55 protein-coding genes are annotated in these 44,907 nt (G+C 29.9%); 27 read left to right on the plus strand and 28 right to left on the minus strand.

The window, feature by feature from the left end; all coding sequences use genetic code 11:
• From M3Z80_RS01255 to rlmD, 8 genes are all read right to left on the minus strand, one after another.
• A partial coding sequence (locus M3Z80_RS01255) for an ABC transporter permease (protein WP_459251432.1) occupies window positions 1-497 on the minus strand: 497 nt, incomplete at its 3' end.
• Between the two features lie 13 nt (window positions 498-510).
• Window positions 511-1,380, minus strand: coding sequence for a glucose-1-phosphate thymidylyltransferase RfbA (gene rfbA / locus M3Z80_RS01260; RefSeq protein ID WP_293916781.1), 870 nt, complete (start codon window positions 1,378-1,380; stop codon window positions 511-513).
• 4 nt (window positions 1,381-1,384) lie between these two features.
• Window positions 1,385-1,915, minus strand: coding sequence for a hypothetical protein (locus M3Z80_RS01265; protein WP_293916782.1), 531 nt, complete (start codon window positions 1,913-1,915; stop codon window positions 1,385-1,387).
• Window positions 1,916-1,917: 2 nt separating this feature from the next.
• Window positions 1,918-2,970, minus strand: a complete 1,053-nt coding sequence (rfbB, locus tag M3Z80_RS01270) for a dTDP-glucose 4,6-dehydratase (protein WP_293916783.1) — start codon at window positions 2,968-2,970, stop codon at window positions 1,918-1,920.
• 17 nt (window positions 2,971-2,987) lie between these two features.
• A complete protein-coding gene (locus M3Z80_RS01275; protein ID WP_293916784.1) occupies window positions 2,988-4,298 on the minus strand; it encodes a UDP-glucose dehydrogenase family protein in 1,311 nt (436 codons plus the stop codon).
• Window positions 4,299-4,389: 91 nt separating this feature from the next.
• Entirely contained in the window at window positions 4,390-5,028 is a 639-nt protein-coding gene (locus M3Z80_RS01280) for a DUF6048 family protein (RefSeq protein WP_293916785.1), read from the minus strand.
• A gap of 7 nt (window positions 5,029-5,035) precedes the next feature.
• Window positions 5,036-5,518, minus strand: coding sequence for a DUF6452 family protein (locus M3Z80_RS01285; protein WP_293916787.1), 483 nt, complete (start codon window positions 5,516-5,518; stop codon window positions 5,036-5,038).
• 3 nt (window positions 5,519-5,521) lie between these two features.
• The gene (gene rlmD / locus M3Z80_RS01290; protein ID WP_293916788.1) at window positions 5,522-6,928 is read right to left on the minus strand and encodes a 23S rRNA (uracil(1939)-C(5))-methyltransferase RlmD; all 1,407 of its coding nucleotides are present in this window, start codon (window positions 6,926-6,928) and stop codon (window positions 5,522-5,524) included.
• A 179-nt stretch (window positions 6,929-7,107) separates the two neighbouring features.
• Here rlmD and M3Z80_RS01295 point away from each other — a divergent pair, with 179 nt between their 5' ends.
• Complete coding sequence (locus M3Z80_RS01295) at window positions 7,108-8,292, plus strand: pyridoxal phosphate-dependent aminotransferase (protein ID WP_293916790.1); 1,185 nt, start codon at window positions 7,108-7,110, stop codon at window positions 8,290-8,292.
• Window positions 8,293-8,395: 103 nt separating this feature from the next.
• Here M3Z80_RS01295 and M3Z80_RS01300 read toward each other — a convergent pair whose 3' ends face one another.
• A complete protein-coding gene (locus M3Z80_RS01300) occupies window positions 8,396-8,722 on the minus strand; it encodes a YegP family protein (protein WP_293916792.1) in 327 nt (108 codons plus the stop codon).
• 215 nt (window positions 8,723-8,937) lie between these two features.
• Complete coding sequence (locus M3Z80_RS01305; protein WP_293916793.1) at window positions 8,938-9,729, minus strand: TrmH family RNA methyltransferase; 792 nt, start codon at window positions 9,727-9,729, stop codon at window positions 8,938-8,940.
• A 79-nt stretch (window positions 9,730-9,808) separates the two neighbouring features.
• Between M3Z80_RS01305 and M3Z80_RS01310 the strand changes: the two genes are divergently transcribed.
• From M3Z80_RS01310 to rnr, 12 genes are all read left to right on the plus strand, one after another.
• Window positions 9,809-10,255, plus strand: a complete 447-nt coding sequence (locus M3Z80_RS01310) for a ribonuclease domain-containing protein (RefSeq protein WP_293916794.1) — start codon at window positions 9,809-9,811, stop codon at window positions 10,253-10,255.
• Complete coding sequence (locus M3Z80_RS01315) at window positions 10,252-10,527, plus strand: barstar family protein (RefSeq protein WP_293916796.1); 276 nt, start codon at window positions 10,252-10,254, stop codon at window positions 10,525-10,527. The genes M3Z80_RS01310 and M3Z80_RS01315 overlap by 4 nt, the downstream gene beginning before the upstream one ends.
• A 65-nt stretch (window positions 10,528-10,592) precedes the next feature.
• Entirely contained in the window at window positions 10,593-11,321 is a 729-nt protein-coding gene (locus M3Z80_RS01320) for a polyprenol monophosphomannose synthase (RefSeq protein WP_293916799.1), read from the plus strand.
• A complete protein-coding gene (locus M3Z80_RS01325; RefSeq protein ID WP_293916801.1) occupies window positions 11,318-11,686 on the plus strand; it encodes a DUF4296 domain-containing protein in 369 nt (122 codons plus the stop codon). Before M3Z80_RS01320 ends, M3Z80_RS01325 begins: the two co-directional genes overlap by 4 nt.
• Window position 11,687: 1 nt before the next feature.
• Complete coding sequence (locus M3Z80_RS01330; RefSeq protein WP_293916804.1) at window positions 11,688-12,173, plus strand: thioredoxin family protein; 486 nt, start codon at window positions 11,688-11,690, stop codon at window positions 12,171-12,173.
• Between the two features lie 146 nt (window positions 12,174-12,319).
• Window positions 12,320-14,455: a S9 family peptidase gene (locus M3Z80_RS01335; protein ID WP_293916806.1), complete on the plus strand. Its 2,136-nt coding sequence runs from the start codon at window positions 12,320-12,322 to the stop codon at window positions 14,453-14,455.
• Window positions 14,456-14,836: 381 nt separating this feature from the next.
• Window positions 14,837-16,504, plus strand: coding sequence for a DUF6909 family protein (locus M3Z80_RS01340; protein WP_293916808.1), 1,668 nt, complete (start codon window positions 14,837-14,839; stop codon window positions 16,502-16,504).
• Window positions 16,505-16,520: 16 nt separating this feature from the next.
• Complete coding sequence (locus tag M3Z80_RS01345; RefSeq protein WP_293916810.1) at window positions 16,521-17,534, plus strand: hypothetical protein; 1,014 nt, start codon at window positions 16,521-16,523, stop codon at window positions 17,532-17,534.
• Window positions 17,509-18,492 (plus strand): Gfo/Idh/MocA family protein, encoded by a 984-nt coding sequence (locus tag M3Z80_RS01350; RefSeq protein ID WP_293916812.1) that lies wholly within the window; start codon window positions 17,509-17,511, stop codon window positions 18,490-18,492. Before M3Z80_RS01345 ends, M3Z80_RS01350 begins: the two co-directional genes overlap by 26 nt.
• A 127-nt stretch (window positions 18,493-18,619) precedes the next feature.
• On the plus strand, window positions 18,620-18,958 hold the full coding sequence (locus M3Z80_RS01355) for a CidA/LrgA family protein (RefSeq protein ID WP_293916814.1): 339 nt from the start codon (window positions 18,620-18,622) through the stop codon (window positions 18,956-18,958).
• Window positions 18,955-19,668: an LrgB family protein gene (locus M3Z80_RS01360; RefSeq protein ID WP_293916816.1), complete on the plus strand. Its 714-nt coding sequence runs from the start codon at window positions 18,955-18,957 to the stop codon at window positions 19,666-19,668. Before M3Z80_RS01355 ends, M3Z80_RS01360 begins: the two co-directional genes overlap by 4 nt.
• A gap of 110 nt (window positions 19,669-19,778) precedes the next feature.
• Window positions 19,779-21,932 (plus strand): ribonuclease R, encoded by a 2,154-nt coding sequence (gene rnr / locus M3Z80_RS01365; RefSeq protein ID WP_293916818.1) that lies wholly within the window; start codon window positions 19,779-19,781, stop codon window positions 21,930-21,932.
• Between the two features lie 76 nt (window positions 21,933-22,008).
• Here the strand turns inward: rnr and M3Z80_RS01370 are convergent, their stop codons facing one another.
• Both M3Z80_RS01370 and M3Z80_RS01375 read right to left on the minus strand, forming a co-directional pair.
• On the minus strand, window positions 22,009-22,548 hold the full coding sequence (locus M3Z80_RS01370) for a methylated-DNA--[protein]-cysteine S-methyltransferase (protein WP_293916820.1): 540 nt from the start codon (window positions 22,546-22,548) through the stop codon (window positions 22,009-22,011).
• Window positions 22,549-22,565: 17 nt separating this feature from the next.
• A complete protein-coding gene (locus M3Z80_RS01375) occupies window positions 22,566-22,694 on the minus strand; it encodes a hypothetical protein (protein WP_293916822.1) in 129 nt (42 codons plus the stop codon).
• Window positions 22,695-22,838: 144 nt separating this feature from the next.
• On the opposite strand from M3Z80_RS01375, the gene M3Z80_RS09850 reads away from it, so the two are divergent.
• On the plus strand, window positions 22,839-23,042 hold the full coding sequence (locus tag M3Z80_RS09850) for a hypothetical protein (RefSeq protein ID WP_293916824.1): 204 nt from the start codon (window positions 22,839-22,841) through the stop codon (window positions 23,040-23,042).
• A 283-nt stretch (window positions 23,043-23,325) separates the two neighbouring features.
• Here the strand turns inward: M3Z80_RS09850 and trpA are convergent, their stop codons facing one another.
• The 10 genes from trpA to M3Z80_RS01430 form a co-directional block, all read right to left on the minus strand.
• Window positions 23,326-24,099 (minus strand): tryptophan synthase subunit alpha, encoded by a 774-nt coding sequence (trpA, locus tag M3Z80_RS01385; RefSeq protein ID WP_293916826.1) that lies wholly within the window; start codon window positions 24,097-24,099, stop codon window positions 23,326-23,328.
• On the minus strand, window positions 24,096-24,722 hold the full coding sequence (locus M3Z80_RS01390; RefSeq protein WP_293916828.1) for a phosphoribosylanthranilate isomerase: 627 nt from the start codon (window positions 24,720-24,722) through the stop codon (window positions 24,096-24,098). The genes trpA and M3Z80_RS01390 overlap by 4 nt, the downstream gene beginning before the upstream one ends.
• A 15-nt stretch (window positions 24,723-24,737) precedes the next feature.
• Window positions 24,738-25,520, minus strand: a complete 783-nt coding sequence (gene trpC, locus M3Z80_RS01395; protein ID WP_293916830.1) for an indole-3-glycerol phosphate synthase TrpC — start codon at window positions 25,518-25,520, stop codon at window positions 24,738-24,740.
• A gap of 22 nt (window positions 25,521-25,542) precedes the next feature.
• Complete coding sequence (locus M3Z80_RS01400) at window positions 25,543-25,971, minus strand: hypothetical protein (RefSeq protein WP_293916832.1); 429 nt, start codon at window positions 25,969-25,971, stop codon at window positions 25,543-25,545.
• Window positions 25,972-25,997: 26 nt separating this feature from the next.
• Entirely contained in the window at window positions 25,998-26,996 is a 999-nt protein-coding gene (gene trpD / locus M3Z80_RS01405; protein WP_293916833.1) for an anthranilate phosphoribosyltransferase, read from the minus strand.
• Window positions 26,997-27,002: 6 nt separating this feature from the next.
• Window positions 27,003-27,569 carry an anthranilate synthase component II gene (locus tag M3Z80_RS01410; protein ID WP_293916835.1) on the minus strand — a complete coding sequence of 189 codons (567 nt, stop codon included), beginning with the start codon at window positions 27,567-27,569 and terminating at the stop codon, window positions 27,003-27,005.
• Window positions 27,570-27,580: 11 nt separating this feature from the next.
• Entirely contained in the window at window positions 27,581-28,120 is a 540-nt protein-coding gene (locus M3Z80_RS01415) for a cysteine hydrolase family protein (RefSeq protein ID WP_293916837.1), read from the minus strand.
• A 5-nt stretch (window positions 28,121-28,125) separates the two neighbouring features.
• Window positions 28,126-29,517 carry an anthranilate synthase component I family protein gene (locus M3Z80_RS01420; RefSeq protein ID WP_293916839.1) on the minus strand — a complete coding sequence of 464 codons (1,392 nt, stop codon included), beginning with the start codon at window positions 29,515-29,517 and terminating at the stop codon, window positions 28,126-28,128.
• A gap of 3 nt (window positions 29,518-29,520) precedes the next feature.
• Entirely contained in the window at window positions 29,521-30,726 is a 1,206-nt protein-coding gene (trpB, locus tag M3Z80_RS01425) for a tryptophan synthase subunit beta (RefSeq protein WP_293916840.1), read from the minus strand.
• 474 nt (window positions 30,727-31,200) lie between these two features.
• On the minus strand, window positions 31,201-32,529 hold the full coding sequence (locus M3Z80_RS01430; protein WP_293916841.1) for an OmpA family protein: 1,329 nt from the start codon (window positions 32,527-32,529) through the stop codon (window positions 31,201-31,203).
• 207 nt (window positions 32,530-32,736) lie between these two features.
• Between M3Z80_RS01430 and M3Z80_RS01435 the strand changes: the two genes are divergently transcribed.
• Window positions 32,737-33,156: a deoxycytidylate deaminase gene (locus tag M3Z80_RS01435; RefSeq protein ID WP_293916842.1), complete on the plus strand. Its 420-nt coding sequence runs from the start codon at window positions 32,737-32,739 to the stop codon at window positions 33,154-33,156.
• Between the two features lie 19 nt (window positions 33,157-33,175).
• Here the strand turns inward: M3Z80_RS01435 and hisE are convergent, their stop codons facing one another.
• Window positions 33,176-33,745, minus strand: a complete 570-nt coding sequence (hisE, locus tag M3Z80_RS01440) for a phosphoribosyl-ATP diphosphatase (protein WP_293916844.1) — start codon at window positions 33,743-33,745, stop codon at window positions 33,176-33,178.
• A gap of 134 nt (window positions 33,746-33,879) precedes the next feature.
• On the opposite strand from hisE, the gene M3Z80_RS09780 reads away from it, so the two are divergent.
• The 4 genes from M3Z80_RS09780 to M3Z80_RS01455 all read left to right on the plus strand — a co-directional run bounded on the left by M3Z80_RS09780 (window position 33,880) and on the right by M3Z80_RS01455 (window position 35,894).
• A complete protein-coding gene (locus M3Z80_RS09780) occupies window positions 33,880-34,056 on the plus strand; it encodes a hypothetical protein (RefSeq protein WP_366519840.1) in 177 nt (58 codons plus the stop codon).
• 83 nt (window positions 34,057-34,139) lie between these two features.
• Window positions 34,140-34,574, plus strand: a complete 435-nt coding sequence (locus tag M3Z80_RS09785; protein ID WP_366519841.1) for a MotA/TolQ/ExbB proton channel family protein — start codon at window positions 34,140-34,142, stop codon at window positions 34,572-34,574.
• A gap of 3 nt (window positions 34,575-34,577) precedes the next feature.
• The gene (locus M3Z80_RS01450; RefSeq protein ID WP_293916846.1) at window positions 34,578-34,982 is read left to right on the plus strand and encodes an ExbD/TolR family protein; all 405 of its coding nucleotides are present in this window, start codon (window positions 34,578-34,580) and stop codon (window positions 34,980-34,982) included.
• Between the two features lie 3 nt (window positions 34,983-34,985).
• Window positions 34,986-35,894, plus strand: a complete 909-nt coding sequence (locus tag M3Z80_RS01455) for a ferric siderophore ABC transporter substrate-binding protein (RefSeq protein ID WP_293916849.1) — start codon at window positions 34,986-34,988, stop codon at window positions 35,892-35,894.
• Window positions 35,895-35,968: 74 nt separating this feature from the next.
• Here the strand turns inward: M3Z80_RS01455 and sufB are convergent, their stop codons facing one another.
• Window positions 35,969-37,423, minus strand: a complete 1,455-nt coding sequence (sufB, locus tag M3Z80_RS01460; protein ID WP_293916852.1) for a Fe-S cluster assembly protein SufB — start codon at window positions 37,421-37,423, stop codon at window positions 35,969-35,971.
• Window positions 37,424-37,778: 355 nt separating this feature from the next.
• On the opposite strand from sufB, the gene M3Z80_RS01465 reads away from it, so the two are divergent.
• Complete coding sequence (locus tag M3Z80_RS01465; protein WP_293916854.1) at window positions 37,779-38,204, plus strand: hypothetical protein; 426 nt, start codon at window positions 37,779-37,781, stop codon at window positions 38,202-38,204.
• A gap of 53 nt (window positions 38,205-38,257) precedes the next feature.
• On the opposite strand, the gene M3Z80_RS01470 is transcribed toward M3Z80_RS01465, so the two are convergent.
• Both M3Z80_RS01470 and M3Z80_RS01475 read right to left on the minus strand, forming a co-directional pair.
• The gene (locus tag M3Z80_RS01470) at window positions 38,258-38,587 is read right to left on the minus strand and encodes a HesB/IscA family protein (RefSeq protein ID WP_293916857.1); all 330 of its coding nucleotides are present in this window, start codon (window positions 38,585-38,587) and stop codon (window positions 38,258-38,260) included.
• A 92-nt stretch (window positions 38,588-38,679) separates the two neighbouring features.
• Window positions 38,680-39,447 carry an alpha/beta fold hydrolase gene (locus M3Z80_RS01475; RefSeq protein ID WP_293916858.1) on the minus strand — a complete coding sequence of 256 codons (768 nt, stop codon included), beginning with the start codon at window positions 39,445-39,447 and terminating at the stop codon, window positions 38,680-38,682.
• Window positions 39,448-39,654: 207 nt separating this feature from the next.
• Between M3Z80_RS01475 and M3Z80_RS01480 the strand changes: the two genes are divergently transcribed.
• On the plus strand, window positions 39,655-40,491 hold the full coding sequence (locus M3Z80_RS01480) for an OmpA/MotB family protein (RefSeq protein ID WP_293916860.1): 837 nt from the start codon (window positions 39,655-39,657) through the stop codon (window positions 40,489-40,491).
• A 131-nt stretch (window positions 40,492-40,622) separates the two neighbouring features.
• Complete coding sequence (locus tag M3Z80_RS01485; RefSeq protein WP_293916862.1) at window positions 40,623-41,009, plus strand: DUF3127 domain-containing protein; 387 nt, start codon at window positions 40,623-40,625, stop codon at window positions 41,007-41,009.
• 298 nt (window positions 41,010-41,307) lie between these two features.
• On the opposite strand, the gene M3Z80_RS01490 is transcribed toward M3Z80_RS01485, so the two are convergent.
• Together M3Z80_RS01490 and M3Z80_RS01495 are read right to left on the minus strand one after the other, a co-directional pair.
• Entirely contained in the window at window positions 41,308-41,547 is a 240-nt protein-coding gene (locus M3Z80_RS01490) for a hypothetical protein (protein WP_293916864.1), read from the minus strand.
• 204 nt (window positions 41,548-41,751) lie between these two features.
• Window positions 41,752-41,997: a hypothetical protein gene (locus M3Z80_RS01495; protein ID WP_293916865.1), complete on the minus strand. Its 246-nt coding sequence runs from the start codon at window positions 41,995-41,997 to the stop codon at window positions 41,752-41,754.
• 403 nt (window positions 41,998-42,400) lie between these two features.
• Here M3Z80_RS01495 and M3Z80_RS01500 point away from each other — a divergent pair, with 403 nt between their 5' ends.
• The 5 genes from M3Z80_RS01500 to M3Z80_RS01520 all read left to right on the plus strand — a co-directional run.
• Entirely contained in the window at window positions 42,401-42,811 is a 411-nt protein-coding gene (locus M3Z80_RS01500; protein ID WP_293916866.1) for a helix-turn-helix domain-containing protein, read from the plus strand.
• 10 nt (window positions 42,812-42,821) lie between these two features.
• Entirely contained in the window at window positions 42,822-42,953 is a 132-nt protein-coding gene (locus tag M3Z80_RS01505) for a hypothetical protein (protein WP_293916867.1), read from the plus strand.
• A 278-nt stretch (window positions 42,954-43,231) separates the two neighbouring features.
• The gene (gene aat / locus M3Z80_RS01510) at window positions 43,232-43,894 is read left to right on the plus strand and encodes a leucyl/phenylalanyl-tRNA--protein transferase (protein ID WP_293916868.1); all 663 of its coding nucleotides are present in this window, start codon (window positions 43,232-43,234) and stop codon (window positions 43,892-43,894) included.
• 38 nt (window positions 43,895-43,932) lie between these two features.
• The gene (locus M3Z80_RS01515; RefSeq protein ID WP_293916870.1) at window positions 43,933-44,640 is read left to right on the plus strand and encodes a tetratricopeptide repeat protein; all 708 of its coding nucleotides are present in this window, start codon (window positions 43,933-43,935) and stop codon (window positions 44,638-44,640) included.
• A partial coding sequence (locus M3Z80_RS01520) for a 6,7-dimethyl-8-ribityllumazine synthase (protein WP_293916872.1) occupies window positions 44,640-44,907 on the plus strand: 268 nt, incomplete at its 3' end. The genes M3Z80_RS01515 and M3Z80_RS01520, both read left to right, overlap by 1 nt.

Below are 44,907 nucleotides of genomic sequence, written 5' to 3' on the forward strand. Positions count from 1 at the left end.
AGTAAAATAATATATATAGTACTATTTATATGTACTCCTTTAACTAAATAATATAGTAAAAAAATTATAAATAAAATAAATTGAATTCCAAATTTCAGCAAGTTTCCAATAACTATTGATAATGGCATTATTAAACGAGGAAAATAAACTTTTCCAAAAATACTTGCATTATCTCTAAATACTGAAGAGGTGCCAATTAAGCAATCTTGAAAATAGTTCCAAAGAGTTAACCCTGATAAATAAAATAAAATACCTGGTATCCCATTTGTCTTTATACCGGCAATACTACCAAAAACAACTGTAAACATCAAAGAAGTTAGTATTGGATTTAAAAAAAACCAAAGAGGTCCTAGAATGGTCTGCTTATAATTGGCAACAAAATTTCGTCTAACCATAAGAAATAATAAATCCCTATAATTCCAAACTTCTTTTAGCTTGAAATCAAATAGGGAATGTTTTGCACTTATTTGCTCAGTCCATTTTTGCTTTTCTTCCATTTAATTTTAGATACTAACGTTTATAATAGGTAATATTTTTAAGATATTCTCCATAGCCACTTTTTCCATATTTATTAGCAATTTCATATAATTTTTCAATTGTAATAAATCCTCTTTTATATGCAGTTTCCTCTATACACCCAATTTTTATACCTTGTCTTTTTTCTATGACACGTATATACTCTGTCGCATCGTGCAAAGAATCAAAAGTTCCCGTATCTAACCATGCTGTACCTCTGTCCATAACTCCTACTTCTAATTCTCCTTTTTCCAAATATACTTTATTTACATCTGTTATTTCATATTCTCCCCTAGCTGACGGCTTTAATTGTTTAGCTATTTCTACTACCTGATTATCATAAAAATACAAGCCGGGTACTGCATAATTGGATTTAGGAATTAATGGCTTTTCTTCGATTGAAATAGCTTTCATAGCTTCATTAAATTCTACTACTCCATATCTTTCTGGATCATTTACATGATAAGCAAAAACTATAGCTCCTTTCGGATTAGTTTTAGATCTTAATAATTTACTTAATCCTGATCCATAAAAAATATTATCTCCTAAGATTAATGCTACCGAATCATCACCTATAAATTTTTCACCTATTATAAATGCTTGCGCTAAACCATTAGGAGTGTGTTGAACTTCATAAGTTAAATTACATCCAAAGTCAGAACCATCTCCCAGTAATTTTTTAAATGCTTCTTGATCATGGGGTGTAGTAATTATTAAAATATCTTTAATCTCTGCATCCATTAAGACTGATAATGGGTAATAGATCATTGGTTTATCATATACAGGCATTAGTTGCTTACTTACAGCTATAGTAAGTGGGTATAATCGGGTCCCTGACCCCCCGGCTAATATTATTCCTTTCATATAATTATTTTATTATAAATGTATTAAACATAAAATTATAATCGGACATATCGGCATTGTTTTTATTTTCTATTATTTGTACCGTAATTGTTTTATTTTCATATTGTATGACACCCACTTGTCCATATATTTTATTCTTAGTATCATCAGCCTCATAAAAGGTTGATATACAATCAAATTTACCTAAACGTATAAACTTATTTTCATTTGTAACTTTAAAATTTACTTTCTGATAAAACGTTCGAAGTTGGTTGATTTGATTGTTCAATATTGAATCCACAGATAACTTTTGCTTAAAAATACTTATAGCCATTGTACTTTCTACGCTGTAATTAGCGTATTTGTCTAATTCTATATATCTGTTACCCTCTTTTAAGTAATCATCTTTTACCTTCCAATAAAAAGGTAAATCAATTGATAAACCTTCTTTTTGGTAGGCTTGCGTAGCTTTGGTGTTACTTTCTTTATTTTTTGTACAGGAAATAATTATAATTAATAATAAGAATATAAATATTTTTATTTTATTTATAGTCATACCTAAATTAAATCATATTGCTCATCATAATATTTTCTGTAAGAGCCACTCGTTACATGGTTCAACCAATCTTGATTATCCATATACCAATCAATAGTTCTTGTTAACCCTTCTTCAAAATTTACTGAAGGCTTCCACCCTAACTCCTTATTTATTTTACTCGCATCAATAGCATAACGTAAATCATGTCCAGGACGGTCTTTGACAAATGTAATTAATTTTGCACTTTCTCCCTCACTTCTACCCAATTTTTTATCCATCAACTTGCAGACTAAATGAACCAAATCAATATTTTTCCATTCATTAAATCCTCCTATATTATAATTATCTTTGTTCTTCCCTTTGTGGAATACCAAATCAATTGCAATAGCATGGTCAATTACATAAAGCCAATCTCTGGTATAATTCCCATCGCCATATACTGGCAAAGTCTTATTGTTTAATATATTATGAATCAATAATGGAATAAATTTCTCAGGAAAATGGTTAGGCCCATAATTATTTGAACAATTAGTAATAACAACCGGCAAGTTATAGGTATCTGCGTAAGCTCTTACAAAATGATCTGAAGATGCTTTTGAAGCAGAATACGGAGAATGAGGATTATATTTAGTTTCTTCTGTAAAAAAACCGGTTTCATTTAAAGTTCCATACACTTCATCAGTAGAAACATGATGAAATCTTTTACCTTCATAATTTTTATTCCATATTTTTTTTGCTGCATCTAAAAGAATAACAGTTCCAATAACATTTGATTTTACAAATTCTAATGGTGTGGTTATAGACCTGTCAACATGAGATTCAGCTGCTAAATGAATAACTCCATCTGGCTGAAATTCTGAAAATATTTCTATTATTTGCTTTTCATCAGTGATATCGGCTTTTATAAACTGATAATTAGGTTTGTCTTCTATATCTTTTAAATTTTCTAAATTACCTGCATATGTTAATGCATCAAGATTTAAAATCGTATATTCCGGATATTGATTTACAAATCTTCTTACTACATGCGAGCCGATAAACCCAGCACCACCTGTAATTACTAATTTTTTCATTTATTTTAAAAAATTATCTATCCTTTAATTAATTTTCTTCCTATACTTTTGTAATAAAAACCTTGAGCTTGTAATTCGTCTAAATTATAAAGATTTCGTCCGTCGAAAATTGCCTTATTAATCATTTTTTTCTCTAAAATATCGAAATGCGGATTTCTAAATTCTCCCCATTCTGTTACTATAATTAAAGCATCTGATCCTTCTACACATTCATACATGTTTTCCGCATATTCTATTTTATCGCCTAAAATTTTTTTCACATTTTTCGATGCAATTGAGTCATACGCTCTTACTTTAGCTCCCTTATCCAACAACATCTCGATTATTTCAAGAGAAGACGCTTCACGTATATCATCAGTATTCTCTTTAAAAGCCAGCCCCCATATTGCTATTTGTTTATTTTTTAAGCTGCCTAAATATTTTTCTACTTCTGGAACTAAAATAGTTTTTTGTCTTTGATTAACTTCTTCTACAGATTCAAGAATTTCAAATGTATACCCAACTTCCTTACCACTTTTTAATAGAGCTTTTACATCTTTGGGAAAACAACTTCCTCCATAGCCCACACCTGGGAATAAAAACCTATTGCCAATTCTTTCATCTGATCCCATACCTAATCTTACTCTATCCACGTCTGCTCCTACTTTCTCGCAATAATTAGCAACTTCATTCATGAACGTAATTTTAGTTGCCAAGAAAGAGTTGGAAGCATATTTAGTCAGCTCGGAAGATTTTTCATCCATTTTTATCAATTTAGCTCCGGCATTTGTCAATGGTAAATAAATTTTATCCATTATTTCAAAGGCTTTTTGTGAACTAGCTCCTACTATTACTCTTTCCGGATTCATAAAATCTTCAACTGCATATCCTTCGCGTAAAAATTCAGGATTTGAAACAACATCGAATGGTTTTTGTGTTTTTGATTTTATTAAATTTTTAACTTTCTCGGATGTACCTACCGGCACCGTACTTTTATTTACAATTAGTGTATAATCTGTCATAAGATTCCCTATCTTACCGGCCACGTCTAAAACATAAGACAAATCGGCGGAACCGTCTTCACCAGGAGGAGTAGGCAATGCTAGAAAAATAACGTTTGAAACCTTCATGGCTTCACTCAAATTAGTTGTGAAGAATAACCGTCCCCCTTTTATATTTCTTAGAAATACTTCCTCTAATTGCGGTTCATAAATGGGTACTTGCCCATTTTTCATCATAGTTACCTTTTCTTCATTTATATCAACACAATGTACGCTATGCCCTAAATCAGCAAGGCAGGTTCCAGATACCAGCCCAACATATCCCGTTCCTACAATTGTAATATTCATATATTTAAATATTTTACAAAAATATAATTTAAAATTTATTTATTTTCTTATCTATTATTATTTATTGTAAAAATAGTTTCTTTCAATATATTTAAAATAACCGATAGGTTAATCCCCAGAAAAGAGAAATATTTGCTGCCCCCTTATCTTTTCCATACCCAGGAACAACTAAGTTACTAACATCCTGTTGCTTACTAGAATATACAATAAATTTTGGGCGAACCATGAAATCAATATAAAACGGTGAGTTACCAATTTGTACTTTTGCTCCAGCTACTGCTTCTAACCAGCCGGAATTTACATTTGCTTCTGATAAAGAACCTTCTCCTATTAGTTGTATTTGTCCTTCGGAGTTCATACCTTTAATAGGATATTTTTTTATATTTTGCTTATATGGAGAGAAGCCAAATCTTGCTCCTAAATAAAATCCTTCTCCTGATTTTTCATAGTTATTAGTCAGTATGTAATTTACTCCTATTTCACCAAAAACTCCCTTTGCATCAATATTCCAATTATTTTTATTATAGGTATTTTTTTCATAACCTATTTCAAAAACTGCCAACCATCTATTTTTAATTTTATAAGTGATAAAGCTACTATAATTTTTTTTATCTGCAAAACATCCTACAATAGGGTTTAATAAATCTACTCCTATGAACATTTGATGTTTGGGAATATTCACAGATAAAGAATCTTTGCTTTTTGTTTGGGAATTAGCAAATATTCCCAAAAATATACTAATAAGCAATATGTAAATTCGTCGAGGATTCATTATATATTTGGTTGGTTTGACCTGATATGGATTTTATATTTTTGAGTACTGTTGGATCATAGGTTATGCCATTGTATACAACTTTAAATCCACATGCTTTGGAGACAAATTGCTGTTCAGTAGTATATTTTATAGTAATAATATTTTTACATGAATCCGGAGTATGGGGGGTATCATATAAATAAAAAACTGTTTCATCCGATAAAGAATTTAATGGTAATTGTATGCTGTCTTTCCCTTCGAAAATTCCCTCTGACTGAATACTTCCATCCGACTTTTTCCTATCTACAATTAATCGCTTTTTCTTATACTTAATTCCTAGACTATCTAATTCAATCGTCAATCTTGGAGTGGTTACTTTATCACATACATCATCATCCAAACAAGAAAATACAAGTATGCACATAAAGAATAGAACAAATAATAGATTTAATTTTTTCTGGAACATTTTTTATTTTAGTTTAAGAAGCGCTACGCTTTCTACATGATAAGTCTGTGGAAACATATCTACAGCCTGAACTTTAATCACTTCATATTTTTCTTTCATGATCTCCAAATCTCTAGCTTGTGTAGCCGAATTACAACTTACATAAACTACTTTCTTCGGAGCTATACGTAAAATAGTGTTTACCACATTTTTATGCATGCCTTCCCTTGGCGGATCAGTAATAATTACATCCGGATAACCGTTTTCATAGATAAATTCTTCTGTAAATATATCTTTCATATCACCACAATAAAAACGACAATTTGAAATATTATTGTATTCTGCGTTTTCCTTTGCAGCTCTTATTGCTTCGGGTACAGATTCAACTCCCACCACCAATTTTGCTTTACATGAAATAAATTGAGCTATAGTACCGGTCCCTGTATAGAGATCATAAACTATTTCCTCTCCATTTAATTCGGCAAAATTTCGAGTTATTTCATATAATTTAACTGCTTGCTTATAGTTAGTTTGAAAGAATGACTTTGGCCCTATTTTAAATTTTAAATTACCTATTTCTTCCATCAAGAACCCGGTACCATGGAATGTTTTTATATCCAAATCATATAAGCTATCATTACCTTTAGGATTGACTGCATAAAGAATTGTCTTAACTTCAGGAAATTCATCTCTTACATAGTTCAACATCTTTTCAATGTTTTCACTATCCTCCTTAAAAAACTGAAGTAAAATCATTATTTCATTTTTAGAATTTGAGCGAATCATTAAAGTTCTTAGAAATCCGTTTTTCTCTTTAAAGTCGTAAAATTCCATATTTTGCTTTATTGCAAACCTTTTGATGGAATTTCTAATTTTATTAGAAGGTTCTTTTTGTAAAAAACATTCTTGAATATCTAATACTTTATTCCATTGCTGAGGTATATGGAAACCTAAGGCGTCTTTATCAATTACATTTATTTCTGACTGTATTTCTTCAGAGGTTAGCCAACGTGCATTAGAAAACGAAAATTCCATTTTATTCCGATAATTATATTTATCTGATGAAGGAATAATGTTCAATTCCTGAAAATTATCAATTTTCCCGATTCTCTTTATATTATTATATACTTCTTTTTCTTTATACTCTAATTGTTTTTCATAAGAAAGATTTTGCCATTTACATCCTCCACATATTCCGAAATGTATACACTCTGGGTTTTCCCTATCGGAAGAATATTTAATAAAGTCTAAAACTTTTGCTTCATAATAATTTTTTTTAGACTTTATTACCTGAACATCAACTACATCTCCAGGAACTGCATTACCTACTAATACGGTTTTTCCTTCTTCAGTTTTTCCTATAGCAACTCCCTTAGCACCGGCAGAAATCAGTACCAAATTGGATATTTGTATATTTTTTTTTCTTCTCAAACTACTGAATATAAAATAAGATTACAAAAATACACAAAAAATGTATTTATAAAAAAGAGTCTGTATAGACTGAAAATGAACTGCATAATCCATACCTTTATCTTAATGAAAACTATTTTTATATAAAAAAAATCTGTATTTTTGATTTTAGAAAAATAAAAAATAATAATTAGTCCAAAATGAATCTATTATCAGAACGTGTTAATCGTCTTAGCTATTCTCAAACCTTTGTAATGTCTAATAAAGCTAGGGAATTAAAAGCTCAAGGAATCAATGTTATTAGTTTAACTTTGGGGGAGCCTGATTTCGAAATTCCTGAATTTGTAAGGGAAGCTGCCATTAAGGCGATTAAAAATGGAGTAAAATCCTATACTCCTGTTCCCGGATATTTAGAATTAAGAAAAGCTATTGCCAATAAATTTAAAAGAGACAATAATTTAGAGTATAAGCCAGATCAAATTGTTGTGTCCAACGGCGGTAAACAATCCATAATTAATGTGCTGCTTTCTATTATTAATGATGGAGACGAGGTGATCGTCCCTGCTCCCTATTGGGTTAGCTATTATGAAATGGTAAAACTTGCAGGGGGTAAAAATATTGTTGTAAATACTACTATTGACACAGATTTTAAAATTACCCCTGAGCAACTTGAAAAAGCGATTACACCTAAAACCAAGGCATTTTTATTTAGTTCTCCTTGCAATCCATCAGGAACAGTTTATACTAAGGACGAATTGCATGCCCTAGCTAAAGTATTTGCAAAGCATCCTAATATAATTATTATTTCCGATGAAATTTATGAATATATTAATTATGAAGGAAAGCATGAAAGCATAGCACAGTTTCCTGAAGTTTTTGAACAAACAGTTACCATTAACGGAGTATCAAAATCTTATGCAATGACGGGTTGGAGAATTGGATATTTAGGAGGTCCTAAATGGCTTTCGGATGCTTGTGATAAAATTCAAGGTCAGATGACTTCAGGAGCTAACTGTATCGCGCAAATGGCATCTATAACCGCAATAGAAGCTGATCCTTCAGCTATTAATTATATGATAGACGGCTTTAAAAAAAGACGTGAACTTGTCTATAATTTAGTACATGAAATTCCCGGATTTAAAGTAAATAAACCCGCCGGCGCTTTTTATTTCTTTCCTGATGTTTCTTTTTATTTTGGAAAAACCATTCAAGGTCATGCAATCAATAATTCTGACGACTTTGCTTTAATGTTATTAGAAAAAGCACATGTTGCTACAGTGGGGGGAGTATGTTTTGGCGACAGCAATTGTATAAGATTATCATATGCTGCTTCAGAAGAAGATCTTATAGAGGCCTTGAAAAGAATTAAAAATACTTTATCTTAAAATAGTTTGTATAATAATTATAAAAATAAAAGCTGCGAAAATTCGCAGCTTTTACTTTTAGTAAATATTCAAACCTAATTTATTTAGGCTTAAGTTAATCTATCTATTTAGATAGATCAAAGGTTTCTGCTGTTGGCGCATTATTCATAACTGATTTTACACCATTTTTAGCATTTGTTTCATTGTCATAAAGCTCACTGGTTCCTACTATTTGTCCATTACCGGCTTTCAAGTTAAAAAACCACTTTTTGTTAGCTGACTGTTTCAATTCAAAACGGTCTTCGTTTTTAGAATTTCTTTTTACAGAACTAACGCCTTTTTGACAGTTTGTCTTTTGGGTATATCCTTCACTTACAAGGATAATTTGCCCATTTTTTGCTTTCAGTCTAAATCGAAAAGCACCTGATTTGTCTTTAAAAATTTCAAACATAGTTGTACAAATTTTAGTTTTACTTTAGCTAGTTTTTTAGTGTTATTTATCCAACTAATTACATTATACTTATTATTTTTAACAAATAATAAGGTAATAATGTTCTATTATTTGTAAAAAATTTCATACAAAGATATAAGTTCTAATTAATAAAGAACAAGAATACGATATATTTATATTATAATACACATAAAGTTTGCAAATATTATTTTTAATCAGAGATTGTTAAACATTATTTTTTGTCTTTCTACTTCATAACAAACAATTGCTACAGCATTGCTTACATTTAAAGAATCTATCTGTCCTTGCATCGGAATTAATACATTTTGTGTTATTTTACTTTTCCAAAATTCTGATATTCCTGAATGTTCTGTACCAAAAATAACTGCTGCTGATTGTGTAAAATCAACATTTTGTATAGAAATAGAAGATTCATTCATATAAGTAGCATAAATCGGTATTTCTTTTTTTATCACAAAATCATATATATTTTGGTTAGATGTCGATATAATAGGAATATTAAAAAAACTTCCCACCGACGATCGAAGCACATTTGGATTATATAGATCCGCTTTTTCCTCACATACCACTACCATGTCTACTCCAAATGCGTCTGCAGATCTACATATAGCACCGAGATTTCCCGGTTTTTCTAATGCTTCTATAATCAAAATAAAAGGATTATTCGGCAATTTAATTTGGTTAATCTCATAATTTTTATATTCGTAAACTCCAAGTATTCCTCCTGACATCTTTCTGTATGCTATCTTTTCATATACAGTTTGAGAAACTTCATAGGTAATTATGGAAGAAGGCAGCGATATTGAATTCTGAAAGATATCCGGTTGTATATAAAACTCAAGAGGAACAAAACCATTTTTTAAAGCAAAAAAATTTTCATTTTTGCCTTCAACAATAAACCTTTTTTGACTTTTCCTTTCTTTACTTTTTTCTAACAACTTTACTAAATTCTTTATCTTTGGGTTTCTATTACTTTCGATTAACATTTTTAAATGAAATTTGGCAAAAGTAAAAAAACTTATTCATTATTTAGATAATTTTATTAATTATATTTAATATATTAGAATGAAAATTAAAAAACAATCCTTTTTTTATAGCCTTTTATTTGGTATTTTGTTAATAATTGCATTAATTCTCAGTTATAACATATCAACAAAAAGTTTAAACATTGATCAATTTAATACAGAACGATTAAGTTCGGAAGCTATTGTATTAAATTATATAAAAAAACATCATTCTTTACCCAATTATTATATCACTAGAACAGAGGCACGTAAAGCTGGATGGAAACCCGAAAAAGGTAATTTGTGCAAAATTCTTCCTGGAAAAATAATTGGAGGGGATAGTTTCAAAAACAGAGAAAATAAAATTCCCACTAAAAAAGGCAGACAATGGTGGGAAGCTGACTTAAATTACAAATGCGGAATGAGAGGAACTGATCGTATCGTTTTTTCCAATGATGGACTAATTTTTGTTACCTATGATCATTATAAAACTTTTCAAGAAAGATGAAAACTATATCTTTTGATTTTAACTCAATTTCCGATTTGAATAATTTTTATCAAGCATTTCAAAAAAAATTTGGGCTAGATGCTTACATGGCAAATAATTTAGATGGACTTTGGGATACACTTACGGGCATCATAGGATTACCTGTAAGAATAAATTTTAAAAATTTAAACTTAGAAAAACTTGAAAAATTTAAACATTTAATAACTCTTTTTCAAGAAGCTGAAAAAGAAACTGATAATGAACTTATGTTTTCATATTTTTTATCCAACTAACTTGTATTTTTAAATTATCTTTGTGATTATAAACATAAATTTACTTTATTAAAATATAGCATGCTGTGCCTGACAAAAAATTAGTTATAATTCCTACTTACAATGAAATTGAAAATATCAATGATATTATCTCAAGTGTATTTAGTTTAGAAGAGAAATTTGATGTTTTAATTGTGGACGATTCTTCTCCTGACGGCACAGGCTCTGTGGTAGAAGAATTAATTAATAATTCTAATGCAGACAGACTTTTTTTAGAGGTAAGAGCTAATAAAGACGGATTAGGAAGAGCCTATATTCATGGCTTTAAATGGGCTCTAAAAAACGGATATGATTATATTTTTGAAATGGATGCAGACTTTTCGCATAATCCGAAAGATTTGATACAACTTTATTGGGCTTGTAAAAATGGTGCCGACCTATCTATAGGGTCTCGTTATTGTCAAGGCGTTAATGTAGTAAATTGGCCAATGAATCGTGTCTTACTCTCTTTTTTTGCTTCTAAATATGTGCGTTTAATAACCGGTCTACCCATTAATGATTCTACAGCAGGTTTCGTTTGTTTTACTAGGAAGGTACTAAAAGAATTGCCTTTAGATAAAGTTAAATTAGTGGGGTATGGTTTTCAAATAGAAATGAAATTTCGAGCTTATTGTAAAAAATTCAAAATTGTAGAAATTCCTATTATATTTACTGATAGAACTAAGGGACACTCAAAAATGAGTGGAGCCATCATCAGTGAAGCTGTTTTTGGAGTTATTAAAATGAAATTTATGTCTTTATTAGGGAGATTATGAAACTTTACTTTTATATATTCTTTTTCTTGTTTTTGTCATTGTTTTCTTGCCAACATGCACTTAAGAAACCAGATAAACTATTATCTAAAACAGATATGATAGCTATCTTAAGCGATATATATCTTTACAATCAAACTCCATCCAATATACCTTTAAGTAAAGAAATTGCTTTCGAAACGTATGTTTCAATATTTAAAGCGCACCATACAACCAAAGAAATTTTTCAAGATAGTTATGTTTATTATTACGCTGATGCGAATGCTTTACAGCATATTTATGATGGAGTAATCAATCATTTAAAAAACAAATTATCTAAAGAACAGCAAAACCAATTAAAAATGGAAGAACTCTCTGAAACTAATTAATATGAAAATCAAATTTTTATTACTATTTTTATTCATTATCTCTTTTGTTAATTCACAAGATAAAAAGACAATATACAATCCTACTGACGATGCTCAAAAAAAAATAGATTCTTGCATTGTAGAGGCTAAAAAAGAAAAGAAATTTATTTTACTTCAAATAGGAGGAAACTGGTGCATTTGGTGTATTCGCTTCCATAAACTAACTCAAGATAATTATGATATTAGGAATAGTCTAATGAATAATTTTATTGTTTATCACTTAAATTATTCCAAAGAAAATAAAAATGAAGCAATTTTAGCTAAACTAGGATTCCCTCAACGTTTTGGTTTTCCCGTTTTTGTGATTTTAAACGAAAATGGTGTAAGAATCCACACTCAACAATCTGATTTTTTAGAAGATAATAATTCAGGCTATGACCTTAAAAAGGTTGAAAAATTTTTATTTAATTGGTCACCTAAAGCCCTTGATCCAAATACATATAATTAATTAACAATATTATCCCGCTAAATTAACATTGTTATAAAATTTTTCATATCATATAAATATAATGTAAACAATATTTGTTGATTATTTTAAGTTTCATAAAAAGGTGTAATTTTTATGAAAAAATTTTAATTTATAAAAAATTCTACATGATTTCAAAGAAAAAATTATTTTCGTTTATATTTTCATTTACATTAGTAATAAATTTATATACACAAAAAATTACATTAGAAGAAATATGGAGCGGTAAATTTTATCCTAAAAGTATTTCAGGAATAAATTCTTTGAAAAATGGAAAACAATACACTATTTTAACAAAAAACGGAATTGAAAAATATTCTTATGAAAGCTTTAATAAGATAAGCAACATAATTTCAGGGAATTACACCGATTATCAATTTAGCCCTAATGAAAATCTTTTGCTATTAGAATCAGAATCTTCATCAATTTATCGACATTCTAAAACCGGTATATATACTTTATATGATATAAAAAAACAAACTTTATATGAGGTTTTTAATAAAAAACCTATACAAGAACCTGTATTTTCTCCCGATGGTACAAAAGTATCTTTTGTTTACGAAAATAATATTTATTATCAGGAGTTTCCTTCTTTAAAAATAACGCAAGTGACCCACGATGGAAAAATAAATAAAATTATCAATGGAATTTCAGATTGGGTATATGAAGAAGAATTCGGAAATGTTCGAAATTTTGAATGGTCTCCTGATGGAAAATTCATTGCTTTTATTCAATTTGATGAATCCAATGTAAAAAATATTAATATTTCACTTTACGAAAATAATCTTTATCCTAAAACATTCTCTTATAAATACCCTAAGGCTGGTGAAAATAATTCGAAAGTAAGTTTATACCTTTATAATTTAGATAAGAAAGATGCTCATAATATTCCGTTAAATGAAATAGATAACTATTATATTATTAAAATTGCATTTTCTTCAACCGGCGATTTAATAGCTATAACTTCCAACCGATTACAAAATAAAATAAATTATTTAAATATAAACCCTATAAAACTTAGTACTAAAATATTAGTTACAGAATCTTCTAAAACATGGATTGATACTCACAATCTTTTTATTAATTTTTTAGAAGACGGAAGCTTTATTTTAAATTCCGAAAAAAACGAATATAATCATTTATATCTGTATAATAAGAATGGGCAACCAATCAAACAACTTACAAAAGGAGATTGGGAAGTTACTAAAGTATATGGAATCGATGAAAAAAATGGTATAGTGTATTTTCAATCTAATGAAAAAGGTCCTAATAACAGAGTAATAGCTACTGTTAACATAAAAAACGGTAAACATAAAATTTTAACATCCGAATTAGGAACGCATGAAGCAGCTTTTAGTAGCGATTTTTCTTTTTTCATTGATAAATTCAGTACTACAGAAATCCCTCCTTTATATACCTTAAGAAATAATTTAGGAAACATACTAAAAACATTAGAAGATAATTCTACTTTAATTTCTTATAGCAAGCAAAAAGAAATAGATAAAATAGAATTTATCGATATCCCTACCGAAAATGGAATATCTTTAAAATCTTATATCATAAAACCTAAAAATTTCAATCCTGAAAAAAAATATCCCGTATTAATGTACGTATATGGTGGACCAGGATCTCAAACTGTAAATAATTCTTGGGATTCCTTTAATTATTGGTGGCATCAAATGCTTGCACAAGAGGGATACATTATTGTATCTGTCGATGGTAGAGGAACTGGAGGTAGAGGAGAAATTTTTAAAAAATTAATCTATAAACAACTTGGAAAGTTAGAACTTGAAGATCAAATTGCAGCTGTAAAATGGTTACAGCTACAATCATTTGTCGATCCCCACAGAATTGGCATATGGGGATGGAGCTTTGGTGGTTATTTGACTTCATTATGTATGACTAAATCTAATGGTTTGTTTAAAATGGGAATTGCCGTTGCTCCGGTTACCAATTGGAAATTTTACGATACAATTTATACGGAACGTTTTTTACAAACTCCGCAAGAAAATTCTAAAGGATATGATGAAAATTCTCCTATAAATTTTGCACATAATTTAGAAGGCAATTTTTTGATAATACATGGAACGGCTGATGATAATGTGCATTTTCAAAATTCCGCAGAAATGATTAATGCTTTAATTGAAGAGGGAAAAGAATTCGATATGGCCATTTATCCTGATAAAAATCATGGTATATATGGTGGAAATACTAGATTTCATCTATATCAGAAAATGACTAATTACATAAAATCAAATCTTTAATTTAATTATAGTAATCGTTTAATAAACTGGATAAGTAAGGAAATTTTCAATTGAAATGGTAAGTTTAAAATAAATTACTATATATTATTTATCTTTAGATAATCTTAAATTAAAATATTTCATTTTGCCTAAATCTGAAAATAATACACCTCTAACCAGTTTGGCTTAATTTTTGCTATTAAAAACCTATTTTTATTCTTTGAATATTAACTGGTGTTTTTTTATATTATTAAACCATAATATAAAATTGAATATTAAAAAACTTTATTTTAATTAGGATTTTGCTAATGTTAGTTTAAGTCTTTCGTAAAACAAACATCATTAATTCATCAAATAAATACTCAATAGAAGAATGTCTTATCTTTGTTAAAAATTATCTAGATGACAATATATAAAGCAAGAGAATCTACAGATGTCATAGAAAGATTATACATAACTATGAGGCATCTTTTTAATAGAGGCGGTTTTAAACCAACAGGAACATCTGGTCTTGAATTAAGAAATTATCTTTTAAAGTTAAATCCCGAAATATATGGCTCGATAGCTGATCCTGATAAAGTTGAGCTAAATGGACTGAATTATGTTTTAGATAGGCTTCCTCAAGGTATCGAGGAATGTTCTTTCATAAATTTGACTTCCAATGAGGGATTGGACAAATCTTCTTTTGCCCCGATATATCCTAAAAAAAGAAGAAGAACTTGTTATAGAGTAGATGATCATCAAATGAACATTGAAGTTTTATTAGGTAGATCTGAAATTTATGACATTCTTACTCATCTCACCTTTCTATATAACGAAGCAGATAAAATTAGAAAACGAACACATGACTTTAATGGAAAAGTAGGAAGAATTTGGATATCGGTAGAAAACGCTGCATTAAGTTCAGAGCCGTTAAAAAGAAAAGAACGAGAAGTTATTTTGGCTCATATTGCCACTATGCTGGGAAGAAGTTTTGATGAAGTAATTACTGCCTATAAAAATTTTCAGGAAGCCAATGAGCCGGATAGATTCATAAAAATTATTTACAATTTAGGAAAAGTAAGTAAAGAAGATATTTTAGGGATAAGAAGAAGGGAAATTTTTTTTAGCTCTATCTTAAAAGAAAGAGTAGGTCATCATCTCTTTGGGGAAAAATGGGCGGAAAATGTTAAAAAAACTTTAGTCAAAAATAAATTACTCAATAAAAAACTGCACATTATCAGCTCTAATATGCATAGTGTTAAAAATATGCTGTATGCATTTGAATCTTTAAATAAAACCTATCACAAAGATGAAGGCTTAAAAATATATGAAGAGTTGAGTAAAAATTTAGATTTGGTAGAATCTGTAAAAAGTTATGCTCTCAAAAACGGTATGATATATTTAAAAGATACCAGCGGTTCGAATATTGATGTTCAAATTTTTGATTTATCAAAGATAAATTTTGATAACACTCCATTTAAAGATATAAAGAATATAAATAAAGAAGATATTTTAATTGTTTTCGATTATGCTTTTGGTGAACAAGCTTTTGAAATCATGGATGAATTATTAAGGCCTTTGAATACAGTAAAAGAAAAAGCAAATCTAAATGTAGACTCAATTTCTATCTTAGGAAAAGCCGGAATATTAGTCGGCAATAAGGGAGATATCATGATACCCGATGCTCATATATTTGAAGGTACAGCAGATAATTATCCATTTCAAAATGAACTGTCATTAAAAGATTTTGAAGGATATAATATCAACGCATATAAAGGTGCTATGATTACTGTATTAGGTACATCTTTACAAAACAAAAATGTTTTAACCTATTTTATGCAAACTTCTTGGAAAGCAATCGGTTTAGAGATGGAAGGAGCACATTATCAAAAAGCAATTCAAGTGGCTTCTAAAATACGTAATCACATAGGTGAAAATGTAAAGCTAAGATACGCCTATTATGCATCGGATAATCCTTTAGAAACCGGAAGTACATTAGCCTCCGGAGGTCTAGGTTTGACCGGTGTAAAACCCACATACTTAATTACTCAGAAAATTCTTGAACAAATTTTAAAATTAAAGAATTAATACCTAATTATGAGTTATGGAAAGACAAGATTCAACCTCTAGACAAGAAATTAACATATTAGATTTATTAAATTATTTTAAAAATGGAATAATTAAAATTTTTACTTGTATTGGTAATTTTTTTACAAACATTTTTAATGCTCTAATAAATTTTTTTATATTATTAAAAAGATTTTTTGTTTTAATTGTAGCTTTTGTAATTATTTCAGGTGCTATAGGTTATTATAATGATGAGATTTCTCCGGCTTTATACAATTATGAAATGATCATAGAGCCTAATTTTAAAAGTACAAAAACAATATACCAACAAATTAATTCGTATGAAAAGCTTTCAGGAAGTAAAGAAAATGAATTTTATAAAGATTTAAAATCCATATCTATATTTCCTATAAAATCATTCACTAACGAAATTGAAATTTACTATAAAATTTTAGATGATAATGAAGATAACAATAGAGATACCATCTTATCCAGTCAATTCAAAATAAGTAATTTTATAAAAAAACTTGTTGATACTGACTACCCTACACATACTATATCTATTAAGTCTAAAAGGAAACTATCTTCTGAAGAAATTAAAAGTGAAATTTTACAGCCCATTGAAAATGATCCTTATTGTTCAAGAATGAAGGAATCTTATCTGAGGTCTTTAGATATTAGAAGTAAAATATATACTTATGAACTAAAAATAATTGATTCTTTGCTATTATCAAGAACTAAAAGTCCAATATCTGCCACTTCCACTTCTCTTTTTTTAAATGGAAACACAAAAAATAATGTTGAAATGGATTTACTAACTGCAGCAATGAATCGAACAAGATATTTATCTGAAATAGAAATTGAAAAAGTTAAAAAATCTCAGGTTATATCAGTACTTTCACAACCACAACTTGTGGATGAAAATAAATTTTTATTTGTCAAAAAAAATACCTACGCTTATGCTTTTTATGGATTTTTATTATCTTTATCTATAATTTTCCTGATAGGATTTGTAAAATATCTAAATGATTTTAAAAAAAAACATTCTTAAAACAGCAATTATAGGGTTTGGTCATATAGGAAAAATACATTTTGAGAACATCTCTCAAAATGAAAGTTTAAAATTAGTAGCATTAGTAGATACCAATGATATCGTAGTAGAAGATAACAGTGTTTCCATCTTCTCAACTATATCAGAATGTCATACTAATTTCCCGGATATAGATCTGTATATAATTGCCTCTCCCAATGGACTTCATTATGATCAGGCAAAAGAAATTTTAGATTTATCTAAAAATGTTTTGGTGGAAAAACCAATAACCTTATACAAAGATCAAACGGAAAAATTAATCAATTTGGCAAAAAAAAATAATGTTCGATTATTTACCTCATTACAACTACGTTTTTCTGACCTAATCAATCATGTGAAAAATTTAATTGAAAAAAATTTTTTAGGTGAAATATTCCTTATAAGAGTTGAATGTTTTTGGAACAGAAATAATGCTTATTATGAAAATTCATTGTGGCGCGGTACAAAAAGTTTAGATGGTGGAGTATTATTTACACAATTTTCACATTTTATAGATGTCTTACATTATTTATTAGGAAAGTTGGAATTAATAACCAACTTGGCAACAAACTTTACTCATAAGAAAGTTATTGAATTTAACGATAGTGGAATTATCGAATTCAAATCAGATAAAACCTTAGGAAACATGTTTTACACTATATCCACCTTTGAAAAAAATTTTGATTCTTCCATTACCCTTATCGCTGAAAAAGGAACTATTAAAATAGGAGGACAATATATGGATCAATTAGTATTTCATAACGTTGCTGATTTTCCTGCCGAAAATATAGCATTAAATAAAGAATCGCTACATACTCTAATGTATACAGAAATTGTTCAATCATTAAAAAATTCGAAACCTTCTCGTATAGATGCTGAGAATGCAATCAATACCATAGATTTTATAGAAAAAGCTATTAAGCTAGAGAAAAATGTATAAGTTTATATAGCTTTTGCCTATGAATTATTATATTTTCAATAAATAAAATATTAATTGAAAATTTTTCAAAATAATATCTTATGAAAAATAATATTTGATTTAGTTTTAAATATAGTAATTTTGTTATATGAAATTGATTTCTCAATTAGGAATTATATTACTATTATATTTTATCGGTGAATTAATAGTATTTATTCTACAAATAAAGATTCCGGGAAGCATAATAGGAATGCTTCTATTACTTGTATCTTTACAATTAAATATTCTAAAAGTAGAAGATATAAAAGAAGTTGCTACTTTCTTTTTAAATAATATGTTGATTTTATTCATCCCATTAGGCGTTGGACTAGCTTCTGAATGGGATCTCATTTCAAAAGAATGGTTGGCAATTATTATCTCTATAATACTAAGTACCTTTATTGTGCTGTTAATAGTGAGTTTACTTATAAGAAATAAGAAAGAATGAAGGAATTTTTAGACACTCCTCTTTTCCATTTAACTTTAACTTTACTAATATTTTGGCTATGTAATTTATTATATAATAAATTTAAATATAAAATTCTTCATCCGGGAATTACTTCCATAGCTTTATTAATAGTTTATTTAAAAATTACCCAAACCCCATATGAGGATTACAATAAGAATACTTCCTTAATTTCATTTTGGTTAGGACCTTCTGTAGTCACCTTAGGGTTGCCTCTATATTTATATATAAAACATTTAAAAGGAAGCTATGTAAGAGTGTTCCTTGCTATGATTGCAGGAAGTCTTTCCGGGATTATTTCCGTTGTAATTATAGCCAAAATTTTGGGAGCTTCAGATATTATCGCCTATTCATTATCTCCCAAATCTGTTACTACTCCCATAGCTATGGAAGTATCGAAAGGGTTGGGAGGAATTCCCTCTCTTACTATTGCCACCGTTTTTATAACCGGATTTATTGGAGCTTTATTCGGCTGGAGCTTCCTGACGAAATTAGGAATTAAAGATCATAAGGCCATAGGAATAGCCATGGGCACAGCTGCACATGCTATCGGTACAGCAGAAATTGTGAAAAATGGAGAAAAATTTGGTGCGTACGGCGCACTTGGAATGGCTCTAAACGGAGTTTTGACTGCAATATTTGCTCCTTTATTAACACCGTATCTTGTTCATCTCTTGAATTTGATCGGATAAATATTCGTTGTGGTTAACTTTTTGTTACGTAAAATAACTATCTCATTTCACATTTTTGTGTAGAGTGTTATTATTTATCTCAGCGAATATTTAATTAAAATTTAAATAGTATGACTAAAAAAAAGAAAATATTTTCTTCTAAACATAAAGAAAAACTACGAAATTTAAAAAGAAATATACTTAATATTTTTATTAAAAACCCAAATAAACAATATAATTATAAACAAATTGCTACCATATTAGATTATAAAAATCCCAGACAAAGAGAATTTGTAATACAAGGGCTTCACAGTCTGGTATCTGAAAAACAACTGTTGGAGATCAAAATTGGAAAATATCAAATTAATTCTCAAAAAGAATATGTGATAGGTAAAATTGATTTCAGTCAAAATGGCAATGCTTATCTAATTATTGAAGGACTTGAAAAGGATATTTTTATTCCTAAAGGAAAAACAGGAAAAGCATTACAAAATGATACAGTAAAAGCTATTGTACACCAATTTAAGAATAGGAAACCAGAAGGAGAAGTTATAGAAATTATTGAGCGTTTCAAAACTAAATTTGTTGCAAAATTTGAATATTCTTCAAATAAAAATTTTGGTTTTGCTGTAGTAAACAAATCTTCAATACATACAGATTTTTTCATTCCGAAAGAAAAATTTAACGGAGCTAAAAATGGCCAAATAGTAGTAGTTGAACTTCTAGAATGGCAAGATAAAGAAGATAGTCCAACCGGTAAGATCATTGAAGTATTGGGAGATCCTGGAGAAAATGAGACTGAAATTCATGCCATTTTAAGTGATTATGGACTACCTTATGAATTTCCCTATTACGTAGAAAATGAGGCACAGAAACTCGATACTCGAATTTCTGAGGAAGAAATTTCCAAAAGAAGAGATATGCGTACAATAACCACCTTTACCATTGATCCGGTGGATGCAAAAGATTTCGACGATGCTCTTTCCATTGAAAAATTAGATAATGGAAATTGGGAAATAGGTATCCATATTGCAGACGTTTCGCACTATGTGAAACCTGGAACCTTGCTAGATAAAGAAGCGTATGAAAGAAGTACATCTGTATATTTAGTGGATCGAGTAGTTCCTATGCTTCCAGAAGTTTTAAGTAATAATGTGTGTTCCTTACGCCCTAATGAAGATAAGTATACTTTCTCGGCCCTATTTGAGTTGGATGAAAAAGCAATGGTAAAAAAGCAATGGTTCGGACGAACTGTAATCCATTCTGACAGAAGATTTACCTATGAAGAAGCACAAGAAATTATTGAAGGAAAGAAGGGGGATTTTGAAGAAGAAATCCATATCCTTAATAATCTAGCTAAACTTCTAAGGGAAGATAGAATGAAAAAAGGGGCTATATCATTTGATAAAATTGAAGTAAAATTTAATTTGGATGAAAATAAAAATCCCGTTGGAGTTTATTTTAAAATAGGAAAAGACAGCAATCATCTTATTGAGGAATTTATGCTTTTGGCTAATAAAAAAGTATCCGAATTCGTGAGCACCAATAAGACAGGAAATCCAACCGATAGAACTTTTATTTACAGGATTCATGAAGATCCAGATCCGATAAAGCTATTATCTCTTAAGCAGTTTGTAAATACCCTTGGTTACGACATAAATATTACTAATAAGAAAAAAACGTATCAATCTATTAACAAACTACTTACCGAAGTAAAAGGAAAAGGTGAAGAAAACATGATTGAAACATTGGCTATCCGAACCATGTCTAAAGCTAAATATTCAACTGAGAATGTAGGCCATTATGGGTTAGCTTTTGATTATTATAGTCATTTTACCTCTCCTATACGACGGTATCCCGATGTTATAGCTCATCGCCTTTTACAGGATTATCTAGACAAAAAACCTTCTGCCAATAAAGAGATCATCGAAGAGCAGGCTAAGCATTGCAGCAATATGGAAAAATTAGCTGCTGATGCAGAACGAGATAGTATTAAATATATGCAGGTAAAATTTATGGAAAAACATATTGGAGAATCTTTTGAAGGAGTTATTTCCGGAGTTACCGAATATGGAATTTATGTGGAAATTAAGGAATTTGGTACAGAAGGAATGATAAAAATAAGAGATATTCGGGAAGATGATTATCGATATGATGAAAAATCATATTCAATTATCGGTCAAAGAACAGGTAACCAATATCAACTGGGAGATACCGTTTACATAAAAGTAATCAAAGCCAATCTGGAGAAAAAGCAATTAGATTTTGAATTAATTGATAATTGAAAAGATTTATGTGCCCCATAATTTAAATGTAAAAATTGATATATAGCCATTTATCGATATAGGGTTTATCTATTATTTATAACAATTTTAATTGTAACGGAAAACTTGACTCTAATTCCAGTAACTTTTTCTTTCTCCAAAGCCCTCCGCTATAGCCTGTTAAAGACCCATCGGAACCTATTACTCTATGGCAAGGTATCAAGAGCGATATTTTATTCATTCCGTTAGCTTTAGCCACAGCTCGAATTGATGAGGGTTTGCCCATCTGCTGAGCTTGAATCGCATAGGTGGAAGTTTTACCGTAAGGTATTTGAAGAAGTATTTTCCATACATCTTTTTGAAAATCTGAACCAACCCAATCCAGAGGAATTGCAAATTCTTTTAAATTTCCTTTGAAATAAGAATCCAATTGTTGTTTTAAGGGTTTAAAAAATTTACTTTCTCCTTGTATTATGGGTGAGTTGAAAGCCTGAGTAATCATTCTAAGTTTTGTTTCCAATATTTTACAATCTGAAAATTCCAATAAACAAATACCATTTTCTGAAGCACAAGCGATCATTGTGCCTAGAGAAGTTTTTATTCGAGTAAGGGTTATCAACTGTTTATCTTTTCTCATTTTAGGTGAATTTCCTGTTATTTTTTTAATGAATCCATAAATCCACTTAATAACTCATATCCGGAATCAAATTCAGCATAGACTACAAATTCACCTTCTTTATGATTTTGAAGCGCCTGATTAATCCTATAAATTTTCTGATACATATGAAAAATTATTCCATGATTTTTTTTCGAAAACCATTTCTTATTTTATTAAGAATCAATTCCTTTCTTTCTTAAATTATAACCTTTTAATTTAATATTCATATGATCTTACAGAAATTCCAATAAAAATACGTACATACTGAGATGTCTCTCCATTTTTTTCCACAAGACGGCAAATTTTACATTTGCGGTCATCTGTTAGCAATAGTTTATTTGGTTGATGAAAAAAATTCTACATTTTCAAATCTAAGTTTTCGAACAGAACAAGTAGGACGACAAAATATCCCTGTAATTTATATTTTCACGATAAAAGTTCTTTCAAACGCACTATCTTTTATCAATAATTAATTATAAAACAATATATCCTATTCATCATAGGAAGCATTTTTCTGTGTATTTTTAAATCAATAGGATTTGAATCATCAGTTTTTACAAATAATAATTTTCATTTAAAAAAAGATTAAGCTTTTTTCTTAACTATAAGAACCTATACATCATCTTTTATAGAAATTATTCTGATTTTACAAATTGAAAAGATTCCATATCATATAATTTTTATACAAAAATATCCTATTTGTTATTTATGCTACAACCGAAAAATTAACAACTATTTTTTATAACTAAAATTTGATCAACTTTTTAGAGATGTCTTTAACTCTTGAATTGCCTTTTCCACTGAGTCATTAGTTTTCAACAGAGAGATAAATTTACTCCCTATAATAGCCCCGTTGGCATTAGATTGCGCAGCCTCTAATGTCTCTTTATTGGATATTCCAAATCCGATTAAACGAGGATTACGCAACTTCATGGAATTTATCTTTTTAAAATATTCCAACTTTTTATCGTCAAAGCTTTTTTGTGCTCCTGTCGTAGATGCAGACGAAACCATATAGATAAATCCGTCTGTATTTTCATCAATCAAACGTATTCTTTCCTCAGAGGTTTCGGGTGTAACCAGCATTACAACTTTTAGATCGTAAGCATCACAAATCGGCTTGTATTCAGAAATATAGTCATTAAAAGGTAAATCGGGAATAATCGCCCCGTCTACTCCTACTTCTTTACATTTTTTACAAAATTTTTCAAATCCGTATTGCATAATCGGGTTAAGGTATCCCATCATTATTAATGGTAATTCAGCTTCTTTCCTAACTTCTTTAATTTGCTCGAAAAGTAATTTTAGGTTCATTCCGTTTTTCAAGGACTGAGTACCACTTTCTTGAATGGTAGGTCCATCTGCCATAGGATCTGAAAAAGGTATGCCTACTTCGATTAAGTCAATTCCGTTTTTTTCGAGTTCTTTTATTATTTTACCTGTATCATTAAGATTCGGATAACCGGCAGTAAAATAAATGGAAAGAATGTTTTTTTGCTTTTTATTAAATAATTGTTTTATTCTATTCATAACTTTATTTGCTGTATAAATTGCTTAACTAATTCTATATCTTTTCTACCGGGCTCTATTTCAAAATTGCTATTTATATCGAGACCGTATAATTTAGGGTGTTGTATTTCTTTAATTTTTTCTACATCTTCTATTGAAATTCCTCCACTTAGAAAAAAACGCTTTTCTCCTTTATAGGAATTTAATATTGACCAATCAAACTTTTTTCCTGTACCACCATATTGCTGACTTTTAGTATCAAAAAGAAAGAAATCACAGAACTCTTCGTATTCTTTTGTTAGATTTAAATCATTAACCCCTAGTATACTAAAAGCTTTAATTACGTTGATTTTCGGAAAATTTTTTACAATATTTTTGCAATACATTTGGGTTTCATTTCCATGAAGTTGAATTGCATTAAGATCATATTTTTCGACAATATTGAAAAGGTTCTCTTGATTCTCATTTACAAAGACTCCTACTTTCATCATATGAGTAGTACTTGAATGTATTAATTTAGGAGATAATTCTCCAACATATCGTAAAGATTTAGGGTAAAATATAAATCCCATATAATCCACAGGCAATAACGACAAATTTTCTATATTATCAGGATGTTTCATCCCGCAAACTTTAACTTTCATTTATTTAAAGTTATATTATTTGAGTTCGCTTATAAATTTTTTTAATGCTTTACCGGGATCTTCAGTTTTCATAAAATTTTCCCCCATTAAAAAACCTTTATATCCGACTTGCATTAGTTCTTTTACTGTTTGTGTAGAAGAAATACCACTTTCAGAAATTTTTAAAAATTCTAAAGGTATTTTCTCACTCAATTCGAAAGAAACTTGTACATCCGTAACAAATGTTTTTAAATTACGGTTATTTATTCCTACCACATCTACCCATTCATTAATATAATCCAGTTCATTCTCATTATGTAATTCCAAGAGTACTTCTAATCCCAATTTTTTTGCTTTCATTGCCAGCTCTTTGGTTTTTTCTACAGTTAAAGCAGCAGCAATCAATAAAATTGCGCTAGCTCCATAAGCCTTAGCTTGGTATAATTGATATTCATCAATCATAAAATCTTTACGAAGTAGTGGCGTTTGAGTTAATTTTTCTGCAAATTCCAAATCTTGTAAAGTTCCGCCGAAAAAATCTAGATCTGTAAGCACTGAAATAGCACTGGCACCATTTTCAGAATAAAATGGGATAATTTCATTAACTTTTGCTTCCTTAAAAATCCAGTCTTTGGAAGGAGATCTGCGTTTAAATTCTGCAATAATACCGGTAGAAGAATTTTGTATGGATTTTTTTAATGAATTTCTATTTTTTATATGCTGAATTTTATTTTCAAGGCCTTCTATAGTTACTATCTGCTTTGAATTCTCTAATTCTTTCTTTTTACAAGCAATAATTTTATCTAATATGGTAGGCATAATAGTGTTTTTATATAGTGAATTAATCTCGTGAATTGTGGTAATCAAGTCCATCTATGAGCTTAGTATCTATAAATTCATACTCCGAATTATTAAAATCTCTACTCGATTGAACAAGTCTGAATTTTACATGTTGATCATCAAGAATTTCATAAAAATAGGTATCTATAAATTTTGTATTATAATGTAGCTCATAAAACTTTCCGTCTTCCGTCCACCATTCGCCTTTATCGACAACGGCACTTCCTTCTTCCCCATCAGGTACAGCTACAAATAAGAGAAGGAAAGTTCCATCGTTATATCGTTGCTGTACCCAATATTTGGCTACTCCTTCTTGATTTCCTTTTTCCGATCCTTGCCAAGAACCTACTAATCTATTTTCTCTTTCTTTAGTTTGTGTATAAGAAAATATGCTGAACCATATGAAATTCAAAAGAATTAATTTTTTCACTTTTTCGCGTTTTTTAATTTATGTTGCTATTTATTAATATCAAGAAATTTCTGAAAAGTTTGCTTCGTTTTTCCACTTTCCAATGATTCTCGAGCTTGATTAATACATTCTTCAATTGATAATCTTGGGTTTATATTGTTTATAGCAAATGCCGAATTTGCTATTACTGCATTTTTTTGGGCTCGTGTAGCCTGATTACTGATTACATTATCAAAAATTTTGGAGGCTTCTTCCGGTGTATTTCCGCCATCTAATTCAATTTGTATACACTTTTCCAACCCGATGTCTTCCGGAGAATATATATGTTCACCGTATTGAGTTACCACTTTAAAATTATCGGTTAAAGATATTTCGTCATACCCGTCTAAACTATGTACAACAGTATAATTACAATCCGTATTTTGATATAAGTAATAATATAAGCGAGACATTTTGAGGTTAAAAACTCCTAATACATTTCTTTTAGGCTTGATAGGATTGACTACAGGACCTAACATATTAAAAAAGGTTCGTACCCCTAATGCTTTTCTAACCGGTGTAACCACTTTCATAGCATTGTTAAATAAAGGAGCATGTAAGTAGGCTATATTCGTTTCATCTAAAGAACGTTCAAGCTTATCGATATCTGAAGTAAACTGAACTCCATGTTGCTCCATTACGTTGGATGCTCCGCTTACGGAGGTAGCTCCATAATTTCCATGTTTTGCCACTTTATATCCTGCACCGGCTACAACGAAACAAGAAAGCGTCGATATATTAAATGTATTTTTATTGTCTCCTCCGGTACCAACAATATCTATAGGATCATACTTGGCTAATGGTGAAACATCTGCACATAGATCCATAAGAGCATCTCTAAAGCCAAAAAACTCATCTATGCTAATATTCCTCATAAGAAATACACTGATGAAAGCTGCGATTTGTGATTCATTATATTCGTCAGCAGCCATTTTGGTCAATACCTCCTTTGCTTCTTCTCTGTTAAGATATTGATGTTCGAACAGTCTATTTAATAGTTGTTTCATATCAACTTAATTTTCTAAAAAATTTTTTATAATGGTTTTTCCGTTAGGAGTTAGTATAGATTCCGGATGGAACTGAACTCCATGAACATCGTACTGTTTATGCTTCAATGCCATAATTTGTTTATCTTCGTCTATAGCTGTTATAACAAGATCGTCCGGAAAATTGTTACTGTTTACAATCCAAGAATGATATCTTCCTACCTCTATTTCGGGACCAAGATCTTTAAATATATAATCGTCCTCTATTATTTTTATTTGGGTAGCTACCCCATGATATACATCTTGCAAATTGGATAATTCTGCATCAAAAGCCTCTCCAATAGCTTGTTCTCCTAAACATACCCCTAATATTGATTTAGTGGGAGCATAGTGTTCAATTAAAGAAAGTAATAGTCCTGATTCAGAAGGAATTCCCGGGCCCGGAGATAAAATTATTTTATCATATTTTGAGATATCGGATAACTGAATCTGATTATTTCTAAAAACGTCTACATCTTCATAGTTTAATTCCTTTATCAGGTGAACTAAATTATAGGTAAAAGAATCATAATTATCAAAAACAAGTATCTTCACTTTTTTACTATTTAAATTACAAATTCTTTAGCTGTGATTACAGTTGCATAATAATAGCTTAAAGCTGCTAAAAACGAATTTTGCACTTCTTTAGCTTGTATTTTCTCTCCATTAATTTCAAGATCGCATGTAGCACAGGCATCTCCTATTAAGATACAAGTATAGCCAAAGTCTTTTGCTGCTCTTGTCGTTGCATCTACACACATATGGGTCATCATTCCGCAAATGATTAATTCATCGACTTTGAGTTTTTTTAATGTGTCTTGAAGATCCGTATTGATAAAACTATTAGGAACATTTTTTGTTATGATTGCTTCGCCTTCCAGGGGTTGAACATTCGGATGTATTTTAACTCCTTGAGTATTGGGAAGGAAAAAGGTTGCATTCGGTCTTGAAGAAACATGTTGAATATGAATTACCGGTAGCTTTTCATTTCTAAATTTTTCTAATATTTTTTTAGCTCGTTCACTTGCTTCTAAAGAATTTTTTAAAGTATTTTTCCCTCCTTCAAAGTAATCATTTTGGATATCAATGATAAGTAATGCTTTCATATTTTTTAATTTTTTAACTCTTCCGCTAAATTGATAGCCTTTTTTAATGCTTTTAATTTGTTGTTCGCTTCTTTTAGCTCCTCTTCAGGATTTGATTTGGATACTACCCCGGCGCCAGCTTGATAATACAAAATATTGTTTTTGCTCAAAAATGATCGTATGGTGATTGCCTGATTTAAATCTCCTTCTAAACCAATATATCCGATACATCCTCCATAAATTCCTCTCATATGTTTTTCAATATCACGCAAAAGCTGCATAGCTCTTACCTTTGGTGCTCCTGATAAGGTCCCTGCGGGAAACGTATCGGCAAATACGGATATACTGTTCTTATCTTTATCAACTATTCCGCTTACCCTTGATACTAAATGAATAACGTGTGAAAAATATTGGACACGTTTATAAAAATCTAATTTTACCTCATGGCAATTTCTACTCAAATCATTGCGTGCCAAGTCTACTAACATTACATGTTCAGCATTTTCTTTTTCATCTTGTAGAAGCCTTTCCGATAATTCTCTATCTTTTTCATCGTTGCCTGTTCTTTTATAAGTCCCCGCTATAGGATCTATATATGCATGTCCTTTATTGATTTTACAATGGGTTTCAGGTGAAGAACCGAAAATACGATAAGAGCCAAAATCAAAATAAAAAAGATAAGGCGAAGGGTTAATGGAGCGCAAAGCTCTATATACTTTAAAATCGTCTCCTGTAAATGTTTGTGAATAGCAACGGGAAGGTACTATTTGAAACACATCGCCTCTTTTGCAATGTGCAATCCCTTTTTTTACATATTCTTTATATTCTTCATCTGTGATAAAACTTATCTCGTTCCCTTTTGTTTTAAAATTGTAAGAAGCAAAATTATTATTTTGTAATAAGGCTTCAAGAGTATGAATTGTGGAATTTTCTCCTTCAGGTATATTTTCGACTATAACCAATTCGTTCTTTAAATGGTTGATTACTAAGATAAATCGGTAAAATATATAATACAGTTCCGGTATATTTGCATTTTCATATTTATTATTTTCAGGATCAACAGCCTCAAAATATCGAATACTATCGTAGGAAGTGTATCCAAAAAATCCATTAATTTTCGTTGGATTTTCTCCTTTCAAATGAAAACTTTTTATAAAATCATCAAATTCTGTTTCCAAAGGATTTATTAATTTTTTCTCCATTGCATGCCCATTGACCTCAGTTGTGATAAAATGATCTTTAACTTTAAATTTAGCCAGTGGATCCATCGCTATAAAAGACGAACTATCTTCTCCAGCATGAAAATCAGAACTCTCCAATAACGCTGATTCAGGAAAGGCATCTCGAATTTTTAAATAAATTCCTACGGGAGTTTGTAGATCTGCTAATAATTTTTTTGTTTTAACCTGTATTTCCATGCTCTATCCGTTTCGTTTTTTCTGTTCTTTTATATAGGTATCCATATCTTTATCTCCTCTTCCTGAAAGACATATGACAACCACATCATCCTCTTTAAAATTCTTTTTACTCAATACTCCCAACGCGTGTGCTGATTCAATAGCAGGAATAATACCTTCTAATCTTGTTAATTCAAAAGCTGCTTCAATAGCTTCTTCGTCAGTTATAGCCAACACTTCTGATCGTCCGGTCTTAGCTAGATATGCATGTAGAGGACCTATTCCCGGATAATCCAATCCTGCCGATATGGAATATGGTTCTTCTATTTGCCCATCTTCTGATTGCATTAGCAATGTTTTGCTTCCATGAATTATACCTAATTTTCCCAAATGTATAGTAGCAGCAGATTCTCCGGAGTTTAGTCCTTTTCCTGCTGCTTCTGCCAATACAATTGATACGGATGGTTCATTTAAAAAATGATAGATTGTTCCGGCAGCATTACTTCCTCCACCTACACAAGCTATTAAATAATCGGGATTTTTCCTGTTTTCTTTTTCTAATAGTTGTTTTCGAATTTCTTCACTGATTACAGACTGTAATCGAGCTACCATATCAGGATACGGATGAGGACCTACAGTTGAACCGATGATATAATAAGTATTGGAGGGATTAGAGCACCAATCTCGAATTGCCTCGTTAGTAGCATCTTTTAATGTCATATTTCCGCTAGTAACTGGAATAACTTGTGCGCCGAGCATTTGCATTTTCTCTACATTCAATTTTTGTCTTTCAACATCTACTTTTCCCATGTAAATAAAGCATTGCATATTCATTAAGGCACATACGGTGGCAGTGGCAACTCCATGTTGACCTGCTCCGGTTTCGGCAATTATACGAGTTTTACCCATTCTTCGCGCCAAAAGTATTTGCCCGATTGTATTATTAATTTTATGAGCTCCCGTATGGTTTAAATCTTCTCTTTTGAGGTAAATTTTACATCCATATTTTTGAGACAACCTTTTTGTTAGATATAAAGGAGAGGGTCTACCCACATAATCTCTTAGTAAATCATGATATTCTTTTTGAAATTTAGGATCTTCTAAAACTTTTAGGTAGCTGTTTTTTAACAACTCTACATTTTGATAAAGAATTTCCGGAATATAGGCTCCTCCAAATTCCCCATAATAACCTTCTTGATCAACATTATACGTATGCATCTTTTTTTTCATTTTAGTAATTAAATATTTAAAAAACAAAAAAACCTACCGCGAACACGGTAGGTTTTTCTTTATTTTTAATAGTTTATTTAAAATAATATACCTTTAATGCCCACGGCTATCGAAGCTGAGAGCACCACCAAGATCTATTATTAAAAAATATTGTTTTCACTTTTCCTGATTAATTCAACAAAAATAATAATTATCTTTTTATTATCCAAAAACTAAATTATGTTTTTATATTTTTTTTAATTTTCATAAATTAAGAGTATTTGATGCTCTTTGCTTATCATTCCCCAAAGTTTCATTATTTTCACTTATATCATTGTAGGAAATTATAATATTCTTAATAACAATCTTATGATTCAGTATGAAATAAAAAAGCCCACTCTTTAAAATAAAGAATGAGCCTTGTTGAGAGTTTTTAAGGTTTTTATCTTAATTGAAGTTTTGATTCATTTGCTATATTACATTCTCATCAAAATTTTATTTTTCAAAACGCAAAGAAATTCTTCTATCTTTAGCTCTTTCTTTATCAGAAGCATTTGCATCTACTTTTGCAAATTTAGACCCATATCCTTCTGCTCCATCTACTCTATCTCCATAACCATTTTTAACAAAAATATCTCTTACCGTATTTGCTCTTTGTTGTGATAATTTTAAATTATCTTGATCATTTCCTTTTTTATCTGTATAAGCACCAATTTTTATTTTAACATTAGGAAATTCTTTAAGTATAATTCCAATATTTTTTGCTTGAGTTTCAGATTCCGGAGTTAATTGCGTTCCACTTCCGAATTCAAAATTGATTCCATCAAAGTCAAACCACTTATTTTTTAAATCTTCATTAGATGCATTTTTATATTCATCGGATTTTAAAAAATTTACCATTTTATCTTCTGTTCCTCCCGGAAATGCATTAATAACTGCTCCACTAGGTAATGTGATGGGTAATAATTCTTTTATCTTTTGATCTGTTGTGTTGTCGAGATTATCCGTACTAGTTTCTGCTAATGTATCCTGGCCAGTCTTTTTAGGTTCTACTTTCTGTATAGAATCATTCACTGGAGTTGCGGTTCCTTTTCCTTTAGAGCATCCATTTTTAGAGAATAACCATATTATTAATATACCTGCAAGTAAAAATATTATAAGCCATTTTAACCAACCGCCTCCGGAATGTTTTTCCATCTTATCTTTATATTCGTGATAAGTATCTTCTACTTTATCTTTAACTTTTTCAGCAGTTTCTTTTGTCTGAGTAGTAACTTTATTAAAAAATGAATCTCCTAGATTGGAAATGGAAGACACTCCCAATATTCCGGCTAAGCCTGACGGTATAGATGATAAAAAGCCATTTTTTTCTGAATTTATCTGTCCTAATAATCCTTTAAAATTTCCTCCTGAAATTAATTTCTGCCCTAAAAATCCAGCAACCAATGGAGATAGTACACCCATAAGCTTACTGGTGCTTTCATTCTTTAAGCCGGATGAAGAAGAAATCAAGGAAGAAAAGTTTCCTAATTTATCTCCAAAAAGAGTATGCAAAAAGCCTGAACTTATGTTTTGCGTTTCAGAATCCATTTTTCCCGAAAATAATCCTTTTACATTAATTAGGGAAGGGATATTTCCTGCTTGTTTTAATATATTTTCTAATTTGTTATCATCTCCTTTTTCTAGAACTGCTCCGAATAAGCTGGAAACTGCTGTTCTTATGGCTGAAGTTACTTTTCCTATATCTTCACCTAATTCTGAAGATATGCCAGAAACAGCATCGGGGGTAATTATTTTCTTTAATGAATCTATTAGATTTTCCATAACAAAATTTTTTCGGTGTTAATTATACTATTATTTAATTTTGAGATATTTTATCTTTCATTTATGACAATAATTATTCCAAATAATTTTTATTATTTATAAAAAAAATTATTTAAGGATAATATTTCTCTTTTATAATAGTAGCTAAATTTTAAAAAGTATAAATATTTTGTAAAACATTTTAGTAAAAAAATGTAATTTCATCTCATGAAAACGAAATACGATATAGCCTATTTGCGCATGGCTCTGGAATGGGGCAAGTTATCATATTGTGAAAGAAAAAAAGTAGGTGCATTAATTGTAAAGGACCGTATGATTATTTCGGATGGATATAATGGAACTCCAACGGGATTTGAAAATGTATGTGAAGATGACAATGGGTTTACTAAATGGTATGTTCTTCATGCAGAAGCTAATGCTATCCTTAAGGTTGCCGCTTCTACCCAATCGTGTATAGGTGCAACATTGTATGTTACTTTATCCCCTTGTCGAGAATGTAGTAAACTTATTCATCAAGCCGGTATTACACGTGTAGTTTATATTAATGAATATTCGGATACAAGTGGAATTGACTTTTTAAAAGAGGCTGGAATTGAGATTGAGCAAATTAAGGAGGCAGTTGTTTAAGTTTTTAAAAATATCCTTATTAAATTTTCCTCTTTTGTAATTTTAATTGCTTTAAAATATCATCCAATAGAAATCCTCTTTCTTGTAACAATATTAAATAATAATAAAATACATCTGCTGCTTCATCTTTAAATAATTTATCGTTTTCTCTGGCTGCTTCTATTACAAGCTCAACTGCTTCTTCTCCAAATTTTTGGGCAATTTTTGACTTTCCTTTTTTTAAAACTGTTGTAATATGAGTGTTCTGCTTTTCTCCTTTAATGCTTTTCCCTATCTTTTTCTCTAAAGAACTTAAATAGGAATATGAATTTTTATTTTCTTCAGCAAAATCCGTGGTTATTATATATTTTTCCGAATCTTTATTGGCTTTTACTTTTATTAATATGACCGATTTATCTTTATTCCAAAAGCATTCTTCCCAAATATATAAATCATCGTAGGATACATCATTTAAATAAATCTTTCTTTCTAATTGTGATTTCTTAATTAAAGTATCAGTACTTATTCCTGATGCTAAAACTTTACCTGTTTTATTATCCTGAATAATAGTAATAATTCCTTTTTCTTTACTAAAATTAGTATCTTTCATTCTTTTTAAGAATTAATAACACGAAGTTACTATTTTACTTCTAATCTTATATGATTATATTTAATAAAAGACTAACAATAATTCCTACCTTTGCACAAATATTTTAAAAAACTCTTATACAAAAAAGGATTTATATGAACGATTCTTTAAAAACCGTACAAAAGGTACTTGCACAAGGTGAAGAAATTAGTGAAAAACAATTTTCTCTCTTAGAAATGTTAACGCACGGAGGACCTATCGGCATATTTGTAATGATTTGTCTATTTTTATTATTTATGTTTTCCCTTTACATTTTTTTTGAACGTTTTTAACTATAAAAAGATTTTCAAATAAAAATTCTTCTATATTAAACGATATTAAAGATCTTATTCATCAAGGAAATATTAACGCTGCTTTGGATCTTTGTAAGAGAACCCGTACCCCTGAAGGAAGAATTCTTTATAAAGGACTGATGAGAATCGGTAAACCCACCCGTGATATCAGTGATGCTATTGAAAACACTGCTCAATTAGAAATTTTTGAACTAGAAAAAAACGTGGGTGTATTAGGAACTATTTCAGGTGCTGCTCCTATGTTAGGTTTTCTAGGTACGGTAATCGGGATGATCATTGCTTTTTTTGCTACCAGTGCTCAAGATCAGGCAAGTGCTCAAATGTTAGCAGGAGGTATTTATTCAGCAATGGCAAATACTGCAGCTGGATTAATTGTCGGTTTATTAGCCTATTTATTTTATAACATCTTGGTTATTCGTATTGATCGAAGCGTATATTCTTTACAACTTACTGTTATTGATTTTCTGGACATTTTAAATAAACCCGTTACTCATTAATTTATGAAATTACGAAGTAGAAATAGAGTTTCTCCGGAATTCAGTATGGCCTCCATCACTGATGTAATATTTTTATTACTTACTTTTTTTATGCTTACCGCATCGGCAAACCAATCTGCTTTAAATATAAAATTGCCTAATGCAAAAGGGCAGGAAATGCCTACTGAAAGAGTTTATATTGGGGTATCTATGGATGGAAAATACTTTTTAAATAAAAAAGAGATAGCTAAAAACGAAATTGAGACTACTTTAAAAACCTTATTTAGTACTAATTCCTCTCCAACATTCGTCATTGCGGCGGATGAAGAGGCTTTACATAAAGATGTTGTTTTTTTGATGGATATAGCAAACAGAAATAAGTATAAGGTTTTAATTGCCACAAACCCGCACATTTCAGACGATAAATAGGTTATGAGTGAAAGTTATAGAATTAAATATTATGATAATAAAAAGCAAAAGTTAATTAGTGGTACTCTTACCATTTTAATTTCGGGAGCTTTATTATTATTTATTTTAACTTATAAAACCGTATTTATAACAGTTACTCCACCGGTTTATATAGATATTAACTTCGATATAGATGATTTGGGTGCTAATTTTGGGACCGATGAAGTAGGGCTTGGAGAAGAAGAACCGGCTGACCAGGAAGTTTTACGTGGAGAAGGGAATAATGCAAGAGCTGAAAATTCAGAAAATAATATATCTACGAATGATTTAATGCAAGAAGAAAATAAAACTATTCTTGCCCATCAAAACGATTCCAAGGAAAATATACCTGAACCTGTAAAAAAAACTGAAACTAAAAAAAATAGTAAAACCAAAAACTCTTCTAAAAATACCAATAATTTACCTATCAAAAAGTCCAAAACTAATACTGTTGCCGGAGTGGGAACAGAAAATTCTACAGTAGGTGGTAATCCCAAAGGAAATGCTGCTCTTGGAAATCTAATTAAAGGAAAAGGAACTAGTACTTCTTCAACCGGCGAAGGAACGGGAGGAAGGCCTGGACAGAATCAAGGAGTTGAAACCGGAGGAAATGGAAATGGCGGCGAAGGTATTGGCAATGGGAGAAAATTAATTAGTTTTATCCCCGGAACTATGGGAAGAGGGGGTAAGGTTCCCGAGCATAATTGTGCTGGTTCAGGAACTATTATCTTCTCTTATACTCTTGATAAAAACGGAAATGTTATTTCCGTAAGTCGAAAGTCGGGAATAAATAATACTTGTTTGCTTAATACAGGAATAAAGTGGATTAAACAATATGTTAAAGGTAACTCCGGTACTAGATCTGTAACCGGTACGTATAAAATTAATTTTTAAAATTAGCAGAAATAATTCTTAAAAAAATAAAAAAACTTCCTATTTGATAGAAAGTTTTTTCCTGAACAAATAAATCATCCTACGCTTCCTTCTAATGAAATTTCTAGTAATTTCTTTGCTTCTACTGCAAATTCCATGGGAAGTTTATCTAACACTTCTCTACTAAAGCCGTTTACAATTAATGCAATCGCTGTTTCTGTATCGATTCCTCGTTGATTGCAATAAAAAATCTGATCTTCACCTATTTTAGAAGTGGTTGCTTCATGCTCCATCTGCGCGGTTTTATTTTTAATTTCTATATATGGAAATGTATGGGCTCCACAATTATTTCCCATGAGTAGAGAATCACATTGGGAGAAATTTCTTGCATTATCTGCTTGAGGTAAAATTTTTACTAATCCTCTATAGCTATTTTGTGATTTTCCTGCAGATATTCCTTTAGAAATTATTGTGGATCGTGTATTTTTTCCAATATGAATCATTTTTGTTCCGGTATCCGCCTGCTGAAAGTTATTGGTTACTGCTATAGAATAAAATTCACCAATAGAGTTATCTCCTTTTAAGATACAGGAAGGATATTTCCATGTTACTGCAGAGCCTGTTTCTACTTGTGTCCAAGATGCTTTAGCATTCCTTTCACAAAGGGCCCTTTTAGTCACAAAATTATAGACCCCTCCTTTTCCTTCTTTATCTCCAGGAAACCAATTTTGAACTGTTGAATATTTTATTTCTGCTCCTTCTAATGCGATGAGCTCGACCACGGCTGCATGTAATTGATTTTCGTCTCTTTGTGGTGCCGTACATCCTTCCAAATAGGAAACATAACTTCCTTCATCTGCGATTAAAAGAGTCCTTTCAAATTGACCTGTTCCTGATTGGTTAATTCTAAAATAGGTAGATAATTCCATCGGACATTTTATTCCTTTAGGAATATAGCAAAACGAACCATCAGAAAATACTGCTGAATTTAAGGCCGAATAAAAGTTATCGTCTTTTGGAACTACTGTACCTAAATATTTTCTTACTAAATCCGGATGTTTTTGAATGGCCTCACTAATTGAACAAAAAATAATTCCTTTTTCCGCTAAGGTTTCCGAAAAGGTGGTTTTAACTGAAACACTATCAATCACAGCATCTACTGCTACTCCTGTCAATCTTTTTTGTTCCTCTAAAGGAATGCCTAATTTCTCAAAAGTATTAATTAGTTCTGGATCTACCTCCTCTAAACTCTTTAATTCTTTTTTCTTTTTGGGTGCGGCATAATATTTTATACTATTGAAATCAGTTTCTTTAAATGTAACGTTCGGCCAATTAGGGGCTTCCATTTCTTTCCACAATCTAAAAGAATCTAATCTCCATTCCAACATCCATTCAGGCTCATTTTTTCTTTTAGAGATTTCTCGAACTATCTCTTCATTTAATCCTGTGGGAAAATCTTCATATTCTAAATCTGTGGTCCAACCGTACTCATAGTCTTTTTGCTCAAGGTCTAACCGTAATTCTTCTTCTGTATATTTTGCTTTGCTCATTATTACTTGATTCAAAGGTAACCCATGTTACCTTATTAAATTAAACATAGTTGGTTCTTGGTACAAAAATACTTAGATTATTATACATTACGAAAGCTCATTAATAGATTTTTTAAATAATGAGATTTCAAATTTTATGTAAACTTATTGAATGTTTAACTAAAATAAATATATTAAAAATTTTTACTATTTGTATTATAATTCCTATAAATGCGATATTGCCTTTTTTCTTATTTTTAAAAGATGTATTAATAGATTACTATTGAAATAAATATATAATTGATAATTAGCATTATATCTTTATTGCAATATTTAAATCATTTTTTTTATACATTAGCCGAAAATAAATTTTTATATGAAGAAAATAGTTTTACCCTTTGTGATTTTTAATTTACTTACTTTCATATCTTGTAAAGATGATAAGAAAGCTTCTGAGATACAAGAAATAATAGACCCCGACTCTCAACATGAAGAAAACCAGAAAAATGAAATTTCAAAAGTTCAATCCAACGAAATTTTAAAACATAAAATTCCTACGTTTGATGATCCTAAAATTCAAAAATATTTGGCTGAATACAAGGATTATATAGATGAATATATAGATGCTGCCAAAGCAAAAGATATAAATAAGCTAACTGAACTTACTAAAAAAAATCAAAAATGGATTATTATACGAAAAACCATTCTTGAAGAATTGTCTTCTAATCCTAAAGAATTTCAAAAGTATAAAGATTATATAGAAAAACTGGATAGTATGGTTGCTGAAGTGATGACTAAATAAAAATGAAAATATTAAAAAAACCTTCTTTATAGAGAAAGTTTTTTTAATATTTTTTATATTGCAAAACTTTCTCCACATCCGCAAGTCCTTTGGGCATTGGGATTATTAAATATAAAACCTTTACCGTTCAAGCCCCCTGAATATTCTAATGTAGTTCCAACTAGATAAAGGAATGATTTTTTATCCACCAATATTTTAATTCCTCTATCTTCAAATAATTTATCTTCAGGGTTTTGAATATGATCAAATTTTAACTTGTATGATAACCCAGAACATCCACCACTCACTACCCCTACACGTACGAAATCTTTAGAATTATCAAAACCACTTTCTTTCATTAATTCAATGATTTTTTTTTCAGCTTCTTGAGATACCTTTATCATATATTTACAACAAATAGATTTATATACATACAAAATTACAAATAAATACTATTTTTAATACATACCTATTATAAGTATTACTAATAATTTAATTACTTATAATTTTGTTTTAGCCAAGTTTGTAAAATTTCTAAACATTCTTCTGGTGCCTCTAGAGCTCCCATATGACCGGTTTCTAATTCATAAATTGAAAGTTTTTTAACGCCTTCCATTTTTTTTATTAATTCGGAATTTTTAATTGCATTATCATATTTTCCAATGATAATGAAAATTGGCTTTCCTAAATCCCTTACCACATCTGTTCTATCCTTACGAAGTCTCATCCCTTTTAAAGCCGCAGATATTCCTGTCAATGAAGCGTGTTTAGCCCATTTGATAGCGGTTTTTATTTCCGATTGTAATTTAGGTACATTTTGAGGGGCAAATAAGTTAGGTATTGATAGGCGAAAAAATTCTTTAGGATTTTTAACTACCACTTCTGCTGCTTTTAACCGTTGTTCTTTTTTTATATCATCGTCCGGTAATGTAGTTGAATAGAACAATCCTAATCCGGACACCTTATATTTGTATTGCTCTGCAAAAGCTAATGCTACATACCCTCCCATAGAATGGCCGCTAATAATTACTTCATCTATTTTCAAATGTTCTAAAACTTTATTTACCTTTTTAGCCATATCTTCCATTCTATTTACTTCATTTGTTTTTTTAGAAGACCTTCCATGTCCGGGTAAATCTATGGCTATCACTCTATATTTTTTAGATAATTTATTTTGAAAAAATCTCCACATTCTTGAATTTTCCAAAAAACCGTGTAAAAAAACTATTGTTTTGCCTTTACCTTTATCTCTGTAATATAGCATACTGTTATAAGTAATTAATAATACAAAAGTACAACTTTTTACTAAGTAACTCTCGAATCTGTAACAGCTAATAATATTTATACTGATATTTATACCATTTTTAAATTTAATTTATTATTTTTACAGTTATAATTTGTCAGAGAAGCTTTAAATAGCTTACTTTTGATTAATTATTTTAACTAAAATATATATAAATATAAAGAGAATATGAAAATTATTAAATTAGCATTGCTATCTTCTATCGGCTTTTTAGCAATGTCATGTGTAAGTAGAAAAGAATTTGAACAGGCAAAAGCTAATTATGAATCTTGTTTAGAAAGAAACGTTGATAAAGATCGTACAATTACTTCATTAAAAGAGAGAAATAACTCTTTGGAAGAGCAAATGAATTTGATAAGAAAACAAAACGATGTATTACAGCAAAATTTAGCTGATTGTATGGCTACAGGTAAAGCTGGAACTGATAATATTGATAAGCTTATCGGACAAATTAATGCATCTAACGCATACATTAAACGTTTGACAGAAGCACGTGCAAAAAATGATTCTTTAAATCTTGCCTTATCTAATAAACTAAAACGATCTTTAGATAACTTAAACGATAGTGATGTAGATGTTCAGGTACAAAAAGGCGTTGTATTCATCTCCTTATCTGACAAAATGTTATATAAATCCGGAAGCTATGATGTACTTCCTACGGCAGAAAACGTATTAGAAAAAGTAGCTAAAATCATTAATGACTATAAGGATTATGATGTACAAGTTCAAGGATATACTGACAATGACCAATTCAGAAGCTCAACTGCTGGCTGCATAAGAGATAATTGGGATTTAAGCGCTATGAGAGCAACTTCAGTGGTTAAGCTTTTACAATCTAAATTCGGTGTTGATCCTGCAAGGTTACTTGCCGGAGGCCATGGAGAATATCAACCAAAAGTTCCTAATACAAACCCTGAAAATAAAGCTGTTAATAGAAGAACTGAAATTGTAATTCTTCCGAAATTAGATCAATTTATGCAATTAATGGATCAAAAGATAAAATAAAAAATATCTTTTTTATATCATATATACAAGGGTCTCTTTAGTGAGACCCTTTCTTTTATCAAAACTCTGTAATGTCTTTTTTCGCTGAAAATAATTTTTTATTTTTGTATTTTAAACAAAAAACAGAAGTTATGGAAATAGCAGGAAGAATAAAATTAATATCAGATATTCAGACATTTGATAGTGGATTTAGAAAAAGGGAAGTGGTGGTAACTACTGAAGAACAATACCCTCAACATATACTAATTGAACTTTTGGGTGATCGAGTAGATATTATTAATTCTTTTAATGTAGGCGATGATGTAAGAGTATCTATTAATATAAGAGGGCGTGAATGGGTTAACCCACAAGGTGAAACTAAATATTTTAACAGTATTACAGGATGGAGAATTGAAAAACTAATGCCTGTATCCGGTATGGGACAAGAAAATCCTATGGCTCAGCCATCCGCTCATGTATCTTCTGCACCTTCAAACCCTATTATGCAAGAAGAAGAGGATGACGATTTACCTTTTTAAAAGTAGTATTAAAAGGAGCATTTAAGCACCTAATCAGAATAGTAAACTAAAATTTCAAACAAAAGTACTAATTTAACATTTGGAATTTTAGTTTACATTTAAAATTATAATTTTTGGATAAAATTTCATCCATCCATACGTTAAAAACTACAGTAAGCCTCAAAAAAAATGAGGCTTACTATATATCTAATTTAAAAAAGGATTAAATTATCCTTCCATGATATTTTTACGATATATTCATTTTTTTAATTCATATTTTTTACTTTATCTTAAAAGAAATTTAAGATTACCATTTATTTCAGTATTTTTCTGCTACAAGAGTCTCTCCACTTCTTACAGCGCATATACAATTTCTATTTTCTTTTTTTAATAACTCTCCATAAATTAAATATTTAAAAGATTTTCCATTCAACGATTTTGGATATCCTTGAAAATTGTTGTTGTTAAATCTTTCAGTCGCTGATGTAGGGCATTCATTGTTTAATATTTCGTATTTGGTGAATGGATTGAAAAATTTGACAGATTCACCTAAATTCATATTCATATTTCCTACCGATACGGTAGAATAATATATCCATCCATCATTATCAGCATCTACTATTTCACAGTAACAACTAGCTTCATTTCCTTAAGCAATAAACCAAGATTGCCCGTTTACTCCTTGGATTTTAATCAGAGATATATCCCTTATATCACACTTAAATCTTGAATTCAGTTTATCTATCTCAGTTATAACTATTTTTTACACCCTAGATATTTCATCTAATGTGGGGGAGGTAATGTTAGAAAATAGTAACGTACCTTTAAATTGCAGTTTTTTAGGTTCTAATTTCCTTACAACATACTCACAACCTCTTTGCTTTTCTACGTATTTAAACCCGGCATTAAAATCAGGGTAAAAGGATTCTAATTGTTCATAACTTAACACCTCGTTAGTATTATTTTCTACTATATATTGCCAATATCTATTAATAAATGAGCGGTACATCTTTTACCTGCTTTCTAAAGTGTCAGTATGTAGAGAAAATTCACCCGGTTGGTTAAATATTATATTGTATAAAGTATTATTTATTAAAAAGTGCTTCTATTCTGATCTTTTGAAACTAATTTGTAACAATCAATAATTGCTTTCATTTCATAATAGTTTCCTCCAAAAGTTATGCGATTGTCATAACTAAAAAATCATCTTTGTTGTTTATATAATCAGAGGATTGCTTGAGATACATTACTCCTAAATATTTGGGTTTCTTTTTCTGTTTTGTTTTCATATTAATATCATTTAATATTCTTGTTATTTAATAATTACATTACTTTTGTATATGTAACACAATAAAAATATACTTATATTTAATATTGTTCTATATTAAATTATTAAAATTATTTAATAATACATGTCTATAGGATTGAGAATAAAAGAGTTGAAATTGAGTATAGGGCTTGGTCAGATTGATTTTGCCAATAAAATTGGAATTAAACAGTCCCCTTTGTCTCAAATGGAGAGTGGTAAAATATTTCCATCAATAGATACTATATCAAATATTATACGTGAATTTAATATTTCTTATTCTTGGTTAATTGACGGAGTAGAAGATAATCCTTTAAAGGACATAAAGAAATTTGCCATATCAGAGCATTTACCTAAAATAGTAACAGTAGATAGTTTGCAAAATGACAACATAGTATTAGTGCCAACCAAAGCTGCAACAGTATATCTTTTATCTTGTAATGATCCTGTTTTTATCAGCGAATTACCTAGTTTTCATTTGCCTAATCTACATAATTTTTCGCATATTTCAGTTTGATGGTCATTCTATGTATCCTACACTACAAAGTGGTTCGTATGTAGTTGGTGAATGGCTAGGAAACTGGGAAAGAGATGTAAAAGATAATAAAGTATATATAATAATTACCAATGATGGGAGTAGTAAAAAGAGTTATCAATAGAATAAAGAAGTATAATAATCTACTTTTAAAAAGCGATAATCAACGTGAATATCCTAATTTAAACATAGCCCCCCAAGAGATTATTGAAATTTGAAATGTTAAAATGTATCTTTTTTTATATTACCCGATCCTGCTATAATATATGATAAGGTTAATGATTTAGAAGCTGAAGTGGAGCATATAAAAAAGATGCTTAAAGATAGAACTTGAATAACTTCAAAATTTAAAGTTACTAATTTGTAATATTATTCGCTTTAATTAAATTCTTTTTTAATAATATGATTTGGTTAACAAAAAAATTAGAATTCCCGGATATTCATAAAGCTGATGAAAGTGGTCTTCTTGCTATCGGTGGAGACCTTTCTCCTGAACGGTTGCTTCTGGCTTATAAATCCGGTATTTTTCCTTGGTATAATCCCAATGAAATCATACAATGGTGGTCTCCGAATCCTAGGTTTGTACTCTATCCGAATAAATTAAAGATTTCTAAATCAACACAGAAAATTTTAAATCAGGAATATTTTCATTTTACGGAAAATCAATGCTTTTCTGAAGTAATTTCTCAATGTGCCTCTATTAAAAGACCCGGACAAAGAGGAACATGGATAACCGATGAGATGTTTAATGCTTATTGTACTTTACATGAATTGGGATTAGCAAAAAGCGTTGAGGTTTGGAAAAACAATGATTTGGTAGGAGGATTTTATGGGATCGATTTACATATAGTTTTCTGCGGCGAAAGTATGTTTTCAAAAGTAAGTAATTCTTCTAAATGTGGTTTTACCTATTTCGTACAAAAACATTCCCATCAGTACAAACTGATTGATTGTCAAATTCATTCTTCTTATCTAGAACAACTAGGCGCAGAAGAAATATCTCGTGAAAAATTCAAAACCTTCTTAGAGTGTAGGGAAATTAAAAATTTGCATTTCAATTTATAATTGCCTATTTTAGCGCACTAAAAAACACATTACGGCTCATGTCAAAACATACAGGAAAGCACAATTACGCAACTAAAGAAATTTTAGATTCTTTAAATACTTCCGCCATTGATGGAGAGAAATTTTTACAAAAGTATGCCAAACCTATTGGTATCTTTTTTGGAATAGTAATTATCGCTGTTTTAGGCTATGTAATTTATGATAATTATGTTATAACTCCAAAAAATATTGAAGCTTCTAATCTTATGGTTGATGCTGAAAATTTATATAATGAAGGAAAGACAGATCAAGCATTAGGAGGAAAATCAAGCGGTATTTCAGGATTTATAGATATCGCTGAAGAATACGGTTCTACTAAAACGGGAAAATTTGCTCATTTATATGCAGGAATTGCTGAATATAAAAAAGGAAATTATCAAAATGCACTGGAACATTTTAATAAATTCGATACTTCAGACAAAGATTTAAAAGCTGTAAAATACGGAGCAATCGCAGACACTTATGTAGAGCTAAATAACACAGATGAAGCATTAAATTTTATGACTAAGGCTGCTAATGAAAGTTCCACCGCTGCTACCGCTTATCAATTTAATAAAAAAGCCGGTATATTAGCTATGTCTTTAAATCAGAATGAAAAAGCCTTAGAGTTTTTCAAAAATATTAAAGATAAATATCCTGATATCGATACTTCCGGAGAAGTAGATGCATATATTGAAAGACTTACATACGCAACAGGAAAACAATAATGGCAACAACAAACTTATCTATCTACAATAAGGAAAATTTACCCAATGCCGAAGCCTATCGTTTCGGTATTGTTATTTCAGAATGGAATTCTGAAGTTACTTATAATTTACACCAAGGCGCTATTGATACTTTACTGGATTTAGGAGCAAAAGAATCTCAAATAGATTCAGTATTTGTTCCCGGTTCTGTGGAATTAGTATATGCAGCAACACAACTTTGTAAAAAGGAGATCTATGATGCTATAATAATTATAGGATGTGTTATTA

Origin of the sequence: Apibacter sp. (assembly GCF_025291155.1) — a bacterium.
Classification (GTDB): Bacteria; Bacteroidota; Bacteroidia; order Flavobacteriales; family Weeksellaceae; genus Apibacter.

What these genes read in the sequence shown, in the direction of transcription:
- M3Z80_RS01315 (WP_293916796.1), top strand. Translation starts at nt 10,252, where the DNA reads ATGAAAACTATATCTTTTGATTTTAACTCAATTTCCGATTTGAATAAT.
- M3Z80_RS01455 (WP_293916849.1), top strand. Translation starts at nt 34,986, where the DNA reads ATGAGTGAAAGTTATAGAATTAAATATTATGATAATAAAAAGCAAAAG.
- M3Z80_RS09780 (WP_366519840.1), top strand. Translation starts at nt 33,880, where the DNA reads ATGAACGATTCTTTAAAAACCGTACAAAAGGTACTTGCACAAGGTGAA.
- trpA (WP_293916826.1), bottom strand. Translation starts at nt 24,099, where the DNA reads ATGAATAGAATAAAACAATTATTTAATAAAAAGCAAAAAAACATTCTT.
- M3Z80_RS01345 (WP_293916810.1), top strand. Translation starts at nt 16,521, where the DNA reads ATGGAAAGACAAGATTCAACCTCTAGACAAGAAATTAACATATTAGAT.
- M3Z80_RS01350 (WP_293916812.1), top strand. Translation starts at nt 17,509, where the DNA reads ATGATTTTAAAAAAAAACATTCTTAAAACAGCAATTATAGGGTTTGGT.
- M3Z80_RS01305 (WP_293916793.1), bottom strand. Translation starts at nt 9,729, where the DNA reads ATGTTAATCGAAAGTAATAGAAACCCAAAGATAAAGAATTTAGTAAAG.
- M3Z80_RS01310 (WP_293916794.1), top strand. Translation starts at nt 9,809, where the DNA reads ATGAAAATTAAAAAACAATCCTTTTTTTATAGCCTTTTATTTGGTATT.
- rnr (WP_293916818.1), top strand. Translation starts at nt 19,779, where the DNA reads ATGACTAAAAAAAAGAAAATATTTTCTTCTAAACATAAAGAAAAACTA.
- M3Z80_RS01330 (WP_293916804.1), top strand. Translation starts at nt 11,688, where the DNA reads ATGAAAATCAAATTTTTATTACTATTTTTATTCATTATCTCTTTTGTT.
- M3Z80_RS01300 (WP_293916792.1), bottom strand. Translation starts at nt 8,722, where the DNA reads ATGTTTGAAATTTTTAAAGACAAATCAGGTGCTTTTCGATTTAGACTG.
- M3Z80_RS01275 (WP_293916784.1), bottom strand. Translation starts at nt 4,298, where the DNA reads ATGAATATTACAATTGTAGGAACGGGATATGTTGGGCTGGTATCTGGA.
- M3Z80_RS01415 (WP_293916837.1), bottom strand. Translation starts at nt 28,120, where the DNA reads ATGAAAGCATTACTTATCATTGATATCCAAAATGATTACTTTGAAGGA.
- M3Z80_RS01470 (WP_293916857.1), bottom strand. Translation starts at nt 38,587, where the DNA reads ATGATAAAGGTATCTCAAGAAGCTGAAAAAAAAATCATTGAATTAATG.
- aat (WP_293916868.1), top strand. Translation starts at nt 43,232, where the DNA reads ATGATTTGGTTAACAAAAAAATTAGAATTCCCGGATATTCATAAAGCT.
- M3Z80_RS01420 (WP_293916839.1), bottom strand. Translation starts at nt 29,517, where the DNA reads ATGGAAATACAGGTTAAAACAAAAAAATTATTAGCAGATCTACAAACT.
- M3Z80_RS01485 (WP_293916862.1), top strand. Translation starts at nt 40,623, where the DNA reads ATGGAAATAGCAGGAAGAATAAAATTAATATCAGATATTCAGACATTT.
- M3Z80_RS01375 (WP_293916822.1), bottom strand. Translation starts at nt 22,694, where the DNA reads ATGTATCAGAAAATTTATAGGATTAATCAGGCGCTTCAAAATCATAAA.
- rfbB (WP_293916783.1), bottom strand. Translation starts at nt 2,970, where the DNA reads ATGAAAAAATTAGTAATTACAGGTGGTGCTGGGTTTATCGGCTCGCAT.
- trpD (WP_293916833.1), bottom strand. Translation starts at nt 26,996, where the DNA reads ATGAAACAACTATTAAATAGACTGTTCGAACATCAATATCTTAACAGA.
- M3Z80_RS01355 (WP_293916814.1), top strand. Translation starts at nt 18,620, where the DNA reads ATGAAATTGATTTCTCAATTAGGAATTATATTACTATTATATTTTATC.
- M3Z80_RS01430 (WP_293916841.1), bottom strand. Translation starts at nt 32,529, where the DNA reads ATGGAAAATCTAATAGATTCATTAAAGAAAATAATTACCCCCGATGCT.
- M3Z80_RS01390 (WP_293916828.1), bottom strand. Translation starts at nt 24,722, where the DNA reads ATGAAAGTTAAAGTTTGCGGGATGAAACATCCTGATAATATAGAAAAT.
- M3Z80_RS01295 (WP_293916790.1), top strand. Translation starts at nt 7,108, where the DNA reads ATGAATCTATTATCAGAACGTGTTAATCGTCTTAGCTATTCTCAAACC.
- M3Z80_RS01500 (WP_293916866.1), top strand. Translation starts at nt 42,401, where the DNA reads ATGTCTATAGGATTGAGAATAAAAGAGTTGAAATTGAGTATAGGGCTT.
- M3Z80_RS01285 (WP_293916787.1), bottom strand. Translation starts at nt 5,518, where the DNA reads ATGTTCCAGAAAAAATTAAATCTATTATTTGTTCTATTCTTTATGTGC.
- M3Z80_RS01475 (WP_293916858.1), bottom strand. Translation starts at nt 39,447, where the DNA reads ATGCTATATTACAGAGATAAAGGTAAAGGCAAAACAATAGTTTTTTTA.
- sufB (WP_293916852.1), bottom strand. Translation starts at nt 37,423, where the DNA reads ATGAGCAAAGCAAAATATACAGAAGAAGAATTACGGTTAGACCTTGAG.
- M3Z80_RS01450 (WP_293916846.1), top strand. Translation starts at nt 34,578, where the DNA reads ATGAAATTACGAAGTAGAAATAGAGTTTCTCCGGAATTCAGTATGGCC.
- M3Z80_RS01505 (WP_293916867.1), top strand. Translation starts at nt 42,822, where the DNA reads ATGTATCCTACACTACAAAGTGGTTCGTATGTAGTTGGTGAATGGCTA.
- M3Z80_RS01340 (WP_293916808.1), top strand. Translation starts at nt 14,837, where the DNA reads ATGACAATATATAAAGCAAGAGAATCTACAGATGTCATAGAAAGATTA.
- M3Z80_RS01515 (WP_293916870.1), top strand. Translation starts at nt 43,933, where the DNA reads ATGTCAAAACATACAGGAAAGCACAATTACGCAACTAAAGAAATTTTA.
- M3Z80_RS01325 (WP_293916801.1), top strand. Translation starts at nt 11,318, where the DNA reads ATGAAACTTTACTTTTATATATTCTTTTTCTTGTTTTTGTCATTGTTT.
- M3Z80_RS01465 (WP_293916854.1), top strand. Translation starts at nt 37,779, where the DNA reads ATGAAGAAAATAGTTTTACCCTTTGTGATTTTTAATTTACTTACTTTC.
- trpB (WP_293916840.1), bottom strand. Translation starts at nt 30,726, where the DNA reads ATGAAAAAAAAGATGCATACGTATAATGTTGATCAAGAAGGTTATTAT.
- M3Z80_RS01480 (WP_293916860.1), top strand. Translation starts at nt 39,655, where the DNA reads ATGAAAATTATTAAATTAGCATTGCTATCTTCTATCGGCTTTTTAGCA.
- trpC (WP_293916830.1), bottom strand. Translation starts at nt 25,520, where the DNA reads ATGCCTACCATATTAGATAAAATTATTGCTTGTAAAAAGAAAGAATTA.
- M3Z80_RS01435 (WP_293916842.1), top strand. Translation starts at nt 32,737, where the DNA reads ATGAAAACGAAATACGATATAGCCTATTTGCGCATGGCTCTGGAATGG.
- M3Z80_RS01495 (WP_293916865.1), bottom strand. Translation starts at nt 41,997, where the DNA reads ATGTACCGCTCATTTATTAATAGATATTGGCAATATATAGTAGAAAAT.
- M3Z80_RS01360 (WP_293916816.1), top strand. Translation starts at nt 18,955, where the DNA reads ATGAAGGAATTTTTAGACACTCCTCTTTTCCATTTAACTTTAACTTTA.
- M3Z80_RS01490 (WP_293916864.1), bottom strand. Translation starts at nt 41,547, where the DNA reads ATGAATTTAGGTGAATCTGTCAAATTTTTCAATCCATTCACCAAATAC.
- hisE (WP_293916844.1), bottom strand. Translation starts at nt 33,745, where the DNA reads ATGAAAGATACTAATTTTAGTAAAGAAAAAGGAATTATTACTATTATT.
- rfbA (WP_293916781.1), bottom strand. Translation starts at nt 1,380, where the DNA reads ATGAAAGGAATAATATTAGCCGGGGGGTCAGGGACCCGATTATACCCA.
- M3Z80_RS01335 (WP_293916806.1), top strand. Translation starts at nt 12,320, where the DNA reads ATGATTTCAAAGAAAAAATTATTTTCGTTTATATTTTCATTTACATTA.
- M3Z80_RS01370 (WP_293916820.1), bottom strand. Translation starts at nt 22,548, where the DNA reads ATGAGAAAAGATAAACAGTTGATAACCCTTACTCGAATAAAAACTTCT.
- M3Z80_RS09850 (WP_293916824.1), top strand. Translation starts at nt 22,839, where the DNA reads ATGTCTCTCCATTTTTTTCCACAAGACGGCAAATTTTACATTTGCGGT.
- M3Z80_RS01265 (WP_293916782.1), bottom strand. Translation starts at nt 1,915, where the DNA reads ATGACTATAAATAAAATAAAAATATTTATATTCTTATTATTAATTATA.